Raw genomic sequence first — 47,222 nt, forward strand, 5'->3', positions numbered from 1 at the left:
GCGAGCCGATGGAGATCATCGCTACCCAGCCGAGGGCGCCGGCGTGTACGTGGCCGATGGTCCAGTCGGTGTAGTGAGAAAGGGCGTTGACGGTCTTGATGGCCATCATCGGGCCTTCGAAGGTCGACATGCCGTAGAAGGCCAGGGAGACGACCAGGAAGCGCAGGATGGGGTCCGAGCGCAACTTATGCCAGGCGCCGGAGAGGGTCATCATGCCGTTGATCATGCCGCCCCAGCTGGGTGCCAGCAGCACCAGGGACATCACCATGCCGAGGGACTGGGCCCAGTCCGGTAGCGCGGTGTAGTGCAGGTGGTGCGGGCCGGCCCAGATGTACAGGGTGATCAGCGCCCAGAAGTGCACGATCGACAGGCGATAGGAGTACACCGGGCGCCCGGCCTGCTTGGGCACGAAGTAGTACATCATCCCCAGGAAGCCGGCGGTGAGGAAGAAGCCCACGGCGTTGTGGCCGTACCACCATTGCACCATGGCGTCGGTGGCGCCGGCGTACAGTGAGTAGGACTTGGTCAGGCTGACCGGCAGCTCCAGGTTGTTGACGATGTGCAACATCGCCACGGTCAGGATGAAGCCGCCGAAGAACCAGTTGCCCACGTATATGTGCTTGGTCTTGCGTTTCACCAGGGTGCCGAAGAACACCACGGCGTAGGCGACCCAGACGATGGTGATGAGGATGTCGATCGGCCATTCCAGCTCGGCGTATTCTTTCGAGCTGGTCCAGCCTAGCGGCAGGCTGATGGCGGCGAGGACGATCACCAGCTGCCAGCCCCAGAAGGTGAAGGCGGCCAGGCTGTCGGAGATCAGGCGGGTCTGGCAGGTGCGCTGCAGCGAGTAGTAGCTGGTGGCGAACAGGGCGCAGCCGCCAAAGGCGAAGATCACTGCGTTGGTGTGCAGCGGTCGCAGGCGGCCGAAGCTGGTCCACGGCAGGTTGAAGTTGAGTTCGGGCCAGGCCAGCTGCGCGGCGATGAACACGCCGAGCCCCATCCCGACTATGCCCCAAACCACCGTCATAATGGCGAACTGGCGGACCACCTTGTAGTTGTAGGCGGTACTGCTGGTTGTGTTCATGTGTTGGGCTTCCATCCACGGTTATGAAAAGCAGGGCAAGCATGGGTAATGGCAAGGTGATGGTTATTGACGAGGATCAATGCCGTGCGCGGGGATGGCTGTGGAACGGGGCGGACGGAATGTCGCAGGCCACCCTGATCCTCGCTCATGGCGCCGGTGCACCGATGGACAGCGAGTTCATGCAGCGTATGGCCGAGCTGCTGGCGACCGGCGGTGTGAACGTATTGCGTTTCGAGTTTCCCTACATGGCGCAGCGCCGCCATGGCGGTGGCAAGCGCCCACCCAATCCGCAGAGGCAACTGCTGGAATGCTGGCGCGAGGTCTATGGCGAGGTGCGTGGTCTGGTACGGGGGCCACTGGCGATTGGCGGCAAGTCCATGGGTGGGCGCATGGCCAGCCTGCTAGTCGACGAGCTGGGCGCCGATGCGCTGATCTGCCTGGGCTATCCCTTTTACGCGCCCGGCAAGCCTGAGAAGCCGCGGGTGGCACATCTGGCCGAGCTGCGTACGCCGACGCTGATCGTTCAGGGTGAGCGCGATGCCCTGGGCAATCGCGAGGCAGTAGGTGGATACAGGTTGGCGCCGAGCGTGAATCTTGAGTGGTTGGTGGCGGGGGACCATGACCTCAAACCGCTCAAGGCATCGGGCTGCAGTCATGAGCAGCACCTGCAGGCGGCGGCAGGTGCCGTGGTGGCATTTCTATCTCGCTAGAAGGCCATGTTCCACAAGTAAGCCATGGCGGTAGCCCGGTTTTTGGCGGAGGCGGAGGCCGCACGGAGTAGCCTCCGGCGCCGCTGTCGCGGCTAAAGCCGCTCCCACAGCGGGGTGTTTGCCACCGTCTGGCACCTATGAAAAAAGGCCGGTTCCCGCGAGGGCGACCGGCCTTTTTCATGCATCTGACGTTCGGCACTACATCAAGGTGGACTGCTGCTTTGCGGCGAGTCCACCCTGCGACGCCTGCCGTTCTGCGGGGCAGCAGTTGTCAGCGGTTGAAGCGTTCCACCAGGGAGTACTGATCCTTCGCCGTGCTGGTCAGTGCTTCGCTGAGCTGGGCGGTGTTGTTCGCCTCGCCAGCCGTCTTGTCGGCCAGTTGGGCGATGGTGGTGATGTTCTGGTTGATCTCGTCGGCCACGGCACTCTGCTCCTCGGCTGCGGCGGCGATCTGGTTGGCCATGTCGGTGATATTGGCCACCGCGTCGCTGATGCCGAGCAGCGCCTGGTCGGCCTGGAGTACCCGCTCGACACCTTCGTCGGCCTGCTTGCGACCGATCTCCATGGTCATTACCGCCTCTTCGGCGGTGCGCTGCAGCTTGGCGATCAGGCCGTGGATCTGGCCGGTGGACTCTGCGGTGCGTTGCGCCAGCGAACGCACTTCATCGGCCACCACGGCGAAGCCGCGGCCCATCTCGCCGGCACGGGCCGCTTCGATGGCTGCGTTGAGGGCCAGCAGGTTGGTCTGATCGGCAATGCCCTTGATCACATCGACGACGCCACCGATCTCATTGCTGTCCTGAGCCAGGCGCGACACGGTTTCGCCGGTTTCGCCGACCGACAGCGACAGGCGCTGGATGGCCTCGCGGGTTTCTGCGGCGACGTTGCGGCCTTCACCTGTGAGGCGGTTGGCTTCCTGGGTGGCGATGGCTGCGCGCGCCACGTTGCTGGCGACCTCCAGAGTGGTGGCCGCCATTTCATTGATAGCGGTGGCTACCTGCTCGGTTTCCACGCGCTGGCGCTCCAGCCCGGCAGAACTGTTGTGGGCCAGTTGGTCGGCCTGCTGCGCCTGGCTGGTCAGGCGTTCGGCGGTGTCCTGCAGGCGTGTCAGGCAGGTGCGCAGACGCGCATCCTGGCTGAGCATGGCCATCTCCAGGCGTGCCTCGGCGCCACGGCTGTCGGTGTACATCTGTGCGATCAGCGGGTCGGAGGTGCTCTGCTCGGCGATGCGCAGCAGGCGCCTGACTCCGCGGTTCTGCCAGCTAAGCCCGATCAGGCCCAGGGGAATCGAGAGCAGGGCAGCCAGCAGGAAGCCCCAGGTAGAACCCATCCAGTGGCCAATCAGGAAGCCGATCTGGCTAATCAGAATGAAGGGCAGCCAGGCCTGTAGTTGCGGCAGCCAGCGATCGCTGGCGGGGATGGCCGCCTTACCGGCGTTGATCCGCGCATACAGCGCTTCGGCGCGGCGAACCTGCTCGGTGCTGGGTTTGACCCGCACCGACTCGTAACCCGTCACCTGGCCTTTATCCAGCATCGGGGTGACATAGGCATTGACCCAGTAGTGATCGCCGTTCTTGCTGCGGTTCTTCACCACGCCCATCCAGGGGCGCCCTTTTTTCAAGGTCTGCCACATATGTTCGAACACTGCAGGCGGCACATCCGGATGGCGCACGAGGTTGTGTGGCGCGCGCAACAGTTCTTCGCGGGTGAAACCGCTGATCTCGATGAAGGCCTGGTTGCAGTAGGTGATCTGGCCTTTGAGGTCGGTAGTAGAGATCAGTCGTTGCTGGGCGGGAAAAGTACGCTCGCGCTGGGTGACCGGCTGATTGTTTCGCATGGCTGTCGCTTCTTGAGCAGGAGGTTCGTCCCTGCAACATCGGCAGCAGGGAGGGAAAGTTGAGTGGGTGATGGCACCTGAGTGAGGAGTCTAACCTGACCGTAGGAATAAGAATATTTTCTTCTGCAAGCTACAGAGGCGAAGATTTAATAGTTCTAAATATGTTTGAAACTTTTGTCTGAGGCTTTGGTCGTCGAAATAATTAATTAATAAAGCGATAGATTCTATTGTTATTGGTTTGGCGTGCGCGGCCTTTGTTGTGGCGCCATAAAAATGGCGTTATTCCATTTTTATAGTTTTCAGATGCTTTTTTATTTCTGTTTCGCCCTGCAAAAAATTAGGTGTTACTTTCTAAAAGGTGCGCTGTATCCTGCTTTCTAGAGAGCTTTGTCGCGACTCGCCAAAAAAATGGCATTTGTGAATTGGTTCTCGCGTTACTCGTGGTAACTAGGTTACTGTTTTTAAAAGAAGAACTTTCTTATAGCCCTTTGGGAACTTTCGTTCTCATTGCGGCATCTTGATTCGCTCCCCTGCCAAGTTGAACTTTCGGCCACGTATGTCGCCGAATCGGAAGATTTTTGCAGTGGTATTAAAGAGCCGTGGAGTTTGTTGTCCCTGTAGTCGGTCTCGCGAGGTGGGCGTGCAGCCAGGTGGTTGCCGCTTCGATCAACGCAAGGAGGAGATCGCTCAATGCGCATCAGCATTTTTGGATTGGGTTACGTAGGGGCCGTGTGTGCAGGGTGCCTGTCGGCCCGGGGGCATCAGATCGTTGGCGTGGATGTGCAGGCGCTGAAGATCGATCTGATCAACAGCGGCAAATCGCCGATCGTCGAGCCTGGGCTGGAGGAGCTGCTGCAGAAAGGGGTTGCCAGTGGCAACCTGCGCGGCACGCTGAATGTGCGCGACGCTGTGATGGAAACGGACATCTCGTTCCTCGCGCCGCCGACACCGAGCAAGCGCAATGGCGATCTGGATGTGTCCTACATCGAGGAGGTCTGCCAGCAGATCGGGCGGGTGCTGCCGGAGAAGAGCTCGCGACACACGGTGGTGGTGCGTAGCACCGTGCTACCGGGCACGCTGCGCAACGTGGTGATTCCGACCCTGGAAAAGTATTCGGGCCTCAAGGCCGGCGCCGACTTCGGCGTGGCGGTCAACCCCGAGTTCCTGCGCGAAAGCACGGCAATCAAGGACTACGACTTTCCAGCCATGACCGTTATCGGTGAGCTGGACAAGACCTCCGGTGACTTGCTGGAGGAGATCTACAGCGAGCTGGACGCGCCGATCATCCGCAAGACCGTCGAGGTCGCCGAGATGATCAAGTACACCTGCAACGTCTGGCACGCGACCAAGATCACCTTCGCCAACGAGATCGGCAACATCGCCAAGGCGGTGGGTGTCGATGGCCGCGAGGTGATGGATGTGATCTGCCAGGACCACAAACTCAACCTGTCCAAGTACTACATGCGTCCGGGCTTTGCCTTCGGCGGCTCCTGCCTGCCCAAGGACGTGCGCGCCCTGAACTACCGCGCTACCCAGCTGGACGTCGAGTCGCCGCTGATCAGCTCGCTGATGCCGAGCAACGAGGCGCAGGTTCGCAATGCCTACAACCTGATCGCCAGCCAGGACAAGCGCAAGGTCGCCATGCTCGGCCTGAGCTTCAAGGCCGGCACCGACGATCTGCGTGAAAGCCCGTTGGTGGAACTGGCCGAGATGCTGATCGGCAAGGGCTTCGACCTGAAGATCTTCGACCGCAACGTCGAATACGCCCGTGTCCACGGCGCCAACCGCGAGTACATCGAGGCGAAGATCCCCCACGTTTCCTCGCTGCTGCGCTCCGACCTCAATCAGGTGGTGGCGGATGCCGACGTGATCGTGCTGGGTAACGGCGACGAACTGTTCGAGACCGTGGTGCAGCAACTGCCGCCAGGCAAGAAGTTGATCGATCTGGTCGGCTTCATGCGCCAGTGCAGCGACGAGGTCAAGGAAGGCCTCTGCTGGTAGCGCTGCTGCCTTCATGACGATGCACAGGGCGTTACAACAACAATAACAGCGCCCCCGTTGCAGAGCAGATTCTCAAACGGGGTTGGCGAAATGGATGATCTACGGGGGCGCCTGTACCAAGGTGCTGGCTGGCTTTTTTACATCGCATTGCTGGGTGGCATGGCCTTGCTGCTGCCGCACAGCGTGTTCGATCCGGAGTCCACGGACTTTCTGCTGTTGCTGGGTGTGGTCGGTATCTGGCGCTATTCGATGGGTGCCATCCACTACGTACGCGGCATCATTTTTCTCTACCTGGTTTACCCCTATCACCGGCGCAAGGCGCGTCGTCTTGGGCGCGAAGCCGATCCGTCGCACGTCTTTCTGATGGTCACCAGCTTTCGCATCGACGCCCTGACCACGGCGCAGGTGTATCGCTCGGTGATTCAGGAAGCGATCGACTGCAGTTATCCCACCACTGTGGTGTGTTCGATCGTCGAGCTGTCCGACGAGCTATTGGTGAAGAACCTCTGGGCAGCCATGACACCGCCGGAGCGGGTCAGTCTGAACATCGTGCGGATTCCCGGTACCGGCAAGCGCGATGGCCTGGCACAGGGGTTCCGCGCTATCTCACGGGCCCATCCGGATGAGCGTGCGGTGGTGGCCGTAGTGGATGGCGATACGGTGCTGAGCCCCGGTGTGGTGCGCAAGACCGCACCGTACTTCCGCCTGTTCGACAACCTGGGCGGGCTCACCACCAACGAGTTCTGCGAAGTGCGCGGCGGCTACGTCATGCGCGAGTGGCACAAGCTGCGCTTCGCCCAGCGCCACATCAACATGTGTTCGATGGCGCTGTCCAAGCGCGTGCTGACCCTGACCGGGCGCATGTCGGTATTTCGCGCCGAGGTGGTCACCGATGCCGGCTTCATTGCCGATGTGGAGAACGACCATCTGGATCACTGGCGCCTGGGACGTTTCAAGTTCCTCACCGGTGACGATAAGTCCAGCTGGTACAGCCTGATGCGCCTGGGCTACGACACCTTCTATGTGCCGGATGCCGCGATCAACACGGTGGAGCACCCGCCGGAGAAGAGCTTCATCAAGGCCAGCCGCAAGCTGATGTTCCGCTGGTATGGCAACAACCTGCGGCAGAACTCGCGCGCTCTGGCGCTGGGCGTGCGCCGCCTGGGGGCCTTCACCAGCATCGTGATGCTGGACCAGCGGGTGTCGATGTGGACCAGCCTGCTGGGGCCGTCGGTGGCGATCATCGCCAGCATCAAGTACGGCTTCGCCTACCTGCTGATCTATCTGCTGTGGATCGGTCTGACCCGGCTGGTACTGACCCTGCTGCTGCTGGCCTCCGGACACCAGGTCGGCCCCGCTTACCCCTTGATCCTCTATTACAACCAGATCGTCGGCGCGCTGGTGAAGGTCTACGTGTTCTTCCGCCTCGACCAGCAGTCCTGGACCCGCCAGAAAACCAAGCTGGATCGCGGATTGGGCAGTTTCCAGCAGTGGTTCAACACCTGGTCGTCGCGTGCCATGACCTTCTCTGCCACCAGCGTCTTCGTCGCCACCCTGATGTGGGTGGTGTGAGCGAGCCCTACCTATTTCCAGTTTGCACAAGGAACGAAAGATGAACGCAGTGATCAGCCCGAACAGCAATGTGGTCCATGAAGCCGAAGCCCAGCGCCAGTACGCGCGCCTCAAGCTGCCGGCGAGAATCAGCTATCGCACCCCGCAAGGGCAGGAGCTCGAGGCGCAGGTGCTCGACCTGTCGGTCGGAGGTTTCGGCTTCGAGCCGGGCAATGCGCTGCTCGCCGAGGGGCAGCACTACAAAGGCAAGCTGATGTTCGAGATCGAGGGCATCGGTTTCGTCATGGACGTGCAGTTCCAGGTGCGCTCGTTGAGCGGCGGCAAGCGTGCGGGATGCGAGTTCCACAACCTCAAGCCCCGCGAAATCTCGGCGCTGCGCTACCTGATAAGCGCTTTCCTCAGCGGTGAGCTGATCAATGTCGGCGACCTGATCAGCACCCTGCAGCGGGAGAACTTCACCAAGGCGCGCAAGAACGGGGTGGAGGGCAAGGCCAGCCTGTTGCAGCGCACCAAGGCGCTGGGTCTGAGCCTGGGGATTTTCCTGGTCGGCGTCAGCGCCTGCACCTACATCCTCTATCAGCTGTACGACGTGTACTTCGTCACCCATGCCGACTCGGCGCAGGTCGCGGTACCCGGGCAGCAGGTGTCGATGCCTCGCGAGGGGAGCGTGCAGAGTCTGGTCAAGGTCGGTGACGTGGTGGCCAAGGGCGCGCCGGTCGGGACCTTTTCCTCGAACATGATGGATGTGCTCAAGGGCATTCTGCCGACCGAGGACCTGACCCCGGACAACCTGCAGCGTCTATTTGGCAAGACCTTCCAGGGCAGTCTGACCAGCCCTTGCGACTGCCGCGTGGTGGCTCAGCTGGTCGGTGACGGCCAGGTCGCCGGCAAGGGCCAGGCGGTGTTCCAGATGGCGCCGGTTGACAGTGTCGCCACGGTCGAGGCGCGCTTTCCCTATCGTGCCTTCGAAGAGCTGCAGCCCGGCACTCGGGTCACGTTCACCATCGCTGGCGAGCCCGCAGAGCGGGAAGGGCATATCACCACGCTGGCGCTGCAGGAGGGCGGCCTGGCATCGGACATCCGCGTGATGATCAAACCTGATCGGCCGCTGCCCACCGAGCTGGCCAAGCGCCCGGTGGATGTGCGCATCAGCCCCTTTGGCGGCGAACTCGACACGCGTATCAAACAGGGCGGCGCAGCGTTGGCCGGAACCCTGTTGCCAGCTGATGCGGCGGCCGGCAAATGAACGTTCGGCTCTGTGCAATGACGCTGTGCCTGGTCCAGGCGGGCTGCGCACAGCTACCGGATATCGAGTTGGCCGAGCGCGCCCGTCAGGGTGGAGACCTTCAGGTGGCCGAGGAGAACTTCCGGCCGCTGGCCGAACTGGGTTATGTCGACGCCCGTATCGGCTTGGCCGATGTGCTGGTGCAGAGTCCCGATCCGCAGCGTCAGACCGAGGGCGAGAGCATTTACCGGGAGGCCGCGGTGCAGTCACCGCAGGCCCGGGTCAAGCTCGGCAAGTGGCTGGCCGGCAAGGAGAACATCACCCCGGTCGAGCGCCAGGAGGCCGCAGACTTGTTGCGCCGGGCCCTCGACAGCGGCGACCAGAGTGCGTTGCTGGCGCTGCTGCGCTTGCAGCTGGATGACCCCGCACGGGTCGGTACCGCCGAGCAGGAGCGCGAGCTGGCCAGGTGGCAGGCCCAAGGCATTCCCCATGCCCGTTTGGGCTGGGTGATGCTGTACCGCGCCCGTGGCGATTATGAGCAGCACCTGGACGAGATACGTCAGTCCTGCGAAACCTGGCTGGCCGAGGTCAATGACTGCTACGTGGAGCTGGCCAGCGTCTACCGCATCCAGGGTGCCGACGAAAAGATGCAGGCACTGCTCGCGCGCCTGGAGATTGTCTATGCCGCCGAGGCGATCAGCTTTGGCCACCTCAAGACGGTAGCGCGCGCCCTGGTGGCAGAGGGGCCGGGCGAGCCACGCCCGGAAGATGCAAAGCGCCTGTACGAGCGCATTGCACCGGTGTGGCCAGACGCCTATGTCGGCCTGGCCGACCTGGTGCGCGACTACCCGCAGATGGGGAGCAGCGAGGAGGTCGTGGCTTACCTGGAGCAGGGCGTCGATGCCGGTTCGAGCCGGGCTGCGGCCAGCCTCGGGCAGATCTACCTGAACGGCAAGCTGGTGCCGGCCGAGCCGGCCAAGGCCGAGCAGTACCTGCTGCAGGCAGCGCCTGAACAACCCAAGGCCCGCATCATGCTCGCGCGCCTGTATCGCGAGGGCAAGTTGGGCCGCGTTTACCCGGAAAAAGCGCTCGAACAACTGTTGATCGTCGCCCGCGAGGGTAACCCCAGCGCCGATGTGGCGCTGGCTCAACTGTTCGGTGAGGGCCGCGGCATCAAGATCAATCCGGTGTACGCCTACGGCTTCGCCCTGCTGGCCAAGGACCAGGGGCTGGAGCAGGCCGACCTGTGGCTGGAGCGTATCGCACCGCGCCTGCAGCCAGGCGACATGGAGCGGGTCAGAACGATGGTGGCGCGTGAGAAAGCAGCCAGGAATGGCGAGCGCGTCAGCCTCAGCAAGCAGAACAATCAAGCACGGGACATGCTATGACCTTCAGCAGATCATTCTTCAGTTTGGCCGTTGCAGCTGCCGGTGTTATCGGTAGCGGTACCCTGCGTGCCGAAGAGCTGTCGCGTTTCGATTACGGTTTCAACTTCAAGCTGACGGCTCAGTCCATCGACGACCTTGACCTGGGGACTCGCGACGAGGGCGACTTCAACGGTCTCGGCCTCAGCGTACGGCCCTGGATATTCGGTGCCAGGGGCGACTGGTCCGGCTTTGTCCGCGGCGAGGCCTTTGCCGGTACCGACGTGCTGGAGTCCTCCCAGGTAGAGGGCGACAACCTTGAGTCCAACGACGGACGCGAGCGTGATGACAGCTTTCTCGCACTGCACGAGTTCTGGGTCGACTATGCCGGCCTGACCGCTTATCCGGGCGAGTCGCTGCGCTTCGGTCGCCAACGCATTCGTACCCCCGACGGCATGTGGTGGGATACCAACATCGAGGCGCTGCGCTGGAACTTCGACACCACCCTGTTCAATGCACATCTGGCCGTGGCGGAGCGTTTCAGCGACTACCGCACCGACCTCGACGATCTGGCGCCGCAGGACGAGGATCGCCAGCACTATTTCGGCGATATCTCCACCCAATGGCGGCCGGGCCACTGGGCTGGCCTCAAGCTGCACCACAGCCGCGACAACGGCGATCTGCCCAAGCCAGGCGAGCGCGTCGACGAGCTGAGCAAAACCTACACCGGCGACCTGACCTGGGTTGGTGCGGAGTTCAATGGTGACTTCTTCAATCCTCGCAGCACCATGCCGCTGAACTACTGGGCAGCGGCGACCTACATGCAGGGCGACGCCGAACTGCTGCAGACCAGCAGCGCCACCGGTGAGCGACGTGCCGTGGGCGGTCGCGACCAGGATGTTTCAGGTTGGGCCGTGGACCTCGGCTTGCGCTGGAACATCGACGAGCAATGGCGCCTGGGTGGCACCTATACCCGAGCCAGTGGTGGCGGTGATGCCGAAGACTCCGACCAGTTCCTGCAGACCGACCTGCAGAGCAATCGCTCACGTTTCACCGGCACTCGTTCCAGCCTGCATCGTTTTGGCGAGGCGTACCGCGGCGAGATGAACAACCTGCAGGCCGCTTCGCTGTTCGGCAGCTGGACCATGGACAAGCGCTATGACGCCAGCGTGGTCTATCACCGCTTCTGGCGCGTCGATGATGATCTCGACAGCGCCAGCGGTTTGAGCGTCGGCCTGGAGCCGGGAGAGAAGGACCTGGGTGAGGAAGTCGACCTGGTGCTGACCCGCTATTTCGACCGCAGCGAGCTGGGTTGGGCCGAGGCAGAGTCCGCGCTGGTGCGCTTGCGTGGCGGTGTATTCCTGCCCGGCGACGCCTTCCCCAGCGGTACCGATTCCAGCATGCACCGGGTCTTTCTCGACCTGGTGTGGCGCTACTGAGGAGCCGAGCATGATCCAGTCCAGCAAAGCCCCATTACTTGGCGCCGTCATCTGCCTGTTCCTGAGTAGCAACGCCCAGGCGTTGACTAACGATGTCAGGCCCGAGGCGTACCGGGTCAGCAGCGCACCGGCAGAGCCCCTGCAGATGGATGCGCCGAAGCTACCCGACCTGACGCCGTTCACTCCGGCCGCCGTACAGGCCAAGATCCAGCGCAAGCCGGCAGGGCGCGTGAGCATCAGGCGCATGACCGGCATGGATCAGCTGACCGAGTTCACCGGCGGCGATGAGCGTCTGCGTGAGTGGGTCAGCCGCCAGGGCGGCATGCCCGAGGTGATCGTGATCGAAGGGGGCTACATGACCCCGGCGGGGCTGGCCAAGGCCCTCAAGCCCGGGCAGTTCCGTGAGACCGCACCAGGCGTCTACCTGCAGCGCCTGCCACTGGTGGTGATGCCAGGTGCCACGCTGCATATCGACAAGAGCACTCGGGAACTGCGTCTGTCCTCGGATCGCGGTGCCTTCATCATCAACGATGGCAAGCTGTTCATCACCAGTACCCGGGTGACGGCCTGGCGCGAGGCCGACAATCGTCAGGACTGGTTCGAGAAGAAGGGCCGTTTCCGACCCTTCATCAACAGCTGGGGCGGTACCGAGACCTATGTCACCAACTCCACGATCAGTAGCCTGGGTTACACCAAGAGCAAGTCCTACGGCTTCTCCATTTCCCAGTACAGTCCGTCGATGGCGCCGAAGATGGGCCGCGGTCATCCCACCGGCTGGCTGCTCAACACCCTGTTCGATGACATGTGGTACGGCTTCTACTGCTACGAGGCCGACGATGTGGTGCTGCGCGGCAATACCTACAAGAACAACATCGTCTACGGCATCGACCCGCACGACCGCTCGCGGCGCCTGATCATCGCCGAGAACACTGCCTACGGCACCATCAAGAAGCACGGCATCATCATTTCCCGTGAGGTCAACGACAGCTGGATCTTCAACAACGTTTCCTACGAGAACCACCTGTCCGGCATCGTCATCGACCGTAGCAGCGTGAATAACGTCATTGCCTACAACGAGACGTACCGCAACAAGTCCGATGGCGTGACCATCTACGAGAGCGGCGACAACCTGCTGTGGGGCAACAAGGCGTTGAACAACGAACGCCACGGCATTCGTGTGCGCAACAGCATGAACGTCAAGCTGTACGAGAACCTGGTCGTCGGCAACGGCAAGCTAGGCGTTTATGGCCACGTCAAGGATCTCAGCAACACCGACCGCAACATCCTGCTAGATCCCTTCGAAACCAATATTTCCATGCTCATCGTTGGCGGCAAGTTGGTCTCCAACGCCTCCGGGCCGATGGGCGTGGACTCGCCGCTGAGTCTGGAGCTGTACCGGGTGGAGATGCTTTCGCCGACCAAGAGTGCCGGCATCACACTGCCCGGTGTGCTGGGGGTTTACCAGGACCAGATCCTCGACCTGCTGGTGCGCCAGGACAAGCCGGTACTGATCGACTATCTCGGCGCGGACATGGAGGCCAAACGATGAAAACCGCTTTCACCAGCCGCTACGGCCTGGCTCTCGGGCTGCTGTTCTCGGCTTCGGCCGGCGCTACGGAGTTTCCGCAGTACGACATCGAACTGGTGGGCAAGCTGTGCCCTGCGGCGGCCAATCCGGCCACCTACAACACCAAGAAGCTCGACTTCCACTACACCCTGATCGATGGCAAGGACGGCTGGTTGTTCCGTACCCGCAACGACCTGCGTACGGAGATCGGTACCACACCCGAAGGCTATGCCCAGCTCAAGCGTTTTCGCGACGCACTCAAGGCGCGCGGCACCGAGCTGTTGATCGTGTTCCAGCCGACCAAGGGCCTGGTGGTACGCAACAAACTGACGCCGGAGTGGTACGCCAAGTTCGATTACCAGACCGCTCGCGCCAACTACATCAAGACCATCGAGAGCTTCCGCAAGGCCGGCATCTGGGCGGCCGATTACTCGCCACTGTTCGATGAGCAGGGCAAGAAAACCGACTTCTTCTTCAAGGACGACCATCACTGGACGCCCCGTGGCGCCAAGGATGCGGCCAGGCTGACGGCCGAGGTGCTGAAGCAGATTCCGGCCTACGCCAGCATCCCGAAGAAGGAGTTCGTCACCAAGCGCGTCGGCATTCTCGGTAGTCCCGGCAGCTCTGGAGAAGCAGCGGGGGATATCTGCGGCAACAGCTACGACACCGAGTACGTTGACCGTTATGCCACCGAGCCGGCCGACGAGAGCGATGGCGACAGCCTGTTTGGCGATAGCGCCAGCCCCGAGGTGATCCTGGTGGGTACCAGCAACAGCGGCGTTGCCTACAACTTCGCCGGTTATCTGGAGCAGTACAGCGGTGTGCAGGTGATGAACATGGCCGTTACCGGTGGTGGTTACGAGAGCGCCATGCTGCAGCTGCTAGCCAGCGAGGAGTTCCAGAAGAACCCGCCGAAGGTCATCGTCTGGGAATTCGCCACCCATTACGACATGTCCTTGCGCGATTTCTATCGCCAAGCCGTGCCCATGGTCGACAACGGCTGTGCCGGTCAGCCGGCGCTGCTGAGCAACAAGGTCAAAGTGCATCCTGGGAGCAATGAAGTGTTGCTCAACGGCGTCAACGGCCTGAAGGAGCTGAGCAGTGCCAAACACATGATCGACCTGCGTTTCAGCGACCCGAAGATCCACGAGGCAGAGACCACCGTGTGGTACTTCAGCGGGCGCAAGGAGGCCTACAAGCTGGAGCAGAGCGAGCGCATCGATACCGGTGGGCGCTACGTATTCGAGCTGCGTGACGAGGGCGACTGGGCCGACCTGACCCTGATGGGGTTGGAGGTGGCCGTGCCAGAAAACCTGCCCGAAGGCCTGACGGTGGAGGCGACCGTATGCCGTCGCCACGACGGCAGCCAGCAGCAGCTGGCGCGGAGCGAGCAATGAAGCCAACCCGTTATTGGAGAAACTAGGATGGTTTTCTCGTCCAACGTATTCCTGTTCCTGTTCCTGCCGGTCTTTCTCGGGCTGTACTACCTGTGCGGGAATCGCTACCGGAACCTGCTGTTGCTGATCGCCAGCTACGCGTTCTATGCCTGGTGGCGGGTCGACTTCCTGCTGCTGTTCGTCGCTGTCACGGCCTTCAACTACTGGCTGGGCATCCGCATAGGGGCCGCCGGGGTGCGCACGCGCAAGGCGCAGCGCTGGATGTTGCTGGGCGTGGCGGGTGACCTGGGCGTGCTCGGCTACTTCAAGTACGCCAACTTCGGGGTGGCCAACATCAATACGGCGCTGCAGGCGATGGGCTTCGAGCCCTTCGTCCTCACCGCGGTGATCCTGCCGATCGGCATTTCCTTCTACATTTTCCAGTCGCTCAGCTACCTGATCGACGTCTATCGCGGCGATGTGGAGCCTACACGCCATCCTGTCGACTTCGCGGCCTTCATTGCGCTGTTCCCGCAGCTGATCGCCGGTCCCGTACTGCGTTACAAGGACCTGGCCGACCAGTTCACCGACCGCACCCACAGCTTCGACAAATTCTCCGAAGGCGCCGCGCGGTTCATGCAGGGTTTCGTCAAGAAGGTGTTCATCGCCGACACCCTGGCGCCGGTGGTCGACCATTGCTTCGCCCTCAGCGATCCCAGCACCGGCGAGGCTTGGCTGGGCGCCATTGGCTACACGGCGCAGCTGTACTTCGACTTCTCTGGTTACAGCTGCATGGCCATCGGCCTGGGCCTGATGATGGGTTTCCGCTTCATGGAGAACTTCAATCAGCCCTACATCAGCCAGTCCATCACCGAGTTCTGGCGACGCTGGCACATCAGCCTGTCGACCTGGCTGCGCGACTACCTGTACATCAGCCTCGGTGGCAACCGTGGTGGCACGCTGAAGACCTACCGCAACCTGTTCCTGACCATGCTGCTGGGCGGTTTCTGGCACGGCGCCAACTGGACCTTCCTGATCTGGGGTGCCTGGCACGGTGCCTGGCTGGCGCTGGAGCGTTATTTCAACGTGGATGCGGCGCCCAAGGTGATCAGGCCGTGGCGTTGGGCATTCACCTTCCTGCTGGTGGTTCTCGGCTGGGTGATTTTCCGCGCCGAAAACCTCGATGTGGCCTGGCGCATGTATGCGGCGATGTTCAGCTTCTCCGACTGGCGCCTGTCGGAGCTGACCCTGGCCAAGCTAACCAGCCTGCAGATGGTCACTCTAGCGCTGGCCTACGGGGTGATGGCCTGGTGTGGCCTGCGCCAGTTCCGCAATGCCGGTGCGCCCAAGGCACCAGGTACCGCCGCGATCACGGCCAGCACCGCGGCGGCGTTGAGCCTGGATGGCCGCTTGCTGCTCACCCGTATCTGCCTGCTTCTGCTGTTCGTCGTGTCGGTCATGAAGCTGTCGGCGCAGAGCTTCTCTCCCTTCCTGTATTTCCAGTTCTGAGGAGGCCACGATGACTCGCACTGCAAACATCCTGTACAGCCTGGCCTTCATCCTGGTGATGCTGGCCCTGGCCCTGAGTTCGCTGCCCGCTGCGCTGAGCTTCTCCAGCGCGGCGGAAACCTCGGTGGTCGACGGCAAGCTGGCCAGTACCTTCGAGAAACACTACGACAAGGGCTTCGTGCTCAAGGACTTTGGCACCAACGCCTGGGCTGCCCTGGAGTTCGGCCTGTTCGGTGAGGGGCGACCGGGCGTGGTGATCGGGCGCGACGACTGGCTGTATACCGCCGAGGAGTTCGATCCACCCAAGAGCCCGGGCCAGGTGGCCGACAACTGGCAGCTGATCCGCGGCGTGCAGGCCGAGCTGAAACGACGCGGCATCGAACTGGTGGTGCTGTTGTTGCCGGCCAAGGCACGCCTGTATCCCGAGCACCTCGCCGAACAGAAGCCGGTACAGCTGCAACAGGCTCTCTATCAGGCTTCGCGGCAACAGATGCAGCAGCTCGGCCTGCAGGGCCCGCAACTGCTGCAGCCATTGCGCCAGGGCAAGCACCAGCAGGACGTGTTCCTGCGTACCGACACGCACTGGACGCCTTTCGGGGCCTCTGTCGTGGCGGCCGCTACTGCCGAGTACCTGCGTGCGCACAAGCAGTGGCAGGGCGGCGATCTCGATTACCAGACCCGGGTGATCGGCACCGAGACGCATAAAGGCGATCTGCTCACTTATCTGCCGCTCGATCCCTATTTCGAGGCGCTGCAGCCAGCTGCCGAACGTCTTGAGCAACGCAAGACGGAACAGTTGGGCGAGGGCGGTGACCTGTTCGGTAGCAGTGCGCCGGAAGTGGCACTGGTCGGCACCAGCTATAGCGCCAATCCGAAGTGGAACTTCCTCGGCGCGCTGCGCGAGGCGTTACACGCGGACCTCTACAACTACGCCGAAGATGGCCACGGGCCGCTGGTGCCGATGCTGCGCCTGCTGGCCAAGGGCGAAGAGGAAACCCAGGGACTGCGCATACTGCTGTGGGAGGTGCCGGAGCGTTACCTGGCTCAGCCCAGCGATTTGAGCGAGTTCGATCCGCAGTGGCTGGCCCAGCTACGCGGTGGCGCGGAGGCGCCGCAGCAACTGGCCCTGAAGACAGCCAGCAAGTCGCTGGCGGTCCACTGACAACCATCAACAGAAGGAAGACGACGATGAACAGTCAAATTCGCAAGCTGGCTCTGGCCCTGGGCGGCCTGAGCCTGATTTTTGCCATCTCGGGCGCCCATGCCGACGAAGGTGGCCTTTACGGCCCGACCGCGCCAGCTGGGTCGGCTTTCGTACGTGCCTATAACGCGGGCTCGTCCGAACTGAACCTTAGCCTGGGACCGGTCAGCATCAAGGATGTGGGACCTCGAGATAGCAGCGACTTCGCCTTTCTGCCGGCTGGCAGCTATAGCGCCAGCGCCTCGGGCAAGAGCCTGCCGGTCAGCCTCAAGGCCGATCAGCACTACACCCTGGTGCAGATGCCGGGCGGTGAGCTGAGCCTGGTCGATGATCCGACCTTCAAGAACCGGCAGAAGGCCCTGGTACGGCTGCAGAATCTGTCCGACACGCCGGTCAGTCTGAAGACCGCCGACGGCAAGACCGAGGTCATCAAGGCCGTGTCCGGCAAGGCCAGCGGCGAGCGCGAGATCAATCCGGTGAAAGTACGCCTGGCGCTGTTTGCCGGCGAACGCAAGGTCAGTGACCTCAGTCCTGTGGTGCTGGAGCGCGGCGAGGTGGCGGCGTTGTATGTCACCGGCAGCGGCAGCAGTCTGACGCCGGTTTGGGTGCAGCGTCCGGCGGGGGCGGAGTAATGATGGCCAGGCCGACACGCTGGTCCGTGGTGGCGCTGAGCGCGCTGCTGACGGCCTGCTCGGCGGCCTCGGGTGATGGCTCGGGGAGTGCCGCCCTGCAGGCGCCGAGCGGCTACTACCGCGCCGCACCGCCGGCCGAGGGCAAGCCGCGCGAGTGCGAAGCGCCGCCGCCGGCCTACACCGGCGAGCTGGACTTCCCCAGCAAGTACGAAGGTTCGGACAAGGCCCGCGACAAGCTCAACCCAGATGCGGAAAAACGCTATCTCAAGCTCACCGGTGACATGCGCAAGCTGGAAATGGGCGTCAATCGCATGGTCGGGCGCTACTTCAAGTACGGACGGCCGCAGGAAGTCGACTGCACCATGATCTGGCTGAGCAGTTGGGCCAGTGCCGGCGCCTTGCTCAGCGATCAGCACAACCACACCGGTATGTCGGTGCGCAAATGGACGCTGGGCAGCCTGGCCGGGGCTTACCTGAAATTGAAGCTTTCCAGTTCCCGGCCGTTGGCCGCGCATCAGGAGCAGAGTCGCCAGGTGGAACAGTGGTTCGGTCAACTGGCCGACAAGGTGGTGGCGGACTGGAACGCCTACCCCAAGGAGCGCAGCAACAACCACAACTACTGGGCGGCCTGGTCGGTGATGGCCACGGCGGTGGTCCTCGACCGGCGCGACCTGTTCGACTGGTCGGTGGCGCAGTATCGCCAAGGCGTCGATCAGGTCACGGCCGAGGGCTATCTGCCGCGCGAGCTGGTGCGCCAGACCCGTGCCTTGTCCTACCACAACTACAGCATCGGCCCGTTGTTGATGGTCTCCGCGTTCGCCAAGGCCAATGGCCTCGACCTGCGTGGCGAGAACGACGATGCCATGTTGCGCCTGGCCCGCAAGCTGGAGGCGGGCCTGCACAACCCGAAGATATTCCAAGAAAAGACCGGCTATGAGCAGGCGCAGGTAGACCTGCAGCAAAGCAGTCGGTTCGCCTGGCTGGAGCCTTACTGCGCGCTGTATTCGTGCTCGGAGAGCACGGACGCGTGGCGCCGCTCCATCGAGCCACTGAGCACTTATCGGCTCGGTGGCGATCTGACCCAGCTGTTTTCCGGGCCACTGCCTTGAGCGTTAACTCCCGTGCCATGGCGTGTGCCTGGGCGGGATCGCGACACATTTCAACGGATATTGAATGGAGACGACTCATATGATCCCGGTAATTCTCTCTGGTGGCAGCGGTTCACGCCTCTGGCCTCTTTCCCGCAAGCTTTACCCCAAGCAGTTCCTCGCCCTGACCGGCGAGCTCTCGCTGTTCCAGCAAACCTTGCAGCGCCTGGCATTCGAGGGCATGCACAAGCCCCTGGTGGTGTGCAACGTGGAACACCGCTTCATCGTCAACGAGCAACTCGACAAGATCGGCATCACGCCCCAGGGCATGCTGCTCGAGCCCTTTGGCCGCAACACCGCGCCGGCCGTGGCTATGGCGGCACTGCAGCTGCTCGCCGAGGGGCGCGACGAGCTGATGCTGGTGCTGCCGGCCGACCACGTGATCTCCGATGAGCTGGCCTTGCGCAAGGCTCTGGAGCTGGCACGCATCGCCGCCGAGGAAGGTGAAATGGTGCTGTTCGGCATTCCCGCCAGCAGCCCGGAAACCGGCTTCGGCTATATCAAGGCGGCGCGCGGTGAGGAGGGCGACAGCCTGGTGCCAGGCGCCTACCGGGTCATGCAGTTCGTCGAAAAGCCGGATCACGCGCGTGCCAGCGAGTTCGTGCGCAACGGTGGCTACTACTGGAACAGCGGCATGTTCCTGTTCCGTGCCAGCCGCTACCTGGACGAACTGCGCAGCCACGAGCCGGATATCTACGACACCTGCGTGCTGGCGATGGAACGCAGCAAGACCAGCGGATCGGTGGTGAATATCGACGCCGGCACCTTCGAGTGCTGCCCGGACAACTCCATCGACTATGCGGTGATGGAGAAGACCGAGCGTGCCTGCGTGGTGCCGCTGTCCGCCGGCTGGAACGATGTCGGTTCCTGGTCCTCGCTGTGGGACGTGCACGAGAAGGACAGTGACGGCAACGTGCTCAAGGGCGACGTGGTCACCCACAGCAGCCATAACAGCTTCGTGCACTCCACCTCCAAGCTGGTGACCCTGGTGGGCATGGACGACGTGGTGGTGGTGGAAACCAAGGACGCGCTGATGGTCGCCCACAAGGACGCGGTGCAGGACGTCAAGAAGCTGGTCAATGTGCTCGACGGCCAGCGGCGCCAGGAGACCCAGAGCCATTGTGCCGTATACCGTCCCTGGGGCAGCTACGACTCGGTGGACAATGGCGTGCGCCATCAGGTCAAGCACATCACGGTCAAGCCGGGTGCGCAGTTGTCGCTGCAGATGCATCACCACCGTGCCGAGCACTGGATCGTGGTGTCGGGCACAGCGCAGGTGACCTGCGACGACCAGGTGTTCCTGCTCACCGAGAACCAGTCCACCTATATCCCCATCGCTTCGGTGCACCGCCTGGCCAACCCCGGCAAGATTCCGCTGGAGATCATCGAGGTGCAGTCCGGCAGCTATCTCGGTGAGGACGACATCGAGCGCCTGGAGGATGTCTACGGTCGAACCCCGGCCAAGCCGGCGACGGTGAGCTGATGCAGAAAGGGCGGCCAGTTGGCCGCCCTTTTTCTTGCTGAGTCCATGCCAATTTACTGCCCGTGGCGAGTACACCCTACGAGCCTTGCCTTACCTCACGTTCCGGCCGGGCGGCGTACCGCGCGCCCGCGTGTGGGCATCAGCTCTTCAACATCTGCCGCAGCACGTGATGCAGGATGCCGCCTGCCTTGAAGTATTCCACTTCGTTCTGGGTGTCGATGCGGCACAGCACTTCCACCTCTTCATGGCTGCCGTCTTCGCGCAGGATATCCAGGGCCAGGTTCATGTGCGGGCGCAGGGATACGCCGTCCTGGCCGCCGATACTGACCTTCTCGCGTCCTGTCAGGCCCAGGCTCTTGCGATCCTGGCCCGCTTTGAACTGCAGCGGCAGCACACCCATGCCCACCAGATTGGAACGGTGGATGCGCTCGAAGCTCTCGGCGATTACCGCCTTCACCCCCAGCAGGTTGGTGCCCTTGGCTGCCCAGTCGCGGCTGGAACCTGTGCCGTACTCCTTGCCGGCGAAGATCACCAGCGGCACACCTTCGTCCTGATAGCGCATGGCCGCATCGAAGATCGCCAGCTTGTCGCCGCTCGGCTGGTGCAAGGTGTTACCACCTTCCTCGCCGCCCAGCATCTCGTTTTTGATGCGGATATTGGCGAAGGTGCCGCGCATCATCACCTCATGGTTGCCGCGCCGCGAGCCATAGGAGTTGAAGTCCGCCGCCGCCACGCCGTGCTCGCCCAGGTAGCGCCCGGCGGGGCTGTCCTGCTTGATATTGCCGGCCGGGGAGATGTGGTCGGTGGTGACCGAGTCGCCGAGCAGGGCAAGGATGCGCGCCCCATGGATGTCGCCTATATGTGGTGGATCGCCGGCGATATCGGTGAAGAACGGCGGATGCTGGATGTAGGTGGAGTCGGCCTGCCACTGGTAGGTGGCTGCCTGCGGCACGGCGATGGCCTGCCACTGGGCATCACCGGCAAAGACTTCGGCGTACTCCTTGCTGAACATGGCGGTGTCGACCTTGGCCACGGCCGTGGCGATCTCCTGCTGGCTGGGCCAGATGTCCCGCAGGTACACGGGCTGGCCATCCTTGCCGATGCCCAGCGGGTCGCGGGCGAGGTCGGTGCGTACGCTGCCGGCCAGGGCGTAGGCCACCACCAGCGGCGGTGAAGCCAGCCAGTTGGCCTTGACCAGCGGATGCACGCGACCCTCGAAGTTGCGATTGCCGGACAGTACCGAAGCCACCGTGAGGTCGCCGGTCTGAATCGCCATCTCGATCGGTTCGAGCAGCGGGCCGGAGTTGCCGATGCAGGTGGTGCAGCCATAACCGACCAGATCGAAGCCCAGCTCATCCAGGTAACGGGTCAAATCCGCGGCGGCAAAGTATTCGGTGACCACCTTGGAGCCCGGTGCCAGTGAGCTCTTCACCCAGGGTTTGCGGGTCAGACCTTTTTCCACGGCCTTCTTGGCCAGCAGTCCGGCGGCCATCATCACGCTGGGGTTGGAGGTGTTGGTGCAGGAGGTGATGGCGGCGATCACGACCGCGCCATCTTTTAGGCGATGGGTGCTGCCCTCGTGCTGGTAATCCACTTCGCCACTGGCATGGCCGGCGCCGACAGCCGTACCCCCACCGCCCTCGCTGAGCAGGCGACCTTCCTCCCTTGAACTGGGTTTGAGTTGCAGGCCGAGCAGGTCGTCGAACGCCTTCGCGACCTGGCTCAGCGGCACCCGGTCCTGCGGGCGCTTGGGGCCGGCCAGGCTGGCTTCCACTTCGCCTAGGTCGAGGCTCAGGCTGTCGCTGAACAGCGGTTCGTGGCCAGGCTCGCGCCACAGGCCCTGGGCCTTGCTGTAGGCCTCCACCAGTTGCACGCTGTTTTCCGGGCGGCCGGACAGGCGCAGGTAACCGAGCGTGACGTCGTCCACCGGGAAGAAACCGCAGGTAGCCCCATATTCCGGGGCCATGTTGGCGATGGTGGCGCGGTCGGCCAGCGGCAGGTCGGCCAGGCCGTCGCCATAGAACTCGACGAATTTGCCCACCACGCCTTTCTTGCGCAGCATCTGGGTGACGGTCAGCACCAGGTCGGTAGCCGTGATGCCCTCCTTGAGCTTGCCACTGAGCCTGAAGCCGATCACCTCGGGAATCAGCATCGACACCGGCTGGCCGAGCATGGCCGCTTCCGCCTCGATGCCGCCGACGCCCCAGCCGAGTACGCCGAGGCCGTTGATCATGGTGGTGTGCGAGTCGGTACCGACCAGGGTGTCGGGAAACGCCCAGGTGACGCCGTCTTCCTCCTTGGTCCACACGGTGCGCGCCAGGTATTCCAGGTTGACCTGGTGGCAGATGCCGGTGCCCGGCGGCACCACGCGGAAGTTGTCGAAGGCATGCTGACCCCAGCGCAGGAAGGCGTAGCGCTCGCCGTTGCGCTGCATTTCGATGTCGACGTTCTCGGCGAAGGCTCCGGCCGAGGCGTACTTGTCGACCATCACCGAGTGGTCGATGACCAGGTCCACCGGTGACAGCGGATTGATCCGCTGCGCATCGCCGCCGGCGGCCGCCATGGCCGCGCGCATGGCGGCCAGGTCGACCACCGCCGGCACGCCGGTGAAGTCCTGCATCAGCACCCGCGCCGGGCGGAACTGGATCTCGTGATCGCTGCGGCGCTCCTTCAGCCAGTCGATCATGGCCTTGATGTCGAAGGCACTGACCGTGGCGTTGTCCTCGAAACGCAGCAGATTTTCCAGCAGCACCTTGAGCGACATGGGCAGTCGGTCGATATCGCCGAGGCTCTCTGCGGCCTGCGCCAGGCTGTAGTAGTGGTAGGTCTTGCCGGCGGCCTGCAGGCTGCGGCGGCAATTCAGGCTATCCAAGGAAGGCATTTTGATTCTCCTGCTCATCAGGCGGCGAGCCCTGAGAAACTAGACCCTGAGGTCAACTCCCGCCACTGCACTGGACTGGTCGAGTGCGCTTAGGGTTCCCTAGTCGGCTATCATGCGCGGCCTCGAGGAGAGCCCAGATGAATACCCTGTTACTGCACTGCCGCCCCGGTTTCGAGGGCGAAGTCTGCGCCGAGATCGCCGAGCAGGCCGCCCGCCTGAGCGTGGCCGGCTATGCCAAGGGCAAGGCCAATGGCGCCCACGCCGAGTTCGTCTGCAGCGAGCCGGACGGCGCCGAACGGCTGATGCAAGGCCAGCGCTTCAACCGCTTGATCTTCCCGCGTCAGTGGGCCCGAGGCGACTATCTGGCATTGCCGGAAACCGACCGTATCAGCGTGCTGCTGCAGGCCCTGGCCGATTACCCGCAGTGCGGCAGCCTGTGGCTGGAAGTGTTCGACAGCAATGACGGCAAAGAACTGTCGAACTTCTGCAAGAAGTTCGAGGCGCCGCTGCGCAAGGCCCTGGAAAAGGCCGGGCGCTTGGTCGACGATCCGCACAAACCGCGCCTGTTGCTGACCTTCAAGAGTGGTCGCGAGGTCTTCCTCGGCCTCGCCGAGCCGGCCAACTCGGCGCTCTGGCCCATGGGTATCCCGCGGTTGAAGTTCCCCCGCGAGGCACCCAGCCGCTCGACGCTGAAGCTGGAGGAGGCCTGGCACTTCTTCATCCCGCGCGAGCAATGGGACACGCGCATCTCCGATGAGATGACCGGCGTCGACCTCGGTGCGTCGCCCGGCGGCTGGACCTATCAACTGGTCAAGCGCGGCATGCTGGTGACCGCCATCGACAACGGGCCGATGGCCGAGAGCCTGATGGATACCGGCCTGGTCACTCACCTGATGGTCGATGGCTTCACCTGGAAGCCCAAACAGCCGGTGGACTGGATGGTCTGCGACATCGTCGAGAAGCCGGCGCGCAACGCCGCGCTGCTGGAAACCTGGATCGGCGAAGGCCTGTGCCGCGAGGCGGTGGTCAACCTCAAGCTGCCGATGAAGCAGCGCTACGCCGAGGTGCGCAAGCTGCTGCAGCGCCTGGAAGAGTCGTTTGCCGCACGCAAGATCAAGGTCTCCATTGCGTGCAAGCAGCTCTACCACGACCGCGAGGAAGTTACCTGCCATCTGCGTCGGCTGTAGTCGGCAGTGGCTGTTCATTCGCGAGCCGGGTGCGTTCCGGCATCGGCTGTGCGGCAGGCCCAGTAGCTCTGCTTGTGCCCCCTGGCCTGGTATTTCCGGGCCAGACGCTCAGCCGCCTGGCGGCCGAGAGCGGTGCGCACGACGAATCGGTTGCCATTGTCATCCAGGCGCATCACGCACCAGCTCTGGTCGCCGTCCGCCACCTTTTACCCTCCCGCGCTGGGCTCCTTGCGGCCTTTGCGCCACAATAGCCGGCAGTTTTTCGGAGTAGCCCATGTCCCTGCAACCCGACGCCATTCTCGACGCCACCGGCCTCAACTGCCCCGAGCCGGTGATGATGCTGCACAACAAAGTGCGTGACCTGCCGGCCGGCGGCCTGCTCAAGGTGATCGCTACCGACCCCTCGACCAAGCGCGATATCCCCAAGTTCTGCGTGTTCCTCGACCACCAGCTAGTGGAGCAGAGCGAAGAGGGCGGTACCTACCTGTACTGGATCCGCAAGAAGCCGGCCTGATGACCTATTACTTCGCCTATGGCTCCAACATGAACCCTGCGCGCATGCAGGCGCGCGGGTTGCGGGTGGAGGAGGCGCTGGCGGGGCGTCTGGCGGGCTACGCGCTGTGCTTCAACAAGCGCGCTCACGATCATCCGGGGCGCGGCTACGCCAATATCCGCCACCAGGCAGGTGCAGTGGTCGAGGGCGTGCTCTATCGCCTGGCCGGCGCCGACGAAATCCTCAAGATGGACCCCTTCGAAGGCACGCCTGTCTACTACAGCCGCGAGTGCATGCTGATCGATAGCGCTCGCGGGCCCATCGCCGCCTGGCTCTATGTCGCCAACCCGGCCTGGCGCGCGGAAGGGCTGGCGCCCAGTGTCAGTTACCTGAACCACCTGCTGGCCGGGCGTGAGCTGCTATCCGCCGACTACTGGGCGGCGCTGGCTGCCACCGCTGCGCTGGACGACTGACGGCGAATCTGCCGACGCGCACTGCGCGCCAGGCGCACCCCGAGCAGCAGCGCGGCGCAGGTCAGGCCCACCACCAGCCCCTGCCACAACCCTTTTGGCCCCGAGGGCTCGCCGAACCAGTCGGCCAGGCCGAGGCCGTAGCCTACCGGCAAGCCGATGCCCCAGTAGGCGAACAGGGTAAACAGCATGGTCGCACGGGTGTCCTGATAACCGCGCAGGGCGCCGGCGGCGGTGACCTGCACCGCGTCGGAGAACTGGAACAGCGCCGAATAGACCATCAGCGAGGCGGCGATGGCGATCACCGTCGGGTCCGGGGTGTAGATCGCGGCAATCTGCTCGCGCAGCAACAGCACCAGGCTGGCGGACAGGCAGGCATAGGAAAGCGCGGTACCCATCGCCACACCGGCGGCGAAGCGTGCATCGCGCGGCGCGCCACGGCCAAGCGACTGGCCGACCCGCACGGTGGCGGCCATACCCAGGGAGTAGGGGATCATGAAGATCATCGAGCTGAAGTTGAGGGCGATCTGGTGGCCGGCCACCACATTGGCGCCGAGGCCACCGATCAGCAGGGCGATCACCGCGAAGATGCTCGACTCGGCGAACACTGCCACACCGATCGGCACGCCGACCGAGAGCAGGCGTTGCATGACTGCCCAGCGTGGCAGCTCGAAGCGAGCGAACAGCCGACTCGGTTTGTAGTAGGGCGCCCAGTTCACCCAAAACAGCATGCCCAGCAGCATGCACCACATGACTATGCCGGTGGCCCAGCCACAGCCGACACCGCCGAGGGCAGGCAGGCCCAGCTTGCCGTAGATCAGCACATAGTTGATCGGGATATTCAGCAGCAGGCCGATCAGGCTCAGCACCATGCTCGGCCGGGTATGGCCAAGACCGTCACTGAAACAGCGCAACACGTAATACAGCGCCACGGCCGGGAAGCCGCAGGCGACGCCGCGCAGATAGCCCATGGCCGGTTCGATCAAGCTTGGGTCGACCTGCATCAGGGTAAGTACCGGCGTGGCATTCCATAGCAGTACGGCGCAGCTGCAACCGACGAACAACCCCAGCCACAGGGCCTGGCGCACCAGCGGCCCGGTTTCGGCCTGCTGTCCGGCGCCAAAGCGCTGCGCTACCTTGGCGGTGGTGGCCAGGAGCACGCCGGTCATGAACAGGAATACCGGTATCCACAGCGAATTGCCCAGCGCCACGGCGGCCAGGTCGTGGGCACCGACGCGCCCGGCCATCACGGTGTCGACGAAGCCCATGGCGGTGTTGGCCAGTTGGGCAATGATGATCGGAATGGCCAGCTTCAGCAGGGCACGTAGTTCGGCGCGCACGCGAGCGGGGCGGGTGAGGGTGGACATCGACAGGACCAAGCTTGAGCGGGCGGCTAGTCTAGCCCTGACGTGATGGTCAGGAAAGCACCGTGCAGCAGCGCTTACCGCTGGGCGTCTAAGCGCCTAGAATGCGCCCAGTCATCAGGAGTGCCCCATGCAGATAGTCGCCGACGAAAACATCCCGCTGCTCGACGAGTTCTTTGCCGGTTTCGGTGCGATCAAGCGCCACCCCGGCCGCGCCATCGACCGTGCCGCGCTGGGCGACGCCGAAGTGCTGCTGGTGCGTTCGGTCACCCGCGTCGACCGCGCCTTGCTGGAGGGTAGCCAGGTGCGTTTCGTCGGTACCTGCACCATCGGCACCGACCATCTCGACCTGGACTATTTCGCCGAGGCCGGCATCGCCTGGTCCAGCGCCCCCGGTTGCAATGCCCGTGGCGTGGTGGACTACGTACTCGGCAGCCTGCTGGCCCTAGCCGAGCGCACGGGTGCCCGACTGCCCGAGCGTCGCTACGGAGTGGTTGGCGCCGGCCAGGTCGGCGGCCGGCTGGTGGAGGTGCTGCGCGGCATGGGCTGGGACGTGCGGGTGTGCGACCCGCCGCGCCAGGCGGCCGAGGGCGGTAATTTCGTCGAGCTGGCGAGCGTCCTGCGCGAGTGCGATGTGATCAGCCTGCACACGCCACTGGATGCCGGTACTCGCCACCTGATCGGAGACGAACAGCTGCAGCAGCTCAAGCCGGGGGCCTGGCTGATCAATGCCAGCCGTGGTGCGGTAGTCGACAACCTGGCATTAAAAACGCACCTGCAAGGCGGTGCCGATCTGCAGGTGGCGCTGGACGTGTGGGAAGGCGAGCCGTTGGTCGACCCCGAACTGGCGGCCCTGTGCCAGATCGCTACCCCGCATATCGCCGGCTACAGCCTGGACGGCAAGCTGCGCGGTACGGCGCAGATCTACCAGGCCTATTGCCGGGCCATGGGCCTGGTGGAGCAGGTGCAACTGAATGATCTGTTGCCGGCGCCCTGGCTCAATACGTTGGAACTGCATGAAACGGCGGCCATCGACTGGAGCCTGGCCAGCCTGTGCCGGGCGGTGTACGACCCGCGCCGCGACGATGCTGACTTCCGCCGTTCACTGGTGGGCGACGCAGCGCAGCGCAAGGCGGCCTTCGACGCCCTGCGTAAACACTATCCCTATCGTCGTGAAATCGATGGCCTGCAGGTGCGCCTCAGTGGTGATGCGCCGCACCTGGCGCAGCTGGCCACCGCCCTGGGCTGTCGCCTGCTGTAACTGGCAGAATTGCGCGTCAGGCGTGCCGTGGCGCTTGCCAGTTCTTGTCCAGTTCGCGACAGGCCTGCTGGATCATCTGCTCGGTGATGGGGATTTCCCGACCTTCGGCGTCGATGATCGAGCCGCCCACCGGCTGTTGCGGATTGAGTGGGGTAACGCGAGGTTGCGGGGACTGCTGTTGCGCTTTCATGGCCGATTCTCCTGGCTGTAGAAACAGTCTAGGCAGGGCATATGAAGGCGCCGTGACAGCTGGCGCGAGAGGTTTATTCGGGGCACCGAACGGTGCGCCTTGCTTGGAGTGGTTATGAGTGTTTTCCATCTTGGCCTGATCATCAACCCGCTGGCCGGCCTTGGCGGACCAGCGGCACTCAAGGGCAGCGACGGCGTGGCCAGCGAGGCCCTGGCTCGTGGCGCCGAGCCTTGCGCCGCCGAGCGCACACGCATTGCCCTGGAGTGCCTGCGGCCAGTGACCGAGCGCCTGCAGTTCGTTACTTTTCCCGGCCGCATGGGCGCCGATCTGCTGGGTGAACTGGGTTATGCCCATCGTGTGCTGGGTAGCCTGGGCGAGGGGCCGACCAGCGCGGCGGACACCCAGGCCGCGGTGCGGGCGCTGCAGGATGCCGGTTGCGCGCTGATCCTGTTCGCCGGTGGCGACGGCACGGCGCGCGACGTGTGCAGTGCGGTGCGCGAGGAGCAGCCGGTGCTGGGCATCCCGGCCGGAGTGAAGATCCATTCCGCGGTGTACGCCATCAGTCCGCGCGCCGCCGGCCAGATGGCCCTGCGCCTGGTCGAGGGCGGTCTGGTGCGCCTGAGCAGTGGCGAGGTGCGCGACATCGACGAGGCGGCCCTGCGCGACGGCCGGGTCAACGCCCGTCGCTACGGTGAGCTGTGCGTGCCGGTCGAGGGCGAGTTCATGCAGCACGTCAAACAGGGCGGCATGGAGTCCGAGGGGCTGGTGCTGGTCGATCTGGCCGACTGGCTGCAGGAAAGCTGGGAGGAGGGCGTGCGCTACGTGTTCGGCCCCGGCTCGACCCTGCATGGCCTGGCGCAGAACCTTGGCCTGGAGACGACCTTACTGGGCGTGGACGTGATCGAGAACGGCCAAGTGCTGGCTCGCGATGTGACCGAGGCACAGCTGTTCGAACTGGTCGACGGCTATCCTGCGCGCCTGCTGGTGACCGCCATCGGCGGCCAGGGCCATATCATCGGTCGCGGCAACCAGCAGATCAGCCCGCGCGTGCTGCGCGCCATCGGCCTGGACCACCTGCGCGTAGTGGCCACCAAGCGCAAGCTCGGCACGCTGGAAGGGCGCCCGCTACTGGTCGATAGCGGTGACCCGGTACTGGACGATGCCTTCCCCGATGCCGTGCGGGTCTGGGCCGGTTACAGAGAAGAGTTGCTGTATCCCCTAGGTCATTGAAGGAGCGCGTCATGTATCAGGGAAGTTGTCTCTGCGGGGCCGTGCGTTATCAGGTGCAAGGCGAGCTGGCGCCGATCCAGGTCTGCCACTGCAGCCAGTGCCGCAAGGCCCAGGGGACTGCGTTTGCGACCAATATTCCCGTGCAGGAAGCTGCCTTCACGCTGCTGAGCGGCGCCGAGCAACTCAAGGCCTACGAGTCCTCGCCGGGCAAGCAGCGGGTGTTCCGCGTTCACTGCGGCTCGCCGATCTACAGCCGTACCAGCAAGTTGCCCGGCGTCTTGCGCATCCGCGCCGGTAGCCTGGAGGGCGATCTGGCGACCCGGCCGGCCTCGCACGCGTTCACTGCTTCGCGGGCCAACTGGTGGGAGTTGCACGACGACCTTCCGCAATATCCCGGGTTCAAACCATGAGGCTGCTGGCTGGGCTTCTGGCGCTCTGCTTGCTGGCCCTGCCGGCATTCGCCGAGCCGATTCAGGCGCGGCGTCTGGTGCAGGATGCACGCAGCCAGATCGGCGTGACCCTGGGCTACGACCCGCTCTACCGTCAGCTCGACTATCCCGGCGGCGATGTGCCGCTGAGTACCGGCGTGTGCACCGATGTGCTGATCCGCGCGCTGCGTGCCCAGGGCCTGGATCTGCAGAAGAGCGTGCACGAAGACATGCGCGTGCATTTCGCCGTCTACCCGCAGAGTTGGGGGCTCAAACGTCCCGACAGCAATATCGACCATCGCCGCGTGCCCAACCTGATGACCTGGTTCAAGCGCCAGGGCATGGCCCTGGCCGTCAGTCAGCAGGCTGCGGACTACCGCGCCGGCGACATCGTTACCTGGGACCTGGGTCGCGGCCTGACCCATATCGGCATAGTGTCCGACCGCGCCAGCGCCCAGGGCATCCCGCTGATACTGCACAACATCGGCGCCGGCACCCGCGAGGAAGACATTCTCTTTGCCTATCGGATTACCGGGCACTATCGCTTTGCGGCGCGCTGAGCGAAGTGGCAGCGGAGATGTCACCCAGTAGTTGAACGGCGCGGCCGTATAAACGGGCGCGGTTGTACTGGGTCAGCAGTGGCAGATTGAGCAGTGAGCTGGGCACGGTTGCCAGCACAGCCGGCGCCATCAGCGTCAATGGCAGCCAGGCGGGGATCTGTCGGTTCGGGTTGGCGCGCATGCCGCAGAGCGCGTGGCCGACCAGCAGTAGGGCGTAACCGATCAGCAGCGCGAGCAGCCAGCCCGGCCCGATCTCTGCAATCCGGGGCAGGACAAAACACTGCAATGCGGCATACACGACCAGGCAGAGGATGCCCAGGCCATAGTCAGGCTCCTTGAGCATGTGCTGGCGCTGCAATGCGGCGAATAGGTTCTTCTGCTGATTCTCGCTGAGGCTTTCCGGGCGCAGCATCGCCATGTGCTGTACCTGGCGGAACACCTGTAGTTCTCCCAGGCTCAGGATCAGGCTGTTGGCCTGCTCGGGGGCGCTTTCATGCTTACCCTTCAGCCATTGCGCCTGGACCGGCAGCCCGGCGTGTCGCAGGTCATCGATCAGTTGCTGTAGGCGGCCGTGCTCGAATCTGTCGTTCTTGAAGTTGTACATCCGTGTCCTTCCTTGGCTGAGTTGATGCGTCCGGCGCGGATTCTAATGACAAGCTGAGTCTGATGAGTGAACCCGGTTCGCGTATCGCTGGTTAAAACCGTCGCGTGACGGCAGGATGGCGAACAGACCGCCACAAGGAGAGCTGGATGCTGCCCCCTCATATTGCTGCCGACGAGCGCGTTGTGCTGTTCGACGGCGTGTGCCGGCTGTGCAACGGCTGGGCGAAGCTGCTGATCAGCCATGATCGCGAGCGGCGTTTTCGCCTCTGCTCCGTACAGTCGGCCGAGGGCCAGGCGATTCTCGCCTGGTTCGGTTTGCCCACCGATAGCTTCGAGACCATGGCCTATGTCGAGGGTGCCAGATTGTTCGTGCGCTCCGATGCGGTGCTGCGCGTGGTCGCCCAGTTGCCCGGTGCCTGGCGCCTGCTCGGCGGCTTGCGCGTTATTCCCCGCCCGCTGCGCGACTGGTGCTATGACCGCATCGCACTGAACCGCTACAAGCTGTTTGGCCGCTACGACAGCTGCCTGCTGCCGACTGCCGACCACGCCGGGCGCTTCATTGACGGCGAGTCGCGCTCATGAGTCTGCTCTCCGGCAGTCGCCGCCAGGCACTGGCCATGGCCTGGCGCTTCATCAGACCTTATCGCTGGCGCCTGAGTGGTGCGCTGGCAGCGCTGTTGTTCACCGCGGCGATCACCCTGTCCATGGGCCAGGGCATCCGCCTGTTGGTGGATCAGGGCCTGGCCACCCAGTCGCCGCAGGCGCTGCGTCATTCCATCGGACTGTTCTTCGTGCTGGTGCTGGCCCTGGCGGTGGGCACCTTTACCCGTTTCTACCTGGTGAGCTGGATCGGCGAGCGTTTCGTGGCCGATATCCGCAAGCGCGTGTTCGACCACCTGATCGGCTTGCATCCCGGCTTCTACGAAAGCAACCGGGCCTCGGAGATCCAGTCGCGGCTGACCGCCGATACCACCCTGTTGCAGACGGTGATCGGCTCGTCCCTGTCCATGGCGCTGCGCAACATCATCATGCTGCTTGGCGGCATTGGCCTGCTGTTCGTCACCAACGCCAAGTTGACCGCCATCGTCATGGCGGCCCTGCCGCTGGTGGTGGCGCCGATCCTGATCTTCGGCCGCCGGGTGCGTGCCCTGGCCCGGCAGAGTCAGGATCGGGTGGCGGATGTCGGCAGCTACGTCGGCGAAACCCTGGGCCAGATCAAGACGGTGCAGGCCTACAACCACCAGGCTCAGGACCGCCTGCGCTTCGCCGGCACGGTGGAGGCGGCCTTCGCCACTGCCGGCAAGCGCATCCGTCAGCGCGCCTGGCTGATCACCGTGGTCATCGTCCTGGTGCTCGGCGCCGTGGGCGTGATGCTCTGGGTCGGTGGCATGGACGTGATCGCCGGGCGCATCAGCGGCGGTGACCTGGCGGCCTTCGTGTTCTACAGCCTGATCGTCGGCATGGCCTTCGGCGCAATCAGCGAGGTGATTGGCGAGCTGCAGAGCGCCGCCGGTGCTGCCGAACGTATCGCCGAGCTGCTGCGCACGCGCAATGCCATCACGCCGCCCAGCGCAGGGCTGCTGCAGCTGCCGGAACGCGTCAGCGGCGCCCTGGAACTGCGCGATGTGCATTTCGCCTATCCGACGCGGCCCGACCAGCCGGCCATCGACGGTATCGACCTGCACGTACGGGCTGGCGAGACCCTGGCCCTGGTCGGACCATCCGGCGCCGGCAAGTCGACCTTGTTCGATCTGTTGCTGCGCTTCTTCGACCCGCAGCAGGGCGAAATCCGGGTGGAAGGCCTGCCGATTAGCCAGCTGGACCCCGCCGACCTGCGCCGCTGTTTTGCCCTGGTGTCGCAGAACCCGGCGCTGTTCTTCGGCACGGTCGCGGACAACCTGCGCTATGGCAGGCTCGAGGCCAGTGATGCCGAGGTCGAAGCGGCGGCGCGCGCGGCGCATGCCCACGAATTTATCGAGCGCCTGCCGCAGGGCTACCAGACCCATCTGGGCGAGGCGGGGCTGGGGTTGTCCGGAGGTCAGCGGCAGCGCCTGGCGATTGCTCGCGCGCTGCTGGTGGATGCGCCGATCCTGCTGCTGGACGAAGCCACCAGCGCCCTCGACGCCGAGAGCGAGCACCTGATCCAGCAGGCCCTGCCAGCGCTGATGAGTGGGCGCACCACCCTGGTCATCGCCCATCGCCTGGCCACGGTCAAGAACGCCGACCGCATCGCGGTCATCGACAAGGGCCGCCTGCAGGCCATCGGTACGCATGCGGAGCTGGTGGCGAGCAACCCGCTGTATGCGCGGCTGGCGCAATTGCAATTCAATACCGAGCGCCGCGAGCGCGACTGAGGAGTAGCGGTGGAAAAGGATTTCGGTGTGGTCGTGCTGGGTGGCTACGGCAATTTCGGCCAGGTCATCGTGCGCAAGCTGGCAGCTCTTCCCGGCATGCGCGTGTGGGTAGCCGGGCGCGACCTGGCGAAGGCCGAGGCACTGGCCCGGGAAACCGGCAGCCAGGCACTGCAACTGGATATGAACGCCGCCGACCTGAGCGAGCGCCTACGTGCGCTCGGCGCGCAGCTGCTGATTTCCACTGCGGGCCCGTTTCAGCGCCAGGACTATCGGGTGCCCCGTGCCGCCATCGCCGCCGGGTTGCACTATGTCGACCTGGCCGATGCAAGGGCCTTCGTCTGCGGTATCGACGAACTGGATGAAGAGGCCAGGGCCGCCGATGTGCTGGTGTGCAGTGGTGCTAGCTCGGTGCCGGCGCTGGCGGCAGCGGTGATCGACGAGTTGTTACCGCGCTTCTCCCGCCTGGATGAGATCTGGCACGGCATCAGTTCCTCGGAGAAAACCCCGGGCACTTCGACCCTGGCGGCGGTGCTGGACTACTGCGGCAAGCCGTTCCAGCAATGGCGCGACGGCCGCTGGCAGGCCGTGTACGGCTGGCAGGACCTGGCCCGACATGACTTCCCCGCACCGCTCGGTCCGCGCTGGGTGGCCAACTGCGATATTCCCGATCTACAGCTGTTTGCGGCCCGTTACCCGAGCGTGCGCACTGTGCGTTTTTCGGCGGGCGTTGGCCTGCGCATTACCCAGTTCGGTACCTGGGCGTTGTCCTGGCTGGTGCGCTTTGGTCTGTTGCGCAGCGCCGTGCCGCTGACCCACTTCCTGCATCGCCGCGCCGTGGCGCTGGAGTCTTTTGGCGACGGGCGTAGCGGCATGTTCCTGCGCCTGCGTGGCCTGGATCAGGCGGGGGCGGCGCTGGAACTGTGCTGGGAGCTGCTGGCCGAGCAGAATGACGGGCCGAATATCCCCTGCATGGCCGCCGTGGCCCTGGCTCGAAAACTGGCCGCCGGTAGCCTGTCGGCACGCGGCGCCATGCCGTGCATGGGGCTGCTCAGTCAGGACGAGTACCTGGCCGAACTGGCGGAGCTTTCCATCGGCAGCACCTTGCGCCAGTTGTGATCAGGGCCTGTTTTTACGAGCCTCTGAATTAGAGGCTGCTTTTAACGCAGGCTGGTCGAGAGTCAGGGATTCGTAAACAGGTTCTCAGGGTTCGCTGATCTGCGGCGCAACCTTGGGCCTGATCGTCGCTGCCGCTCCGGCCGAGGCGAGGATGATCGCGCCTATCGCCAGCCACTGGCTCGGCGCCAGGTGTTCGCTGAGGAACAGCAGGCCGGACAGCGCGGCGATGGCCGGTTCCATGCTCATCAGCACGCTGAAGGTGCGCGCCGGCAGGCGGGTCAGGGCGATCATTTCCAGGCTGTAGGGCAGCGCCGAGGACAGCACCGCCACGGCGAGGGCAATCGGCAGCAGGTCTAGGGAGAACAGCGCACTGCCGGCCTGGCTCAGACCGATGGGGAACACCAGCAATGCCGCGACCAGGGTGCCGAAGACCACGGTCTGTGCGCCGTGGGCGGCGCCGGCCTTCTGTCCGAAGAGAATGTACAGCGCCCAGCACAGGCCGGCGCCCAGCGCCAGGGCCATGCCCAGCGGATCGAGATGGTCGGTGGAACTGGTGTCCGGTAGCAGCAGCCACAGGCCAAATACGGCCAGGGCGATCCAGATGAAGTCCAGCAGGCGCCGGGACGAGAGCAGCGCCAGAGCCAGCGGGCCGGTGAACTCCAGGGCCACGGCAATACCCAGCGGGATGCTCTTCAGCGACATGTAGAACAGCAGGTTCATGCTGCCCAGGGACAGGCCGTAACCCAGCAGCGAACGCCAGGCGGAGAAGTTGGGGCGGCTGCGCCAGGGGCGCATGACCAGGCACAGGATTAGCGTGGCCAGGCTCAGGCGCAGGGCTGTGGTGCCCTCCGGGCCTACCAGCGGGAACAGACCCTTGGCCAGGGAGGCTCCGCTCTGGATGGACATCATCGCCACGACGAGCAGGGCGATTGGTAGCAGGATGGCGCTGGGGCGAGGCATGGGGCTATCCCTGTGCGGGCTGATGGAGTTGAAAGGTATGGGGTACCAATACAGCGCTGCTCAGTGGGCGTGCGCTTGGCCCGTCTCCCGTTTTGCGGTGAAGCAGCCTGGAATGTGGGCCTTTCGCGGTGTACGCGCCAGGGTTGTGCATCGACAGTGAAGCCAATAAAAAAGCCGGCCCGTGGGCCGGCTTCTACTGGCGGCGCTAACTCAGCGATATTCGCAGAGGTAGGCGGTGTCCACGGCGACCTTCAGCTGGAACTTGCTGTTGCCCGGCACGGTGAAGTTGCTGCCGGCGGCGAAGGTTTCCCAGTTGTCGTTGCCCGGCAGCTTGACGGTCAGCGCGCCGGCCACGACGTGCATCACTTCCAGCTGCGCGGTGCCGAATTCGTATTCGCCCGGAGCCATCACGCCGATGGTGGCAGGGCCTTCGCTCATGGCGAAGCCGATGGATTTGACGGTGCCGTCGAAGTACTCGTTGACCTTGAACATGCTGGGCTCCTTGGAAGGGGTGAAAAAAAGGCTCGCCAGTATGCCCAAGCCGGGCTGCGCAGTCATCCGGGTAACGGGCATCAGCGCGCGAAAATCAGTGGTAGCAGGCGCGCGGTATTACGTGCGTCTTCCAGGGCCCGGTGCTGCTGGCCGTGGAACTGCAGGCCGGCCAGTTGCAGCGCGCCATTGAGGCCCACCGAGCGCTTGAGTTGGCGCCGCTCGGCGAAGAGCTGCTTGAGGTTGTGGTGTGGCAGCTCGTGCAGGGCGCTGTGCACGCCATGCTGCTGCCATTCCTGCAGCAGTTGGCGACGGTCGTAGTCGCCCCAGCTGCCCCAGCCGGCCAGATGCGGCAAGTGCGGCGCCAGCCAGCGCTCGAACTGGCTCCATACCAGCGCCAGTGGCGCGGCGCTGTCGACCTGGGCCTGGAGGATGTGGGTCAGCTCGCTGCAGAAAGCCGTCAGGCAGGGCCTGCGCAACGGTCGTACGAAGCGCTGAAAGTGTGCAAGCTCATGGCCATCGTTAGCCACCAGACTGGCGCCGATTTCGATGATTTCCATTTCCTCTAGCGGCCAGCCACCTTCTTCGGTGGTGGCTTCCAGATCGATGATCAGCCAGTTAGACATAAGGGCTCTCCATAGCGTCGGGGCAGTATGGTCGCAGCTGTAGCGGCGGGCAAAGTCCGGTGCAGTTTTGCCAGGCAACTGTGCAGGGAAATCGCGCCACCATCCGGGCTATGCTTGGCGCCTTCAGTTCGAGGAGATTCAGCATGGCGAAAGTGACCTTTATCGGCCTGGGCGTGATGGGCTATCCCATGGCCGGCCACCTGGTTCGCAACGGCCACGAGGTCTGCGTGTACAACCGTTCGGCGGAGAAGGCCGCGCGTTGGTGCGCCGAACATGGCGGCCGCAGCGCGCCAACCCCGCGCGAGGCTGCAGCGGGCGCTGAGTTCGTGATGGTCTGCGTGGGTAACGACCAGGACCTGCGCAGCGTGGTGCTGGGCGCCGATGGTGCGCTCGCGGGAATGGCACCGGGCAGCGTGCTGGTCGATCACACCACCGCTTCGGCGGACGTCGCTCGTGAGCTGGCAGTCGTCGCGGCCGAGCGCGAACTGGGTTTCCTTGATGCACCGGTTTCCGGCGGTCAGGCTGGCGCCGAGAACGGCGTTTTGACGGTGATGGTCGGCGGCGATGCGGCTTTTTATGGGCGCGCCGAGCCGGTGATCGACAGCTATGCACGGATGATCAAGCGCATGGGGCCGGTCGGCAGCGGGCAACTGACCAAGATGGTCAACCAGATCTGCATCGCCGGCCTGGTTCAGGGGCTTTCTGAGGCGTTGCATTTCGCCCAGTGCGCGGGCCTCGACGGCCATGCGGCGATGGAGGTGATCGGCAAGGGTGCGGCGCAGTCCTGGCAGTTGGAGAACCGCCACTCGACCATGCTGGCTGGCAAGTTCGACTTTGGTTTTGCCGTCGACTGGATGCGCAAGGATCTGTCGATCCTGCTCGACGAGGCGCGGCGCAACGGCGCGCAGCTGCCGGTGACGGCCCTGGTCGATCAGTTCTATGCCGATGTGCAGGCCATGGGCGGTGGGCGCTGGGACACTTCCAGCCTGTTGGCGCGTCTCAAGCAGGCACCGGGCAAGGCCTGAGTAATGGCTGGGAGCAGCTAGGCGAGGGCCGGGCCTAGCTGCAACGCCGTCAGCTGCGGAAGATGAAGTACACCGCGCCGAGCAGGCACAGTCCCGCCCACAGGTAGTCCAGTTTCAGCGGCTGCTGCATCACGTAGACGCTGAAGGGCACGAACACGGCGAGGGTGATGACCTCCTGCATGATCTTCAGCTGGCCGACCGACAGCTCGGTGTAGCCGATGCGGTTGGCCGGCACCATGATCATGTATTCGAAGAAGGCGATGCCCCAGCTGATCAGTGCCGCGATGAACCAGGGCTTGGCGTTCAGCGTCTTGAGGTGGCCGTACCAGGCGATGGTCATGAACACGTTGGACAGGGTGAGCAGGGCGGCGGTCTGAATCCAGACGGGCATGATTGGGGGCTCAGTGAAAGGACGGGCAAGCCTAATCCGGCCCGTGTACGTCGGCAATAGCCCACTTCTGGCCGGCAAAGCGCTAGAATCGCGCGCTTTCTGATCCGCCTGTCGTGAGGTTGCTCTATGCAATGTCGCCCAGGGTGCGGTGCCTGCTGCATCGCACCGTCCATCACTTCACCCATTCCCGGTATGCCCAATGGCAAGGCGGCAGGCGAGCGCTGCCTGCATCTGACGGCCGACTTTCTATGCGGCATCTTTGGCCATGCCGAACGTCCTGCTGTTTGCGCGGACTTTTCCGCCGACCGCGAGGTCTGTGGCGATAGTCGTGAAGAGGCTATTCGTCTGCTCGGCTGGCTTGAGCGCGCCACAGCCTGATTGACCACGCCTGCCCTGACGCAGGCCTATTCCCCTGAGGAGCAACGATGATTTCGTCTAGAACGGCGGCCATGCTGGCCTTGGGTCTGCTGGCCAGTGCAACGGCGCAGGCCGAGGACTGGAAGCTGGCCAAGGATGAGGATGGCATCCAGGTTTACCTGAGCGAGGTACAGGGCTCGAAGTACAAGGCTTATCGGGGCGTGACCACCATCGCCAGTGATATGGCGACCCTGCGCGCAGCGCAGGAGGATGTTGATGGTTCCTGCGCCTGGATTCATGCCTGTGCCGAGCAGCGCCTGCTCAAGCATGAGGGGGCTGAAACCTGGATTTACACCCGTTTCGACATGCCCTGGCCAGTGACGAGCCGCGATTCGGTGCTGCATGTGGTAACGGAGGAGGGCGCTGACGGCAGCCTGCTGCGCAAGCTCGACGGTCAGCCGCAGTATCTGCCGGAAAAACCGGACAATGTGCGGGTTGCCAGCCTGCAGGGCTACTGGAATCTGGTGCCGAAAGGCGAGGGTAAGGTCGAGGTGACTTATCAGGTGCACACCGAGCCGGGTGGCAGCGTGCCGTCCTGGCTGGCCAACAGTTTTGTGGTGGATGCACCCTTCAAGACACTGGAGCAGCTGCGCGCCAAGGTGGAAAAGCGCTAACGCTGCATAAACGAAAAAGGCTGCCAATCGGCAGCCTTTTTTCTGGAGGGCGTGGGTCTTACTTGCGCTCTTCCAGGGCGACCAGGTCGCGGCGGTCGTAACCGGTGTACAGCTGGCGCGGGCGGCCGATCTTGTACGGGCTGGACAGCATTTCCTTCCAGTGCGAGATCCAGCCGACGGTACGGGCCAGGGCGAAGATCACGGTGAACATGCTGGTCGGAATGCCGATCGCCTTGAGGATGATCCCCGAGTAGAAGTCGACGTTCGGGTACAGGTTGCGTTCCTTGAAGTACGGATCGTTGCGGGCGATCTCGTCGAGCTTCATGGCCAGTTCCAGCTGCGGGTCGTTGATACCCAGTTCGGCCAGTACTTCGTCGCAGGTCTGCTTCATGACCTTGGCGCGCGGGTCGAAGTTCTTGTACACGCGGTGACCGAAGCCCATCAGCTTGAACGGATCGTTCTTGTCCTTGGCCTTGGCGATGTACTTGTCGATGTTCTCGACGCTGCCGATCTCGTCCAGCATGCTCAGGACGGCTTCGTTGGCGCCACCGTGAGCCGGGCCCCACAGCGCGGCGATGCCGGCGGCGATACAGGCGAACGGGTTGGCGCCCGAGGAGCCGGCCAGGCGTACGGTGGAGGTGGAGGCGTTCTGCTCATGGTCGGCGTGCAGGACGAAGATGCGGTCCATCGCCTTGGCCAGTACCGGGCTGATCGGTTTGATCTCGCACGGGGTGTTGAACATCATGTGCAGGAAGTTTTCCGCGTAGTTCAGGTCGTTACGCGGGTACATCATGGGCTGGCCCATGGAGTACTTGTAGGTCATGGCAGCAATGGTCGGCATCTTGGCGATCAGGCGCATGGCCGAAACTTCGCGGTGATGCGGATTATTGATGTCCAGGGAGTCGTGGTAGAAGGCGGAAAGGGCGCCGACCACGCCGCACATGATGGCCATCGGGTGGGCATCGCGACGGAAACCGTTGAAGAAGTTCTTCAACTGCTCGTGAACCATGGTGTGGTTCTTGATGGTGCTGACGAACTTGGCTTTCTCTTCTGCGTTGGGGAGCTCGCCGTTAAGCAGCAGATAGCAGGTTTCCAGGTAGTCGGACTTCTCTGCCAGTTGCTCGATGGGGTAACCGCGATGCAGCAGAACGCCGGCGTCGCCATCGATATAGGTGATCTTCGACTCGCAAGAGGCGGTCGACATAAAGCCAGGATCAAAAGTGAAGCGACCCGTGGCGGTCAGGCCCCTCACGTCGACTACATCGGGACCCACGGTGCCGGTCAGTACGGGCAGCTCTACGGGGGCATTGCCCTCGATGATCAACTGCGCTTTTTTGTCAGCCATGTGCGGCCTCCTGTTTATGCTTGGAATCATCAGACAGCCCCCCACGCAGGGCCCGGGACACTATAGAGACATAAATCTGAAAGTCAATTTGCGAAAACCCAGGCGGCAGAGGGGTTCCAGCCCTGTTTTGGGGCGCCATAATCGGCCTAATACGACATTTATATAGGTCGCGCAATCCGCTTTTTGGGGTGGGTCTTTGCGTTGTCATTAGTTACCTAACTGTCTATACTCTGCGCCCGGCCGCTGATGCCTTGAAAGCCTGTAATCAGGCGGCTGGCACTCCCTTGGTGAGGGGTACCTGACCAGTGCACTTCCCGACAACTTGCCCTGTTTGTTAGGGGCCTCTAGTGTGAAAAAAGCCGTGAATAGCCAACGACCTGTAAACCTAGATCTCAGGACAATCAAACTCCCGATCACAGCTTATACGTCCATTCTGCACCGTATTTCCGGTGTCATCCTCTTTGTAGGCATTGCCGTGCTGCTGTTTGCGCTCGACAAGTCGCTGAGCTCCGAGGAAGGCTTTGCAGAAGTTAAGGCGTGTCTGACCAGTCCGCTGGCCAAGCTGATTGTTTGGGCGCTGTTGTCCGCCCTGCTGTACCACTTGGTGGCCGGTGTACGCCACCTGATCATGGACATGGGTGTCGGCGAGTCGCTGGAAGGCGGCAAGCTGGGCTCGAAGATCGTCATCGCCGTATCGGCGGTGGTCATCGTTCTGGCGGGGGTCTGGATATGGTAACCAACGTAACCAACTTCTCGCGCTCGGGCCTCTATGACTGGATGGCTCAGCGTGTATCTGCGGTCGTTCTCGCGGCTTTCTTCCTGTTCCTGATCGGCTACCTGGTAGTCCATCCGGGCCTTGGCTATGCCGAATGGCACGCCCTGTTCTCTTGCACCGCGATGCGCATCTTCAGTCTGCTGGCCCTGGTGGCCTTAGGCGTTCACGCCTGGGTCGGCATGTGGACCATCTCCACCGACTACCTGACGCCGATGGCGTTGGGCAAGTGGGCGACTGTCGTGCGTTTCCTCTTCCAGGCAGGTTGCGGCATTGCGATGTTCGCGTTCTTCGTCTGGGGTGTGCAGATTCTCTGGGGTGTCTGATCAATGTCTAGTATTCGTACTCTTTCCTATGACGCCATCATCGTTGGTGGCGGTGGTGCGGGCATGCGTGCCGCGCTGCAACTGGCTCAGGGCGGCCACAAGACCGCTGTAGTCACCAAGGTTTTTCCGACTCGCTCGCACACCGTGTCCGCTCAAGGCGGCATCACCTGCGCCATCGCTTCGGCCGACCCGAACGACGATTGGCGCTGGCACATGTACGACACCGTCAAGGGTTCCGACTACATCGGTGACCAGGACGCTATCGAATACATGTGCTCCGTCGGCCCTGAGGCCGTGTTCGAGCTGGAACACATGGGCCTGCCGTTCTCCCGTACCGAGCAGGGTCGCATCTACCAGCGTCCGTTCGGTGGCCAGTCCAAGGACTTCGGCAAGGGTGGCCAGGCCGCTCGTACTTGCGCCGCGGCCGACCGTACCGGTCACGCCCTGCTGCACACTCTGTACCAGGCCAACCTGAAAGCCGGCACCTCGTTCCTCAACGAGTGGTACGCCGTGGATCTGGTGAAGAACCAGGACGGCGCCGTGGTTGGCGTCATCGCCATCTGCATCGAGACGGGCGAAACCGTTTATATCCGTTCCAAGGCCGTGGTTCTGGCCACTGGCGGTGCCGGTCGCATCTACTCCTCGACCACCAATGCCCTGATCAACACCGGTGACGGCGTGGGCATGGCCCTGCGTGCTGGCGTGCCGGTGCAGGACATCGAGATGTGGCAGTTCCACCCGACCGGCATTGCCGGCGCCGGTGTACTGGTCACCGAGGGTTGCCGTGGTGAAGGTGGTTACCTGATCAACGCCCACGGCGAGCGTTTCATGGAGCGCTACGCGCCGAACGCCAAAGACCTGGCCGGTCGCGACGTGGTTGCCCGCTCCATGGTCAAGGAAGTGATCGCCGGCAACGGCTGTGGCCCGGACAAGGACCACGTGCTGCTGAAGCTCGATCACCTGGGTGAAGAAGTGCTGCACAGCCGCCTGCCAGGCATCTGCGAACTGTCCAAGACCTTCGCTCATGTCGACCCGGTTGTCGCTCCGGTTCCGGTGATCCCGACCTGCCACTACATGATGGGCGGCGTGGCCACCAACATTCATGGTCAGGCCATCACTCAGGATGCCAACGGTAACGACAAGATCATCGAAGGTCTGTTCGCTGTGGGCGAGGTGGCTTGCGTATCGGTACACGGTGCCAACCGCCTGGGCGGCAACTCGCTGCTCGACCTGGTGGTGTTCGGCCGCGCTGCCGGTATCCACTTGGAAAAAGCGCTGAAAGAGGGCGTCGAAGCCCGCGGTGCCAGTGAGACCGACATTGAGCTGTCGCTCAAGCGCCTGTCCGGCGTCAACGAGCGCAGCACTGGCGAAGACGTGGCTCCGCTGCGTAAGGAACTGCAGGCCTGCATGCAGAACTACTTCGGTGTATTCCGTACTGGCGAATACATGCAGAAGGGCATCGCCCAGCTGGCCGACCTGCGTGAGCGCATCGCCAACGTCAAGATCGCCGACAAGAGCCAGGCCTTCAACACCGCGCGCATCGAGGCGCTGGAGTTGCAGAACCTGCTGGAAGTGGCCGAAGCCACTGCGATCGCCGCCGATACCCGTACCGAGTCCCGTGGCGCCCATGCCCGCGAAGACTACGAGGATCGCGACGACACCAACTGGCTGTGCCACTCCCTGTACTTCCCGGGTGAGAAACGTGTTGCCAAGCGCGATGTAAACTTCGCGCCGAAGACCGTTCCTGCATTTGAACCCAAAGTACGTACTTATTAAGGGTGGCCAGCATGTCTCTTGGTAAAACTTTGCAAGTCAGCGTTTATCGCTACAACCCGGAAAAGGATGCCGCGCCGTTCATGCAGGACTTCACCGTCGACATCGACGGCAAGGACCTGATGGTGCTGGACATCCTGGCTCTGATCAAAGAGCAGGATGAAGGCTTCTCCTACCGTCGCTCCTGCCGTGAAGGCGTGTGCGGCTCCGACGGCATGAACATCAGCGGCAAGAACGGCCTGGCCTGCATCACTCCGATCTCTTCGGTGGTGAAGGGCAACAAGCTGGTCATTCGCCCGCTGCCGGGTCTGCCGGTCATTCGTGACCTGGTCGTCGATATGAGCATCTTCTACAAGCAGTACGAGAAGGTGCAGCCGTTCCTGCAGAACGATACTCCGGCCCCGGCCATCGAGCGTCTGCAGAGCCCGGAAGAGCGCGAGAAGCTGGATGGTCTGTACGAGTGCATCCTGTGCGCGTGCTGCTCCACCAGCTGCCCGTCCTTCTGGTGGAACCCGGACAAGTTCCTCGGTCCCGCTGCGTTGCTGCAGGCCTATCGTTTCCTGGCCGACAGCCGCGACACCAAGACCAACGAGCGTCTGGCGTCCCTGGATGACCCGTTCAGCGTGTTCCGCTGCCGCGGCATCATGAACTGCGTGAACGTGTGCCCCAAGGGTCTGAACCCGACCAAGGCCATCGGTCATGTACGTAACATGCTGCTGCAGAGCGGTACCTGATAGCGACACCGTTGCACCTGTGACACCTGCCCGGCGGAACGATCCGCCGGTGCAGTAAAACTCAGGACTCCAGCCCAAAAAGCCAGAGTCCTTACTTGAAAAGAAATGACGACCAGCAGGGGCATCCGGGCTGGTACCCGGACTATCTGCGGGATCCGTAGTGGCTTACCTAGTCGCTGCTTCAGGACTTTGAATGGCCGAGCTATGGCTTCCACGCCGGTGGTGTCCCCTTACCGAGGGTGACCAAGCATGCAAGAAAGCGTGATGCAGCGCATGTGGGAAAGCGCCCACCTATCCGGTGGAAACGCGGCCTACGTGGAAGAGCTCTATGAGCTCTACCTGCACGATCCCAACGCTGTGCCAGAAGAGTGGCGCACTTACTTCCAGAAATTGCCGACTGACGGCAATTCCGCCACTGACGTCTCGCACTCTACAGTCCGCGATCAGTTCGTGTTGCTGGCCAAGAACCAGCGCCGCGCACAACCGGTTTCTGCCGGCAGTGTCAGCAGCGAGCACGAGAAGAAGCAGGTGGAAGTACTGCGTCTGATCCAGGCTTACCGCATGCGCGGCCATCAGGCAGCAACGCTGGATCCTCTGGGTCTGTGGCAGCGTCCTGAGCCGGCCGACCTGGCGGTCAACCACTATGGTCTGACCAACGCCGACCTCGACACGACCTTCCGTACCGGTGAGTTGTACATCGGCAAGGAGGAGGCGACTCTACGAGAAATCCACGAGGCGCTGCAGCAGACATATTGTCGCACCATCGGTGCCGAGTTCACCCACATCGTCGATTCCGAGCAGCGCAAGTGGTTCCAGCAGCGTCTGGAAAGCGTGCGTGGTCGTCCGGCCTATTCCGCCGAGGTGCAAAGCCATGTGCTGGAGCGCCTGACCGCTGCCGAAGGCCTGGAAAAGTACCTGGGCACCAAGTACCCGGGCACCAAGCGTTTCGGTCTGGAAGGTGGCGAGAGTCTGATCCCGCTGCTGGACGAAATCATCCAGCGCTCCGGTTCCTACGGCACCCAGGAAATCGTCATCGGCATGGCCCACCGCGGTCGCCTCAACGTACTGGTCAACACCTTCGGCAAGAACCCGCGTGACCTGTTCGACGAGTTCGAAGGCAAGCAGGTCGAGGGTCTGTCGTCCGGTGACGTGAAGTACCACCAGGGCTTCTCCTCCAACGTCATGACCCCAGGCGGCGAAGTACACCTGGCGCTGGCGTTCAACCCGTCGCACCTGGAGATCGTTTCTCCGGTGGTCGAAGGTTCGGTACGCGCCCGTCAGGACCGTCGTCTCGACGGCAATGGCGACAAGGTGCTGCCGATTTCCATCCACGGTGACGCGGCGTTTGCCGGTCAGGGCGTGGTCATGGAAACCTTCCAGATGTCGCAGACTCGTGCCTACAAGACTGGCGGCACCATCCACCTGGTGATCAACAACCAGGTCGGCTTCACCACCAGCCGTGCCGACGACTCGCGCTCCACCGAATACGCCACCGACGTGGCGAAGATGATCCAGGCGCCGATCCTGCACGTGAACGGCGACGATCCGGAAGCGGTGCTGTTCGTCACCCAGCTGGCCGTCGACTACCGCATGCAGTTCAAGCGTGACGTGGTCATCGACCTGGTCTGCTACCGCCGTCGCGGTCACAACGAGGCCGACGAGCCGAGCGGCACCCAGCCGCTGATGTACCAGCAGATCGCCAAACAGCGCACCACCCGTGAACTGTATGCCGAGAGCCTGGTGCAGGGTGGTCGTATCGCCGACGAAGCGGTGAAGGCCAAGATCGAGGATTACCGCAACGCGCTGGACAATGGCCAGCATGTGGTCAAGAGCCTGGTCAAGGAGCCGAACAAGGAGCTGTTCGTCGACTGGCGTCCCTACCTGGGCCACGCCTGGACCGCGCGCCACGACACCCGTTTCGAGCTGAAGACCCTGCAGGATCTGGCCGGCAAGCTGCTGGAAGTGCCGGAAGGTTTCGTGCTGCAGCGCCAGGTCGCCAAGGTGATGGAAGACCGCGCCAAGATGACCGCCGGCGCCATGCCGATCAACTGGGGCTACGCCGAGAACCTGGCCTACGCCACGCTGTTGTTCGAAGGCCATCCGGTGCGCATGACCGGTCAGGACGTCGGTCGCGGTACCTTCTCGCACCGCCATGCGGCGCTGCACAACCAGAAGGACGCAACCACCTACCTGCCGCTGCAGAACCTCTACGAGGGGCAGCCGCGCTTCCAGCTGTACGACTCCTTCCTCTCGGAAGAAGCGGTGCTGGCCTTCGAATACGGCTACTCCACCACCATGCCCAACGCCTTGGTGATCTGGGAAGCCCAGTTCGGCGACTTCGCCAACGGTGCCCAGGTGGTATTCGACCAGTTCATCTCCAGTGGCGAGCACAAGTGGGGCCGTCTGTGCGGTCTGACCATGCTGCTGCCGCACGGTTATGAAGGGCAGGGTCCGGAGCACAGCTCCGCACGTCTGGAGCGCTTCCTGCAGTTGTGCGCCGAGCACAACATGCAGGTCTGCGTGCCGACCACGCCGGCGCAGGTCTACCACATGCTGCGTCGCCAGGTGATTCGCCCGCTGCGCAAACCGCTGGTGGTGCTGACGCCGAAGTCGCTGCTGCGCCATCCGTTGGCCATCTCGACCCTGGAAGAACTGGCAGAAGGCTCGTTCCAGACCGTTATCGGCGAGATCGATCCGATCGAACCGAAGAAGGTCGAGCGCGTGGTCCTGTGCAGTGGCAAGGTCTACTACGACCTGCTGGCCAAACGTCGTGCCGAAGGTCGCGAGGACATCGCCATCGTTCGCCTCGAGCAGCTCTATCCGTTCCCCGAGGATGATCTGACCGAAGCCCTGGCGCCGTACAAGAACCTCAAGCACATCGTCTGGTGTCAGGAAGAGCCGATGAACCAGGGCGCCTGGTACTGCAGTCAGCACCACATGCGTCGCGTCGCTACCGCACACAAGAAGGGCCTGTTCCTCGAGTACGCCGGCCGCGAGGCTTCGGCGGCTCCGGCCTGCGGCTACGCTTCGATGCACGCCGAGCAGCAGGAAAAGCTGCTCAACGACGCCTTTACTGTTTAACGCCTTCGCGTAGCGAGGCGGCGGCAAGGGCCGTCGCCTCCTTGAAGAAACCGAATTTAAGGAAACACACACAATGGCTATCGAGATCAAAGCCCCAACCTTCCCGGAATCGGTCGCCGACGGCACCGTGGCTACCTGGCACAAGAAGCCGGGCGATGCGGTACAGCGCGATGAGCTGATCGTCGACATCGAAACCGACAAGGTGGTGATGGAAGTACTCGCCGAAGCCGACGGCGTGCTTGCCGAGATCGTCAAGAACGAGGGCGACACCGTGCTGTCCGGCGAGCTGCTGGGCCGCCTGGGTGATGCCGGCGCCGCCGTTGCTGCGGCCCCGGCTGCTGCACCGGCCAGCGCCGCTGCTCCTGCCGCCGCTGCAGCCCCAGC

At 63.4% G+C, this 47,222-nt stretch carries 43 protein-coding genes; 32 read left to right on the forward strand and 11 right to left on the reverse strand.

What is annotated here, in order from left to right; genetic code table 11:
• Positions 1-1,084, reverse strand: a 1,084-nt coding sequence (ccoN, locus tag AYB31_RS06175) for a cytochrome-c oxidase, cbb3-type subunit I (RefSeq protein ID WP_068826853.1), incomplete at its 3' end; no start/stop codon positions are given.
• Between the two features lie 41 nt (positions 1,085-1,125).
• On the opposite strand from ccoN, the gene AYB31_RS06180 reads away from it, so the two are divergent.
• A complete protein-coding gene (locus tag AYB31_RS06180; RefSeq protein ID WP_082805218.1) occupies positions 1,126-1,794 on the forward strand; it encodes an alpha/beta family hydrolase in 669 nt (222 codons plus the stop codon).
• A 271-nt stretch (positions 1,795-2,065) separates the two neighbouring features.
• Here the strand turns inward: AYB31_RS06180 and AYB31_RS06185 are convergent, their stop codons facing one another.
• Positions 2,066-3,631 carry a methyl-accepting chemotaxis protein gene (locus AYB31_RS06185; protein WP_068826855.1) on the reverse strand — a complete coding sequence of 522 codons (1,566 nt, stop codon included), beginning with the start codon at positions 3,629-3,631 and terminating at the stop codon, positions 2,066-2,068.
• 690 nt (positions 3,632-4,321) lie between these two features.
• Between AYB31_RS06185 and AYB31_RS06190 the strand changes: the two genes are divergently transcribed.
• From AYB31_RS06190 to AYB31_RS06245, 12 genes are all read left to right on the forward strand, one after another.
• A complete protein-coding gene (locus tag AYB31_RS06190; protein ID WP_068826857.1) occupies positions 4,322-5,632 on the forward strand; it encodes a nucleotide sugar dehydrogenase in 1,311 nt (436 codons plus the stop codon).
• A 90-nt stretch (positions 5,633-5,722) separates the two neighbouring features.
• A complete protein-coding gene (locus tag AYB31_RS06195; protein ID WP_068826858.1) occupies positions 5,723-7,204 on the forward strand; it encodes a glycosyltransferase family 2 protein in 1,482 nt (493 codons plus the stop codon).
• Positions 7,205-7,244: 40 nt separating this feature from the next.
• Entirely contained in the window at positions 7,245-8,450 is a 1,206-nt protein-coding gene (locus AYB31_RS06200; RefSeq protein ID WP_068826860.1) for a PilZ domain-containing protein, read from the forward strand.
• Positions 8,447-9,817: a sel1 repeat family protein gene (locus AYB31_RS06205; protein ID WP_068826862.1), complete on the forward strand. Its 1,371-nt coding sequence runs from the start codon at positions 8,447-8,449 to the stop codon at positions 9,815-9,817. Before AYB31_RS06200 ends, AYB31_RS06205 begins: the two co-directional genes overlap by 4 nt.
• Entirely contained in the window at positions 9,814-11,232 is a 1,419-nt protein-coding gene (locus tag AYB31_RS06210; protein ID WP_068826864.1) for an alginate export family protein, read from the forward strand. Before AYB31_RS06205 ends, AYB31_RS06210 begins: the two co-directional genes overlap by 4 nt.
• A gap of 10 nt (positions 11,233-11,242) precedes the next feature.
• Positions 11,243-12,781 carry a mannuronan 5-epimerase AlgG gene (algG, locus tag AYB31_RS06215; RefSeq protein WP_068826866.1) on the forward strand — a complete coding sequence of 513 codons (1,539 nt, stop codon included), beginning with the start codon at positions 11,243-11,245 and terminating at the stop codon, positions 12,779-12,781.
• Positions 12,778-14,196, forward strand: coding sequence for an alginate O-acetyltransferase (locus tag AYB31_RS06220; RefSeq protein WP_068826867.1), 1,419 nt, complete (start codon positions 12,778-12,780; stop codon positions 14,194-14,196). Before algG ends, AYB31_RS06220 begins: the two co-directional genes overlap by 4 nt.
• 27 nt (positions 14,197-14,223) lie before the next feature.
• Positions 14,224-15,684: an MBOAT family O-acyltransferase gene (locus AYB31_RS06225; RefSeq protein WP_068826868.1), complete on the forward strand. Its 1,461-nt coding sequence runs from the start codon at positions 14,224-14,226 to the stop codon at positions 15,682-15,684.
• 10 nt (positions 15,685-15,694) lie between these two features.
• On the forward strand, positions 15,695-16,846 hold the full coding sequence (locus AYB31_RS06230; RefSeq protein ID WP_068826870.1) for an alginate O-acetyltransferase: 1,152 nt from the start codon (positions 15,695-15,697) through the stop codon (positions 16,844-16,846).
• 26 nt (positions 16,847-16,872) lie between these two features.
• Entirely contained in the window at positions 16,873-17,517 is a 645-nt protein-coding gene (locus tag AYB31_RS06235) for an alginate O-acetyltransferase AlgF (protein ID WP_068826871.1), read from the forward strand.
• 2 nt (positions 17,518-17,519) lie between these two features.
• Positions 17,520-18,626 carry a mannuronate-specific alginate lyase gene (locus AYB31_RS06240; RefSeq protein ID WP_068826873.1) on the forward strand — a complete coding sequence of 369 codons (1,107 nt, stop codon included), beginning with the start codon at positions 17,520-17,522 and terminating at the stop codon, positions 18,624-18,626.
• A 79-nt stretch (positions 18,627-18,705) separates the two neighbouring features.
• Positions 18,706-20,148, forward strand: a complete 1,443-nt coding sequence (locus tag AYB31_RS06245; protein WP_068826874.1) for a mannose-1-phosphate guanylyltransferase/mannose-6-phosphate isomerase — start codon at positions 18,706-18,708, stop codon at positions 20,146-20,148.
• A gap of 139 nt (positions 20,149-20,287) precedes the next feature.
• Here the strand turns inward: AYB31_RS06245 and acnA are convergent, their stop codons facing one another.
• A complete protein-coding gene (gene acnA / locus AYB31_RS06250) occupies positions 20,288-23,029 on the reverse strand; it encodes an aconitate hydratase AcnA (RefSeq protein WP_068826876.1) in 2,742 nt (913 codons plus the stop codon).
• A gap of 137 nt (positions 23,030-23,166) precedes the next feature.
• Between acnA and rlmM the strand changes: the two genes are divergently transcribed.
• The 3 genes from rlmM (at position 23,167) to AYB31_RS06270 (ending at position 25,182) form a co-directional block, all read left to right on the forward strand.
• The gene (gene rlmM, locus AYB31_RS06255; RefSeq protein WP_068826877.1) at positions 23,167-24,216 is read left to right on the forward strand and encodes a 23S rRNA (cytidine(2498)-2'-O)-methyltransferase RlmM; all 1,050 of its coding nucleotides are present in this window, start codon (positions 23,167-23,169) and stop codon (positions 24,214-24,216) included.
• Between the two features lie 274 nt (positions 24,217-24,490).
• Positions 24,491-24,730: a sulfurtransferase TusA gene (tusA, locus tag AYB31_RS06265; RefSeq protein WP_068826880.1), complete on the forward strand. Its 240-nt coding sequence runs from the start codon at positions 24,491-24,493 to the stop codon at positions 24,728-24,730.
• Positions 24,730-25,182: a gamma-glutamylcyclotransferase family protein gene (locus AYB31_RS06270; protein ID WP_068826882.1), complete on the forward strand. Its 453-nt coding sequence runs from the start codon at positions 24,730-24,732 to the stop codon at positions 25,180-25,182. Before tusA ends, AYB31_RS06270 begins: the two co-directional genes overlap by 1 nt.
• Here AYB31_RS06270 and AYB31_RS06275 read toward each other — a convergent pair.
• On the reverse strand, positions 25,140-26,546 hold the full coding sequence (locus tag AYB31_RS06275; RefSeq protein WP_068826883.1) for an MATE family efflux transporter: 1,407 nt from the start codon (positions 26,544-26,546) through the stop codon (positions 25,140-25,142). The two genes, AYB31_RS06270 and AYB31_RS06275, sit on opposite strands and share 43 nt — an antisense overlap.
• A 127-nt stretch (positions 26,547-26,673) precedes the next feature.
• Between AYB31_RS06275 and pdxB the strand changes: the two genes are divergently transcribed.
• Positions 26,674-27,804: a 4-phosphoerythronate dehydrogenase PdxB gene (pdxB, locus tag AYB31_RS06280; RefSeq protein ID WP_068826885.1), complete on the forward strand. Its 1,131-nt coding sequence runs from the start codon at positions 26,674-26,676 to the stop codon at positions 27,802-27,804.
• A 16-nt stretch (positions 27,805-27,820) separates the two neighbouring features.
• On the opposite strand, the gene AYB31_RS21810 is transcribed toward pdxB, so the two are convergent.
• Positions 27,821-28,021, reverse strand: a complete 201-nt coding sequence (locus AYB31_RS21810) for a PA1571 family protein (RefSeq protein WP_442961795.1) — start codon at positions 28,019-28,021, stop codon at positions 27,821-27,823.
• Positions 28,022-28,108: 87 nt separating this feature from the next.
• Between AYB31_RS21810 and AYB31_RS06285 the strand changes: the two genes are divergently transcribed.
• The 3 genes from AYB31_RS06285 to AYB31_RS06295 are packed head-to-tail and all read left to right on the forward strand — an operon-like array spanning position 28,109 to position 30,212.
• Positions 28,109-29,224 carry an ATP-NAD kinase family protein gene (locus AYB31_RS06285; protein WP_068826887.1) on the forward strand — a complete coding sequence of 372 codons (1,116 nt, stop codon included), beginning with the start codon at positions 28,109-28,111 and terminating at the stop codon, positions 29,222-29,224.
• Positions 29,225-29,235: 11 nt separating this feature from the next.
• Positions 29,236-29,634, forward strand: coding sequence for a GFA family protein (locus AYB31_RS06290; RefSeq protein ID WP_068826889.1), 399 nt, complete (start codon positions 29,236-29,238; stop codon positions 29,632-29,634).
• Positions 29,631-30,212 (forward strand): DUF1287 domain-containing protein, encoded by a 582-nt coding sequence (locus tag AYB31_RS06295; RefSeq protein WP_068826891.1) that lies wholly within the window; start codon positions 29,631-29,633, stop codon positions 30,210-30,212. The genes AYB31_RS06290 and AYB31_RS06295 overlap by 4 nt, the downstream gene beginning before the upstream one ends.
• Here the strand turns inward: AYB31_RS06295 and AYB31_RS06300 are convergent.
• The gene (locus tag AYB31_RS06300) at positions 30,181-30,816 is read right to left on the reverse strand and encodes a hypothetical protein (protein WP_068826893.1); all 636 of its coding nucleotides are present in this window, start codon (positions 30,814-30,816) and stop codon (positions 30,181-30,183) included. The two genes, AYB31_RS06295 and AYB31_RS06300, sit on opposite strands and share 32 nt — an antisense overlap.
• Before the next feature lie 146 nt (positions 30,817-30,962).
• On the opposite strand from AYB31_RS06300, the gene AYB31_RS06305 reads away from it, so the two are divergent.
• From AYB31_RS06305 to AYB31_RS06315, 3 genes are read left to right on the forward strand one after another with little or no spacing between them, the layout of a single operon-like run.
• A complete protein-coding gene (locus tag AYB31_RS06305; RefSeq protein ID WP_068826895.1) occupies positions 30,963-31,397 on the forward strand; it encodes a thiol-disulfide oxidoreductase DCC family protein in 435 nt (144 codons plus the stop codon).
• Positions 31,394-33,169, forward strand: coding sequence for an ABC transporter transmembrane domain-containing protein (locus tag AYB31_RS06310; protein ID WP_068826897.1), 1,776 nt, complete (start codon positions 31,394-31,396; stop codon positions 33,167-33,169). Before AYB31_RS06305 ends, AYB31_RS06310 begins: the two co-directional genes overlap by 4 nt.
• A 9-nt stretch (positions 33,170-33,178) precedes the next feature.
• Positions 33,179-34,285 carry a saccharopine dehydrogenase family protein gene (locus AYB31_RS06315; RefSeq protein WP_068826899.1) on the forward strand — a complete coding sequence of 369 codons (1,107 nt, stop codon included), beginning with the start codon at positions 33,179-33,181 and terminating at the stop codon, positions 34,283-34,285.
• 84 nt (positions 34,286-34,369) lie between these two features.
• On the opposite strand, the gene rhtA is transcribed toward AYB31_RS06315, so the two are convergent.
• The 3 genes from rhtA to AYB31_RS06330 all read right to left on the reverse strand — a co-directional run bounded on the left by rhtA (position 34,370) and on the right by AYB31_RS06330 (position 36,360).
• The gene (rhtA, locus tag AYB31_RS06320) at positions 34,370-35,245 is read right to left on the reverse strand and encodes a threonine/homoserine exporter RhtA (protein WP_068826901.1); all 876 of its coding nucleotides are present in this window, start codon (positions 35,243-35,245) and stop codon (positions 34,370-34,372) included.
• Between the two features lie 210 nt (positions 35,246-35,455).
• Positions 35,456-35,737: a pyrimidine/purine nucleoside phosphorylase gene (gene ppnP / locus AYB31_RS06325; RefSeq protein WP_068826903.1), complete on the reverse strand. Its 282-nt coding sequence runs from the start codon at positions 35,735-35,737 to the stop codon at positions 35,456-35,458.
• An 80-nt stretch (positions 35,738-35,817) separates the two neighbouring features.
• A complete protein-coding gene (locus tag AYB31_RS06330; protein ID WP_068826905.1) occupies positions 35,818-36,360 on the reverse strand; it encodes an exonuclease domain-containing protein in 543 nt (180 codons plus the stop codon).
• Positions 36,361-36,503: 143 nt separating this feature from the next.
• Between AYB31_RS06330 and AYB31_RS06335 the strand changes: the two genes are divergently transcribed.
• Entirely contained in the window at positions 36,504-37,385 is an 882-nt protein-coding gene (locus AYB31_RS06335) for an NAD(P)-dependent oxidoreductase (RefSeq protein ID WP_068826907.1), read from the forward strand.
• A gap of 49 nt (positions 37,386-37,434) precedes the next feature.
• On the opposite strand, the gene AYB31_RS06340 is transcribed toward AYB31_RS06335, so the two are convergent.
• Positions 37,435-37,776, reverse strand: coding sequence for a DMT family protein (locus AYB31_RS06340; protein ID WP_068826909.1), 342 nt, complete (start codon positions 37,774-37,776; stop codon positions 37,435-37,437).
• 126 nt (positions 37,777-37,902) lie between these two features.
• Here AYB31_RS06340 and AYB31_RS21045 point away from each other — a divergent pair, with 126 nt between their 5' ends.
• Both AYB31_RS21045 and AYB31_RS06345 read left to right on the forward strand, forming a co-directional pair.
• Complete coding sequence (locus AYB31_RS21045) at positions 37,903-38,154, forward strand: YkgJ family cysteine cluster protein (protein WP_082805220.1); 252 nt, start codon at positions 37,903-37,905, stop codon at positions 38,152-38,154.
• A gap of 47 nt (positions 38,155-38,201) precedes the next feature.
• Positions 38,202-38,807 carry an START domain-containing protein gene (locus AYB31_RS06345; protein ID WP_068826911.1) on the forward strand — a complete coding sequence of 202 codons (606 nt, stop codon included), beginning with the start codon at positions 38,202-38,204 and terminating at the stop codon, positions 38,805-38,807.
• A gap of 58 nt (positions 38,808-38,865) precedes the next feature.
• On the opposite strand, the gene gltA is transcribed toward AYB31_RS06345, so the two are convergent.
• Positions 38,866-40,152 carry a citrate synthase gene (gltA, locus tag AYB31_RS06350; RefSeq protein WP_068826913.1) on the reverse strand — a complete coding sequence of 429 codons (1,287 nt, stop codon included), beginning with the start codon at positions 40,150-40,152 and terminating at the stop codon, positions 38,866-38,868.
• 349 nt (positions 40,153-40,501) lie between these two features.
• Between gltA and sdhC the strand changes: the two genes are divergently transcribed.
• The 6 genes from sdhC to AYB31_RS06380 all read left to right on the forward strand — a co-directional run.
• Positions 40,502-40,888 (forward strand): succinate dehydrogenase, cytochrome b556 subunit, encoded by a 387-nt coding sequence (gene sdhC, locus AYB31_RS06355; RefSeq protein ID WP_177332283.1) that lies wholly within the window; start codon positions 40,502-40,504, stop codon positions 40,886-40,888.
• A complete protein-coding gene (gene sdhD / locus AYB31_RS06360; protein ID WP_068826917.1) occupies positions 40,882-41,250 on the forward strand; it encodes a succinate dehydrogenase, hydrophobic membrane anchor protein in 369 nt (122 codons plus the stop codon). The genes sdhC and sdhD overlap by 7 nt, the downstream gene beginning before the upstream one ends.
• A 3-nt stretch (positions 41,251-41,253) precedes the next feature.
• The gene (gene sdhA / locus AYB31_RS06365; RefSeq protein ID WP_068826919.1) at positions 41,254-43,026 is read left to right on the forward strand and encodes a succinate dehydrogenase flavoprotein subunit; all 1,773 of its coding nucleotides are present in this window, start codon (positions 41,254-41,256) and stop codon (positions 43,024-43,026) included.
• A gap of 11 nt (positions 43,027-43,037) precedes the next feature.
• Positions 43,038-43,757 (forward strand): succinate dehydrogenase iron-sulfur subunit, encoded by a 720-nt coding sequence (locus AYB31_RS06370; RefSeq protein ID WP_068826922.1) that lies wholly within the window; start codon positions 43,038-43,040, stop codon positions 43,755-43,757.
• A 249-nt stretch (positions 43,758-44,006) separates the two neighbouring features.
• Positions 44,007-46,838, forward strand: a complete 2,832-nt coding sequence (locus AYB31_RS06375; protein ID WP_068826924.1) for a 2-oxoglutarate dehydrogenase E1 component — start codon at positions 44,007-44,009, stop codon at positions 46,836-46,838.
• Positions 46,839-46,911: 73 nt separating this feature from the next.
• A partial coding sequence (locus AYB31_RS06380) for a biotin/lipoyl-containing protein (protein ID WP_330220001.1) occupies positions 46,912-47,222 on the forward strand: 311 nt, incomplete at its 3' end.

The sequence above is a fragment of the Pseudomonas sp. BMS12 genome (genome assembly GCF_001592875.1).
GTDB lineage: Bacteria > Pseudomonadota > Gammaproteobacteria > Pseudomonadales > Pseudomonadaceae > Aquipseudomonas.

Excerpts from the sequence above, each read along its gene's own strand:
- AYB31_RS06310 (WP_068826897.1), top strand. The coding sequence starts at position 31,394 with ATGAGTCTGCTCTCCGGCAGTCGCCGCCAGGCACTGGCCATGGCCTGG.
- gltA (WP_068826913.1), bottom strand. The coding sequence starts at position 40,152 with ATGGCTGACAAAAAAGCGCAGTTGATCATCGAGGGCAATGCCCCCGTA.
- AYB31_RS06200 (WP_068826860.1), top strand. The coding sequence starts at position 7,245 with ATGAACGCAGTGATCAGCCCGAACAGCAATGTGGTCCATGAAGCCGAA.
- AYB31_RS06305 (WP_068826895.1), top strand. The coding sequence starts at position 30,963 with ATGCTGCCCCCTCATATTGCTGCCGACGAGCGCGTTGTGCTGTTCGAC.
- AYB31_RS06330 (WP_068826905.1), bottom strand. The coding sequence starts at position 36,360 with ATGTCTAACTGGCTGATCATCGATCTGGAAGCCACCACCGAAGAAGGT.
- sdhA (WP_068826919.1), top strand. The coding sequence starts at position 41,254 with ATGTCTAGTATTCGTACTCTTTCCTATGACGCCATCATCGTTGGTGGC.
- AYB31_RS06235 (WP_068826871.1), top strand. The coding sequence starts at position 16,873 with ATGAACAGTCAAATTCGCAAGCTGGCTCTGGCCCTGGGCGGCCTGAGC.
- tusA (WP_068826880.1), top strand. The coding sequence starts at position 24,491 with ATGTCCCTGCAACCCGACGCCATTCTCGACGCCACCGGCCTCAACTGC.
- AYB31_RS06230 (WP_068826870.1), top strand. The coding sequence starts at position 15,695 with ATGACTCGCACTGCAAACATCCTGTACAGCCTGGCCTTCATCCTGGTG.
- pdxB (WP_068826885.1), top strand. The coding sequence starts at position 26,674 with ATGCAGATAGTCGCCGACGAAAACATCCCGCTGCTCGACGAGTTCTTT.
- AYB31_RS06300 (WP_068826893.1), bottom strand. The coding sequence starts at position 30,816 with ATGTACAACTTCAAGAACGACAGATTCGAGCACGGCCGCCTACAGCAA.
- AYB31_RS06290 (WP_068826889.1), top strand. The coding sequence starts at position 29,236 with ATGTATCAGGGAAGTTGTCTCTGCGGGGCCGTGCGTTATCAGGTGCAA.
- AYB31_RS06185 (WP_068826855.1), bottom strand. The coding sequence starts at position 3,631 with ATGCGAAACAATCAGCCGGTCACCCAGCGCGAGCGTACTTTTCCCGCC.
- AYB31_RS06190 (WP_068826857.1), top strand. The coding sequence starts at position 4,322 with ATGCGCATCAGCATTTTTGGATTGGGTTACGTAGGGGCCGTGTGTGCA.
- AYB31_RS06245 (WP_068826874.1), top strand. The coding sequence starts at position 18,706 with ATGATCCCGGTAATTCTCTCTGGTGGCAGCGGTTCACGCCTCTGGCCT.
- AYB31_RS06270 (WP_068826882.1), top strand. The coding sequence starts at position 24,730 with ATGACCTATTACTTCGCCTATGGCTCCAACATGAACCCTGCGCGCATG.
- AYB31_RS06240 (WP_068826873.1), top strand. The coding sequence starts at position 17,520 with ATGGCCAGGCCGACACGCTGGTCCGTGGTGGCGCTGAGCGCGCTGCTG.
- AYB31_RS06345 (WP_068826911.1), top strand. The coding sequence starts at position 38,202 with ATGATTTCGTCTAGAACGGCGGCCATGCTGGCCTTGGGTCTGCTGGCC.
- algG (WP_068826866.1), top strand. The coding sequence starts at position 11,243 with ATGATCCAGTCCAGCAAAGCCCCATTACTTGGCGCCGTCATCTGCCTG.
- AYB31_RS06285 (WP_068826887.1), top strand. The coding sequence starts at position 28,109 with ATGAGTGTTTTCCATCTTGGCCTGATCATCAACCCGCTGGCCGGCCTT.
- rhtA (WP_068826901.1), bottom strand. The coding sequence starts at position 35,245 with ATGCCTCGCCCCAGCGCCATCCTGCTACCAATCGCCCTGCTCGTCGTG.
- AYB31_RS06335 (WP_068826907.1), top strand. The coding sequence starts at position 36,504 with ATGGCGAAAGTGACCTTTATCGGCCTGGGCGTGATGGGCTATCCCATG.
- ppnP (WP_068826903.1), bottom strand. The coding sequence starts at position 35,737 with ATGTTCAAGGTCAACGAGTACTTCGACGGCACCGTCAAATCCATCGGC.
- sdhD (WP_068826917.1), top strand. The coding sequence starts at position 40,882 with ATGGTAACCAACGTAACCAACTTCTCGCGCTCGGGCCTCTATGACTGG.
- AYB31_RS06225 (WP_068826868.1), top strand. The coding sequence starts at position 14,224 with ATGGTTTTCTCGTCCAACGTATTCCTGTTCCTGTTCCTGCCGGTCTTT.
- AYB31_RS06340 (WP_068826909.1), bottom strand. The coding sequence starts at position 37,776 with ATGCCCGTCTGGATTCAGACCGCCGCCCTGCTCACCCTGTCCAACGTG.
- AYB31_RS06210 (WP_068826864.1), top strand. The coding sequence starts at position 9,814 with ATGACCTTCAGCAGATCATTCTTCAGTTTGGCCGTTGCAGCTGCCGGT.
- AYB31_RS06295 (WP_068826891.1), top strand. The coding sequence starts at position 29,631 with ATGAGGCTGCTGGCTGGGCTTCTGGCGCTCTGCTTGCTGGCCCTGCCG.
- AYB31_RS06275 (WP_068826883.1), bottom strand. The coding sequence starts at position 26,546 with ATGTCCACCCTCACCCGCCCCGCTCGCGTGCGCGCCGAACTACGTGCC.
- rlmM (WP_068826877.1), top strand. The coding sequence starts at position 23,167 with ATGAATACCCTGTTACTGCACTGCCGCCCCGGTTTCGAGGGCGAAGTC.
- AYB31_RS06375 (WP_068826924.1), top strand. The coding sequence starts at position 44,007 with ATGCAAGAAAGCGTGATGCAGCGCATGTGGGAAAGCGCCCACCTATCC.
- AYB31_RS06220 (WP_068826867.1), top strand. The coding sequence starts at position 12,778 with ATGAAAACCGCTTTCACCAGCCGCTACGGCCTGGCTCTCGGGCTGCTG.
- AYB31_RS06195 (WP_068826858.1), top strand. The coding sequence starts at position 5,723 with ATGGATGATCTACGGGGGCGCCTGTACCAAGGTGCTGGCTGGCTTTTT.
- AYB31_RS06205 (WP_068826862.1), top strand. The coding sequence starts at position 8,447 with ATGAACGTTCGGCTCTGTGCAATGACGCTGTGCCTGGTCCAGGCGGGC.
- AYB31_RS06370 (WP_068826922.1), top strand. The coding sequence starts at position 43,038 with ATGTCTCTTGGTAAAACTTTGCAAGTCAGCGTTTATCGCTACAACCCG.
- acnA (WP_068826876.1), bottom strand. The coding sequence starts at position 23,029 with ATGCCTTCCTTGGATAGCCTGAATTGCCGCCGCAGCCTGCAGGCCGCC.
- AYB31_RS06180 (WP_082805218.1), top strand. The coding sequence starts at position 1,126 with ATGGGTAATGGCAAGGTGATGGTTATTGACGAGGATCAATGCCGTGCG.
- AYB31_RS21045 (WP_082805220.1), top strand. The coding sequence starts at position 37,903 with ATGCAATGTCGCCCAGGGTGCGGTGCCTGCTGCATCGCACCGTCCATC.